The sequence below is a fragment of the Natronocalculus amylovorans genome (assembly GCF_023638035.1).
Lineage (GTDB): Archaea > Halobacteriota > Halobacteria > Halobacteriales > Haloferacaceae > Natronocalculus > Natronocalculus amylovorans.
This window is the reverse complement of sequence record NZ_JAKRVX010000008.1, coordinates 1-57,671: the sequence shown is the minus strand read 5'-3', so window position 1 is coordinate 57,671 and position 57,671 is coordinate 1. Positions and strand designations below refer to the sequence as shown.

Genomic DNA, 57,671 nt, shown 5'->3' with positions numbered 1-57,671 from the left:
AATGAGTGAGTCAAAAGATCAGCAGCCAGCATGGGCTGTTGAATCCGGTTCGTCAGATGCAGTCGCTGCAGTACAGGGGAAACAGATCGTAATCACTGGCGGTGCAGGATTCATTGGCAGTCACCTTGCTGATGCGTTTGTTGATGCAAACGATGTCACGGTCGTGGATAACTGTTCATCAGGGACAACTGCGAACATTCCGACAGAAGCAACGTTCATTCACGGGGATTTGAGAGATGCGGATACAATTAATGCTCTCCCAACTGATGTTGACATTATTTTTCATCAAGCAGGCATTGTAAGCGTTGAACAGTCGTATCGATCGCCGCAAGTGAGCCATGATGTAAACGTTGATGCAACGTTGTCGCTCCTTTCATATGCCCAAAGAGTCGATGCACGACTTGTATTCGCTTCGAGCTGTGCGGTGTATGGTTCTGCAGAAACCGTCCCAATTAGTGAATCGCACCCGACAAATCCATCCTCACCCTATGGTGTTGACAAGCTCGCGGCCGATCACTATGTCAGAGTATTCGGTGACTGTTACGATATTCCAGTTGTTGTGCTTCGATATTTCAACGTGTATGGCCCACGGCAGAGTACGGAATATAGCGGCGTCATTGATGTGTTTAGACGACAAGCGGTCAATAATGAGCCGATAACAGTCCATGGGGATGGAAGCCAAAGCCGTGATTTCGTCCATGTTTCAGATGTCGTGCAGGCAAACGCAGCTGCCGCACTTACCAAAGAAGTCGGTCGCGCATACAATGTTGGAACTGGGACATCAGTAACGATCGCAGATCTCGCAGAGGAGATTATTTCGTTGGTTGGATCGTCATCAGAGATTGTCTATACAGAGCCTCGTCCAGGTGATATCCAACAAAGTGTTGCTGATCTACACCGATCAGAAAACGGTCTCGGATACACGCCTCAAATTGAACTTCAAACAGGATTACAGTCGCTGCTTGGAGCTACAGAATCCACGTAATAATATATGTATTATACGTCAATGCCGCAGTTCCAGCTCCGCTGGCTTCGGTTTCGATCGCCAGGATATCCCGAATGGCTGTTCGACGATGCGTGGACACCAGCGGGAAAGCGCAGAGTATTTTCACGGTCGATCGTTGGCCTCCACCAATTTCTCACCGAAGCATACAGTGACCTCACAGAGGAGTCAACACAGAGTGCACCAGTGCTGTACGTACCATCGTTTATTCCTGGTGGCGTTGTGTGGGCGGCGCTAGCAGCGGGGTTCGATGTTGAGTACTATCCGCTCAATCAAGACCTTCGGCTCCCAGCAGGGAAACTTGCTGAGCAGTTCGCTGAATCGCCACCGGATGTGATAGTAGTTGTCCACTACTTTGGCTTTAGCGATCCGAACGTCGATCACCTATTCGAACTCGCGGAATCCCATGATACAATCGTAATCGAAGACTGTGCTCGTGGGTTGTTTGGGCGCGATCGTAATGGACAATTGCTCGGGTCGCGAGGAGATCTCGCGATTTTTTCACTCCACAAAACATTGCGTGTTCCAAGTGGGGGATTGGTAGTAAGTCAAACGTATGATGTTTCACAACCAACTGCGGAGCCAAGCGAGCTAGGTGGGGTCCTTCGAGCAGCTGCACGAGGTGTTATCTCAAAAACAGGAGTTATCCCATCATTCCCTCATCCACCAACAGAGCTGCTTACTCGAGATGTGGATGCAGTCGCACCGGCAGATCAAATGCAGAACGCAGGCCCGGGTGTGATCTCAAAGCTCGGACTTGCACAAACCGACCCAAAGGAAACAGTTGCAGCGCGATGTCGCCGGTATGACCGCCTTCGGGCGCTGCTGGCGGAGAATGGATATCCAATACTATTGACTCCAAAACTGTACGATGGCTGCGCTCCGTATGGTGTTGCGGTGCAATTTAATACCGTCACCGATCGGAATAACGCATACGTCGCGGTTCGAAAAACGGGATTACCAGCAGATGTATTCAGTTGGCCGATAGTCTACGCTGCTGAACGTGCATTTTCGATCAGAGGGACAAGGGAGCTCCGAAACCGGGTGCTCGTACTGCCGACCCATCAAGATATTCCATTTGGATCGATCGAAACGGTTGCAAAGGCGGTCAGGGAGAGCGTTGATGTACCTACAAGTAGCCAAATCAGCGGTTAATCTGAAAGCTCATCGTGGATCGAAGCTAAGTCTGGGTGTGAGTTGGCGATCGATGGCATACTCCCGTGCATATGAATGTGTACCGCAATCTGGTCTCGGAACGATTGCCATCCTTCATGACGGAGCAATACAACCACCGGAATCTCATCAACGTCAAGTATTTTTGCGATCGCCAGTCGGTTTCGACCATCGGAGAATAGAAGCGATCCATCACGGCCGATATCGATCGCGATCTCATCGTAGAGAAAGCGTTCAAATTCAGTTGTACGATTTGTTGCAGCAGTGTCAACTGATTCATCAGCCATGAGTTGTGCTTGCGTTTTGAAGCCATGTGCCTCTATATTTGCGTACAGTGCGTCAAGCTGTTCACATCGGTCGTGGATCGCAGATTGTGAGTCACACCCCCAGGGAGTTTTTCCACGAGCGATCGATGATGCAACGCGATCAAAGAACTCGGTGTCTTCCCACGGGACTCCATCTTGGAAGTGCCGCTTAAATGATTGGTAGATATCTGTTTCTGTAAACTTGATATCTGGCTCATCCCAGTCTCCATCAAGGACAACACCTAAGCGTTCGTATCGGGGCCACTCGATGGCTGTTGCGACATAGTTGATTTCCTCAGGGTCGACCCAATAGATCGCAAACGGATCGATCGGCGCGGCTCGAAAGCAGTTCCGAGAGGCTGTTCGAAGGTGGATGTGTGTTCGCAAATATTCGCTCCGAACGTTTCGGAACAAAGATTCGACTATCGGGAACGTAGAGATCGTTCGGCGACCAATCGCACGCGCTTGTGAATCAAGCAACTTCAACATCAGCAGTTAGCAGTCCTGTTATGAACGGTGGGTTATTTCATGCCGAGTATCTCTCGTGCCTCGTCAGGCGTCGCCAGCTCTCGGTCAAGATTTGATGCAATATTTGCAGCTCGTTCGACGAGTTGAGCATTACTTTTGACAGGTTCACCACGTCTAAAGTAAAGATTATCCTCCATTCCAACACGAACGTGACCACCAAGGATCATACCCATTGTGGTTAGTGGGAGCTGGTGTGGACCGGTTGCGAGGAGATTAAATTTCGAATTGTCAGGAAGGTTTTGAACGAGATTAAGCACATTCTTCGGTGATGGTATCGAAAAGGTCCCGCCACCGAAGATGATATTGATATAATATGGTTCATCGAGCAAGCCAGTCTCAATAAGCCGATATACCTCGTTCAGGTGGCCGTTATTGAATACTTCAAGCTCTGGTTTGATCCCTTTTGATTGCATCTCTTCGGCAAGGAGATCAATATTGTGACGATTGTGCTCGGTGATAATATGGCGATCACGATTGAACGGCCCCATATCAAGTGATGCCATTTCAGGGAGTGGATCGGTCCGTATCCCTTTTATTCTCTCTTCAAGGACAGCCTGCCCACCAGTGGTGTTTTGGATAATAATGTCGTCACACCGCTCTCTGATCGCATCGTTCACCTCTTGCAGGCGGGCCGAGTTGTTCTCTCCAGTCTCACTTCGACCGTGGACATGGACGATTGCAGCACCGAGCTTTTCACACTCTCGGACCTGCTCTGCGATCTCTTCGGGCTGTTCAGGGAGGTTTGGGTTAGCATCTTTTCCATGGACTCCGCCAGTTGTCGCGACGGTGAGCATGAGCTTATCGCGGTTGAGATAATCTGTATATGCCATAGTATTTGCTCTCATTAGAATGTACTAGGTGGGGGGCTTTCAGTATGAACAAGCATCGATGGATTCGCAAATGGTAGCACGGCTATTATACTATTCATCGATCGGTGAAACCATTCTATCAATCGGTGTTTCAAGCTCTGTATTTCGTTCATACTCCTGATATATACTACAGTGGGTGGTATGGTGGAAATCGAACCGGTCATTACAAAGGTCAGCTTGCATTGGCGAGACAAAACTCTCAGTTGCGCCACAAAACGGGCGTTCGTGATCAAAGGACTTGTTATCGCCTTCTCGGAGATACGCTAAGTACGGGCACGTCATCTTCGAGAGAACAGTAGAGCAATGGTCTTTGTTATACTAGTATTACGGCTGCGACGGTACCAAAATGGGCCCTCACGGTGGTTATTGTCGAGAACACAGTGAAAACATGCTGAGAATAGGCTGATATAGTATGGGTAGAATATCAATGCTACTAGTTAGTAAGTAGAGGCTTCGAGAGAAAAGAGTGGTAAACGATACTGGATATTTATATGTCTCCTCATGGTAGGGTTGGTCACGCCACGAGATGCCAATGCAAGTCAGAAACTATCACATTCTAGATGCGTGTACGCAGCTATTACGGGTCGCATGGCGTTGGCTACCTTCGGCACACAGCATGGGTACGGACGCTCATGATCGCCGGACGATAGCCGATCTAATACTATCCTACACGCATGTGTTGGAATTTTGGAAATCAAATGATCAGAAGACCGGCATAGTCACTGATTGCAAAAAAGCCAACATTTATTACTTCGTGATATTCATTACACATTATGTCGACCGACAACAACGTACATGGAAACGTCACCTTCACAGCTGTGGGCAAGTTGTGTCGAGATGTTCGTTGTTGGAATCGGCACCCGCTGGCGTATATCCGAACTTAATAACATAGGTAACTGGATTATGACGACACAAATATCACCAACCAAATCGAAAGAGAGCGCCGATTCGCCCAGCAACCCAACTGCAGAACCACAACCAGAGCCAGAACAAGTTGCTACAACACTGTCGCTTGACCTCGTTTTTGAGGTTCTCAAGAACGAGCGGCGGCGACACGTACTTCGGTATTTACAGGAAAACCCCGGACAAACAACACTGAGCGACCTTGCGGAGCACATTGCGGCGATTGAAAACGATAAGCCAATTACTGCGTTGACATCACAAGAGCGCAAACGCGTGTATGTCGGTCTCTACCAGTGTCATCTCCCAAAGATGAATGACACGGATGTGATTGATTTTGATGATAACAGAGGGACAGTAAATGTCGGACCGAATGCAGAACAACTGTATAAGTTCCTCGACGTTGAATCAACTGAACAGTCTCGGTGGCCGTACTACTATCTTGGTGCGTCGATCATTGGAGGAGGACTCTTTGCGGTCTCGATTGTAACCGCTGCAGTACAGTTGACAATTGCGTTTACTGCGACAATTATCGCAGTAAGTACGCTAGCAGTTGTACAGACTGTTGCAGATACGTAGGCACTGGATACGTTCATTCACTGCTGTACTCATTATTTATATAACTGGATACTGCTAAGTAGGCTGAGCAATTCATGTTGAGCGACAAGCAAATCGAAGAATAACAAAGCCTGTTACAGTCGCTTAGATAACCCTGTCGCACACTCACGCCACAATAGGCAAAGCTGCGACGGTGATGTTCCAATGAGACGACATGTGAAATGCAGCACAACAACAGTATCAATCGTATCTATTATTTCGCTCACAGGGAGTAGCACACGCCTCCCAAAGGTAACAGGAGGATCCTAGGATGTGTGGAATTACAGGGTGTATTTCGAATGCAGATATCACATCTACGTTGATGAACAGTCTCAGTAAACTCGAATATCGGGGATATGACTCTGCAGGTATTGCAGTTGCGACTGGAAACGGATTGACAGTCGCAAAGCAAGCAGGAGAAACCGATGGGCTTCGCCAATCGATTACTGCAAACGAACCGGTTGGGATGTTGGGTATTGGTCATACTCGATGGAGTACGCATGGTGCGCCAACGGATGAGAACGCTCACCCGCACACAGACTGTACCGGAACTGTTGCCGTCGTACACAATGGTATTATTGAAAACTACGACGGAATAAAGTCCGAGCTCCAAAACAATGGGCATGAATTCACGAGCGAGACCGATACAGAGGTAGTGCCCCATCTCGTTGAACAACATCTCAAGGATGGCGTTGATCCACTCACAGCACTACAGAAGGTAACTGAACGAATCGACGGCAAGTATGCGCTTGCAATGGTAACGACACATCGCGACGCGATCTATGTTGCTCGGAACGGCTCTCCACTCGTTATTGGGGTTGACGATTCTGCAAGATACGTTGCAAGCGATGTACCCGCGTTCCTCGAACACACAAAAGAGGTCATTCATCTCGAAGACGGAGATGTTGCTGTGCTTGAACCGGAAACACACACAGTGTTCCGAGACGGAAAGAGTGTGAGTCTCGAACCAACCACAATTACATGGTCAACAGAGGCTGCAGAAAAACAGGGTTATGACCATTATATGCTGAAAGAGATACACGAGCAGCCTGACGCGCTTGCGAGTGCTATTAAACCACGGCTAACGAGTGAGAATGCGGTGGTATTCGAAGAACTCGACCAGTCATTCTTTGCAAACATTGATCGGATTGAATTTGTTGCGTGTGGGACATCATATCATGCAGCACTGTATGGGTGTCAGCTTCTCAACGCACGAGGAATTCCAGCACACGTGCACAGAGCAGGCGAGTTCTCGTCGTATCCTGCTGCGATCGATGAGCGAACGCTTGTCGTTGCAATAACACAAAGCGGTGAGACTGCGGATACAATCGAATCAATCCACCGTGTAAACGAGACCGATGCACGGTCGTTGGCAGTGACAAATGTTGTCGGATCGTCAATTGAACGTATTGCCGACAAGACGGTGTATATTCACGCAGGACCGGAGATTGGCGTTGCAGCAACCAAGACATTTTCGTCACAGGTTGCGACACTATCACTACTTGCAGCATATCTAACACCAACGCTTGGCTCAAAAACAGCGTCAAATTCGGCACTGCTCAGTTCGATCGCGGAGCTCCCAACAGCAGTCGATACGGTGTTATCAACAGCCGACAGCGAGTATGTCGCACAGACGCTGGTGAATCGCCCGAACCGATTCTTCATCGGCCGGGGTGTCGGATATCCAGTAGCACTTGAAGGGGCGTTAAAATTTAAGGAAATAACGTATGAGCATGCTGAAGGATTTGCTGCTGGACAACTAAAACATGGCCCGCTTGCGTTAATTACCCCGGAAAGTGCAGTGTTAGTCGTATTTACTGGAGATCATGATGAAAAGACAGTGAGTAACGCACATGAGGTTCGATCTCGTGGAGCGACGGTGATTGGTATCGGACCAGACCAAGCGGACGGCCCACGCCGAGTGTGTGATGAATACATTGGCGTTCCATCGCTCACTCCTGAGCTCTCTGGAGTTCTCACCAACGTACAACTTCAACTAATCGCATATCATTGTGCGTCTGCACTTGGACGCTCAATCGATCGACCACGAAATCTTGCAAAAAGCGTTACAGTAGAGTAACTCCTTTTACGATTAAAGTTGTGGGTGTCCCTCACTGAGGAATAGCCCCACGTTGGTTGGAGCGTTCGTAAGGACCATTTCACCGCTTGTTTCGTTGATTCGACATGGGCGGATGCATCCAGGGTCATCAGAACGTGTCGAGTTCTGGTTGGCTAACGAGACGTGTTGTGTCTCGTGAACGACTGAACTCGTGGGCTTACGCCCCGTACGTCCGTGATCCGTTATTTCTCTAACAAATCACTAAAAATAACCGCAGCATAAGTGGCGTATACTGCTCTCGTAGCGCTTTTTATCGGAGAAATTGGTCAATGACCGGTAGTATTAATTAGTATCAAATTAATAAGGATATGTTGCCCAAAGCAGGTGTATTGTCAGCTTGCGAAATGACAACACTCAGACGATACAACAAGCAAAGAGGGAAACAGTGACGAACAGTAAAGTACGAGATGGACGGGTAGCTGCACAGATACAACGAACACATGTTGGAGGATATCAGACATCCTGTGGCACAGAAAAACCGAGTACAGCAGTGGTGCTTGCAGTGGCTAAGATAATAGGGACGGATCCACTCGCATTGCCACAGCTTGCAGGAACGATCGACCCCGATGCACTTGATTCCATTATTACGAACGGTGATGGAGATGCACAAGTCACATTTGGGTATGCATCATGTGATATCACAGTGACAAATGACAAGGAGATCAGGATAATTACAAATAGTGAGTAGCGGACTACATTTGCAGTAGCGAGTTCATACCGGAACATCAACGGCACGTACCTCGCTCGTTTGTCTGTTCTAGGTCCCTATTTTTAGTACAGGTCGCGTTAGCACTGGAGACAGCAGTATGTTGTAAATACTAAACCGGCCAGTACGAGCGAGTACAGTATGTTCGGGACGAATGGCGTCCGAGGGCCAGTCGGAGAAACAATTACTGCACAGACAGCACTACGCCTTGGTCGAGCAGTTGGGACAGATTCCAACAAAGTAGTCGTAGGGCGAGATACTCGAAGAACAGGGATACTACTGGAGCATGGATTAGCTGCAGGACTTCTCGAACGAGGTGTTGACGTTATTTATCTTGGTATTGAATCCTCGCCAACACTTGCACGGGCTGTTGAGTGGACTGATGCCGATGTCGGGGTAATGATAACAGGGTCACACAATCCCCAAGAGGAGAACGGGTTGAAGTTTTTTACAGCAACAGGGCGTCCTTTTGATAGGACAGAGCATCGCTCAATCCTTCGCCGAGCTAATGGACAAAGTGTACCACTTGATCGGCCGATCACACCAGGAACCGAGAACATGATTACCACGTTTGGCGATCGGCATGTCAATTATCTCCAATCACAATTTCCACACTTCGATCTCTCTGTTGTCGTCGACCTCGGGAACGGGGCAGGGCGTGTAACAGCAGACGTCCTGTCGTCACTTGGTTGTCGTGTTACAACGATTCATGGGCAGCCGGACGGAACGTTCCCAGGACGTGAAATTGAGCCCACTGAAGCGAATTGCAAGATGCTTAGAGAAGTCGTTCCTTCAATTGGCGCAGATATCGGTATCGCACATGATGCTGATGCGGATCGACTCGCAGTAGTAGATGAAACAGGAGCATACGTCTCTGGTGACACACTGCTTGCGTTGTTGTGCGATCGAGCAGCTGCGTCCGGACACGATCTTGTCGTTCCAGTGAATGCAAGTACACAGGTTGAGACAATCGCCAATAAATATGGTCAAGAAGTTATTCGCACACCAGTTGGGGATTCATTTGTTGCAAGTGCACTCACGGAGACCGAAACACCTGCCTTTGGTGGAGAAAGCTCTGGAACAATGATGTGGTCAACTGAGATCAACTGCTCTGATGCACATTTTGCAGCCTGTAATATTGTCTCACTAGTAGCTTCAGAAGGGCGATTATCGACGCTCACTGAGCCATTCAACACCCATGTGCTGAAACGATATAAGTATCCAACACAAGATGCAGAGTTGGCCCTCGATCGTGTGCGGAACAGAATTATAGATACGTACGAAACGATCGAGATGATCGATGGGATCAAGATCTGGACAAAAAACGGTACCGGATGGGCACTTATTCGCCCAAGCCGAACCGAGCCCGTTGTTCGTCTCACCGTGGAATCAAAATCAGCAGCGATGACCCAATCACTGAGTGACAAATTTGATACGGTTGTGACGGAGTCAGTAGAAGGAATCCGATCAATACCCTCGTGAACAGGCGTCGCAGCTAAACTTCAAAGTATAGTCTGGGTTTGTAGACACTCACAGAGAGTCTACGGTATAATAAATTGGAAATTGATGGGGTGTGTCGATCAGTGCGTTTCTTCGATCGGCTGTGAAACGTACGTATCTTCCCATCGACGACGTTTTGAGATCAGCTCTCGTCCCTCTGGTGCGATCTCGTAGTAGTTGGTTCGCTGATCATGGCGGCCCTTCTCGACGAGTCCGTACTCAACAAGTGTATCTAAATTCGGATACAGCCGTCCGTGATTAACATTATCAACGTGCTTTTCAATCTCTCTGCGTACCATTTGACCGGATGGCCGACCAAGGCCGGCGATTACGTACAATAGGTCACGCTGGAATCCAGTCAGTTCAAACATACGAGTCATCCAACCTAACGGCTGGCGTGAACCATTATTGTTAGCCACTATTGAACAAATTTCAGGAGACATTACTCATCGGAACAAGAGATTACCATCTTCAGACACTAACCAGAGGGTATTTTCACGTGTGTGAGAAAATATCGGCCACCAATGACACTCGGAAAAATCTCGGATCAATTCTTTCACACCCATATTGCGCCGCAATTAGGTGCTGAGCGATCGGACGTCGCGCTCGGCCCAACACACGGCGTTGATTTCGGCGTCTTTGATGTCAATGGCGCTGCAGTAGTTACTGCAACAGATCCAATTTCGTTGCTTCCGGAGCTTGGCTTCGATCGTGCAGGGCGATTTGCCGTACATATTGTGCTCTCTGATGTTGCAGTGTCAGGATTACCGCCGTCGCATCTCTCGATCGCATTTGCGTTACCAACCAAGATTACAGATGCCGAGTTTGCAACATTCTGGAGCGCAATCCATGCAGAGTGTGAGCGGCTTGATATTGCAGTTGTCACTGGTCACACTGCGAGATACCCTGGTGCAACGTATCCATGGATTGGGTCGGCAACTGCAATGGCAGTTGGTGCACATGCGGATATTATTCGGCCAGACGGTGCAAAACCAGGAAATGAGATCGTCCTTACAAAAGGCCCTGCAGTCGAAGCAACTGGGCTGTTTGCGTCGCTGTATCCATCAAAAATACCACTGTCAGCGGAGATGATTAACGCTGCGTCAACACTGCTCGAGCGGACCCAAACCGTCTCTGATACAGCAGTAGCGAGGGATGCCGGCAACGTAACTGCGATGCACGATGCAACAGAAGGAGGGGTTATCGGAGCGTTTCACGAAATGGCATCCAGTGCAGGCGTCCAGTTTCGGGTCGATCGTGAGGCGATTCCAATGCAGCCTGCAGTCAAACAGGTCTGTACGGCACTGGATATGGATCCGTGGACTGCAACTAGTTCAGGGACGCTGCTGATAACAACTGAAGCAGGTGATGGGGAGAAGGTAGCAGCGAAATTATCCGAGGCAGGAACTGATGCAGCGGTAGTTGGTACTGTCGCGTCTGGTACTGGGGTACTCATTGATGGAAAAGCCAGTGATCGTCCCACAGAAGACGCATCTTGGAGTGTGTATGCCACACTTTCTGACAACAAATAGGGGTTAAGGAAGCATTACAGCGGTTCATCATCAGCCGGTCCACAACCTAGCGATCGATGTGGGCAGTACCGACAGTGTGTGCCAGGTGTCGTCGAATAGTACGTCGAATTGGTCGCTTTCGAGAGCTGCTCCATCAGCGATGGGATTTGTGCTAAGAGCGACTGGCGGTCGAACACAGTACATGTTGGACCGGACGCTCCAAGTGAGAGATAGCCAGCGCCAGCAACCTGCTCTGAGAACCTGGCATCGGCGGCTAACAGATACAGTACGAGCTGGTAGCTCGTTTCAAGTGATCGATCACCGTCTGTCGATTTGTAATCAAGTACAACCAATTCATCATCGATATTTTTGTAAACTGCATCAATGTATCCAGTAACCGCATCCGCCCCTGATCTCTCTGCAAGATGGTCAAGAGAGAATGGAACTTCAACGGCTTTTAGCTCCCACTCCGTGACTTCACTCTGGAAATATCGCTCGATACACTGCTTGGCGTGTGGAACGGCCGATTGAAGCCCATGTTCTCGTGCGAGCCGATCACAAGCATCGTTCCATTGGGGTTGTGTCGTGAGCGAACGCCAGTAGGCATCCTCTGCGACGTGGTGAAAGAGGGTTCCGACCTCCTGCCACGGCACCGAATCGTCTGTTTCTGAATCAGTGGCAACAGGATCCGAAATTCCATACACAACATGGTCGAGATAATGCTTTCGTGAACAGTCACCGAACGTTTCAAGAGCTGTATGGCTGTGGATTCGAGGAAGCGAATCGCTTCGTGTTACTTGTGATGGGACAGCATTGTACCGGGTTTCCGTCTGTGAGTCGTGTATTGAGATCGTTCCATCTTTGATCGATCGGGTGAGCGATCGGATCTCGCTGATTGCTCGATCAGCGGAGACGGTTGACCCATCATACCATGTTATTTGTTCAGGCGTCTGCTTTCGAGCTACTTCGACAGCAGTAGTGATATCGGTGACTGCACGTTTGTGATCCTCTTGGTCCGTTTTTGCTGTGGCGATACGGTGATCGGTGTCAGCTTCCGCCCCAACTGCTTCGGTTTGAGTGAGGGACTCGATCGCGTCAGAGACAGCAGCCCACGTATCAACGCTCGCCCCACCATGCGACCACCCAATGCCGGTAGGGAGCAACGGATCAAGCGCTGATGCGTGCACAGTTGCGTGCGTCTCACTGTTTCCAAAGAGCACAAGCCGATCGCGGGCACGAGTGATCGCAACGTGAAGCACTCGCCACTGTTCTGCCGCGGCGGTATCAGAAAGTGATTCCATAAGTGGTGATGCAAGCGATCCCGTACAAAACTGTTCAAGCACAGACCAATCTGACGTATCACGCCAGAGATTGAAGCTGGGTGGCGGTGCCCATGAGGGGCCTAAAAATGGGAGCAGCACGACTGGGAAATCAAGCCCCTTCGCCTGGTGGACAGTCATAACATCCACCGCATTTTCGCTTTTTTCACCAGCATCCGAATCCAGCGTTCGAGCGGACTCCAGTGCAGCAGGATCATCCAAATATCGAATGAATCCAGCAGTGAGACGACCATCGGTTGCAGTCTCGGAAAACGCATCGATCCGAGATTCGAGCGCAGGAATCAGCGCTCTGTCACGATCGGTGAACGTCCATTTGATTTTCGTCTGCGTACAGAGTGTTCCATATAATGCCGAAAGAGAGCTACTCCGCCGTAGCTCAGTAAGTTCCGTGATATCGTTGAGTGCACGCGTCGCTCGATCGGGATGTGCGAGCGAATCAACCGCTTCTCGAAGGCCAGCAATAACAGTCTCTCCCTGTCGGGCTAGAATTCGAATATCTGAATCAGGAATCCGGTAGACAAGTTTGAGCACACGAATGAGAGACCGATCGTCAGTAGGGTCAACAAGCACACGAAGGTAGGCAAGCAATGTTGTGATTCCAACAGGCATTGAATCGTGTGTCCCACCGGAGCGAGTATATGGAATACTATCGTCAGCGAGCGCGGCGCAGATGAGATCAGCCTCGTAATTCTGCCGAACTAAGATTGCAATGTCACCAAGGTTATGCGTCTCAATATCCTCAAAACCCCCAGTGAGCAGGTTGGAGACGGTGCTGCTTACTTGCGATGCTTGGATAGGTTTCTCACGGTCTGCACTGACAGTCAGGACGCTGTTTGGAGCCGTACCACGTGTGGACTGCAACGTTTTCGTACTTCCAGGAAGTGCATTTGAGAGGTCGAGGATCGGCTGGTATGATCGGAAGTTTAAATCCAGTTCCATCGGCTCAATCGTTGGAAAGACAGACGCAATATCAGTGATGTTTGTTGGATCTGCACCACGCCATTCGTATATTGCTTGGTCAGCATCACCGATCACAAAGACGGATTGGTCGGCTGAAAGCGCCGCAACGAGTGACAGTTGCGCACTATCGGTATCCTGGAACTCGTCGCAGAAGATATGTGTGTACCGGTCGCAGATATCCGTTCCAAGATCGCTCTCCAATAACTCGGTTGTACGGCGAATTAAGCCAGCGTAGTCGATCGCATCACGCTCCGTGAGCACCTGCTCATACTGGCGGTAGCCCGCACAGAATGTATGTGCTCTTGCAAACAGCTCCAACAACGAATCCAGTCGGCTGATCGGTGTTTGTTTGGTGTCTTTGAGTGAAGCCCCATGAACGCCGCTCCACGTTCCAAACAGCCCAGATGGAACCCGTGACCAATCATCATTCTTATCTGGAAGTACAGTGATAAGCGTCTCGACGATCGACAAACAGTGTGAGAGATACGTCTGAACGTGTTCACCAAACGGGTCGCTGGTGTCAATCAACGATCGTTGGTAGGACAGCACATTTTTGAATCTTTCCAGCCGTTTCACAAGTCTTGGGTGGCCGTTTTTTGATCGGAATGCGAGGCTTCCCTCGCTGTCGGCACCAAACTGTTGATCCGCTGTTTGTTTGAGTTCTCGAACGATTGTTGCAAGTTGAGACACCAACGCAGGATCCGGAAGCGTCTCTTCGATCGTATCCGGTCCAATGCCTGCGTTTCTGAATGTCTCAATGAACTTTGTTAGGTCAGCCGCGGTTGCCCGCTCGGGAGTTGTATGAGTGAATGTGAGCGAATCATGAATTGAGCCGATTATCGCTCGCTGTCTATCATCGGTTAACAGTTCGAAGTCAGGGGACATACCAACGGCATACGCGTACTCTCTAAGAATACCGTAACAGAACGAGTGATAGGTGTACGCATCAATATCGAAGGCGTCTGTTCCAGAGAGCGAATCGGTGAGCCGATCAATCGCACCATGTGCCGCCTTATTTGCGAACGTTAACACAAGAATCTCGTCGGGAGTAACGGTCTCAGCCTCCAAAAGCGCCTCAATCCGAGCGACCATCGTCGTTGTCTTGCCCGTTCCAGCACCCGCGTCAACGACAATTCGATCGGCCGTTGTAGTTGCTACTGCAGGCTGATTCCCTTTGAGGATAAACTCTTCATCGAGGTCGGAATTGGTCGTCTCTTCAGAGCGTTCTGTAGTCATCGAAACATCACCTCATTGTTGATCCACTCCGAACAAAATTCGGCATATGGACAGCTCTCACACTCCGAGTCGAGGATTTGATCAATCCGATCCTGTGGATTGAACGCACGATTTGTGATCCACGTTAACGTGTTATCAAGCACTGAAAGCGCTTTTCGGTGCTCGGATTGGTAGTGTTCATCAAGCCGCCGTACTGCTGCGGAGACAACCGGAACTGATGAGTTGGAATCACCGCCAGCAGTCGTTTCCTCTGTGAGGCCAACAAAGGCAAATCCGGGCGTCTCCGAGAATGCAAATCGATCGTTGTGAATGAGGGCTTCGATCGTCGCAGTGGCAGTTATCACGCTCCCTGCAGCCCATGGAATGTAGCTGCGACCGCTTGTATGGCGATCGATCGTCGTATAGGAGTTTGCAAACGCAACCGAATCAAGCGACCAACGATACCGAATTGCGACTGGCTTGTCACCGATCCGAACAAGAGCATCGATTGGACAGGACAGTGTAACACCCGAGAGCCCATATCGAAGCGTGAGATCAGTATCAATAATCGAATCGCCGTGGGCGGTTCCAAACTGTTGAAGATATGATTCAATTGCGCGAACTCTCATCTCCTGTAGATACTGCTGCTTTCGGCTCCTTTTTGTGGTGCGTGAATCCGTTGTGCGAAGGTGTGATCGTGCTGCGGCGATCATCTCTTCAGTGTCGTCACCTGCCGTAAGTCCACGAATGATCGCTTCACGGGCAAGCGATACTGCCAGTTCATCTCGTTGTTGGGCAGAATCAGGCTGGATCGACAACTCGTGTTCGTACTCATATCTTCGCGGGCAGGAAAGATATGTTGCGATATGGTCAATTGGGATCACTTGTGCTTCACTCATCTGTTCCGATCTCCCCATTTGCATACGAAATCTGTGTGTGAACTGCATCGACAAACCGTGGGTCGACATCCTCATCACGAAGGACGGTTGTAACTGCTTCGAGCGTTGAGCGGATCGATCGCATATCCGCAGATTCACCCAAGCTTGCTGCACGCTCAATCTCGGCAAACGATCGCCATGGCTCTTTGAGAATGTCGCGTGCAACGCCAGTCTCAGTATGGAGTGCAGTTGATTCATCGCCACGTTCAGGGTCGGAGTATCCCTGTTCAATCGTGACCGCAGGATGCTCTTCGAGGGCAGCCAAAAATCGCGATGGATGTCTATGCTGGCCGAACGATCGGTTCCCGGTTTCAGCCGTACAAAAGTACACCCGTGTTGTTGCAACACGGGAGCCAACTGCAAGTTGCCTTCTTGCAAGCGCAGTGTAGTAACGGTCGTATGGATCAGAAATGGCATCCGAAACCGAAGAGAATGATTCAGTGACCGTGTCGGCCGTTGGTGTTGTGACACCCGGATAACCGCTCGATCGTTTGACCCAATCTGTGGGGAACAGTCGGGTGAGGTTCTGCGTTGCAGGGGGATACACACCTTCAACAACATCGACTAAGAAGACGATTGGCCGGGTATCGTACTTTGCAACACGAATCGCATCGACAAGAACACCGTTTTCCTCGACTGATAGATCGGTTGTGTACTGATCAGGTGCAACGTACTCTATGGCCCGCGACAGTGTCGATCGGAACGAATCGTATCCACCCGGAAGAAAATCAGCAGTGTCGAAGAACGTTGCAATTTTGCGGACTTCTCGAATATTACGATAGGATGTATATGCCTCAATTTCAGGCGCTCTTGCGACTCTATCTTTGAGGTTTGTATCTACGATCCAGCGATCAATCGTCCCGCTCATTGTCGGTTCATTAGCAATACGATCGAGATCCGATTGAGAAACACCACCAACTCGAGCATCTAAGATATCCCATGCGGTTTCTGCATCGGTTGCCAATACGTCAATAAGAGCAACTAATTCACGGACAGCTGGATCGTCATTAAGTCCTGTCACCGTTGCAGATGCGGTTGGAATGCCTGCTCTCCGAAGGAGCGAACGGGATTCGTGGATTGGTTGGTTGCTATCTCTGCACAGTACAGCAAAGTCATCGTATGCGAGCCCATACTCGTCTCTGAGAATTTCGATCTCGTTTGCGATCGCCTCAAGCTGTTCCGTATAGGTAGCTGCCGAGAGCGTGTATGCTGTTACAGTTGGATTGGTAGTTGCAGCCGGTTGCTCACGGAGATACCCGTTTGGAAAATGGCCTATCGCGAGGAACTGGCTCACTAGTTCCGGGTCTGTAACACTGAACTCCGATCGGTCAAGCGCAGGATTCTCAAAACAGTCTAACCCCGCGGCCTCGCCGAGCGCAACAACCGACCCAGCCTCGTTCCAAATTCGTTGGATGCTTGCATCACGCTCTCCAATACAGTAGAGTTCCGCATCAACAGTTAGTGCTGAAAGATACGCACGTTCGAGTTCACCAAACTCCTCAAAATCGACAACCAAGACGGCATCAAACAGTTCAGAGACAAACGATCGGACGGACGGCTCCGAAAGTGCTTGTGTGCCGCTCTCGATGAGAGCCGCTTGGTCAACTGTAGAACGATCTTTCAGTGCAGTTCGAAACTGTGACGCAACCGCTCGTAGTTCCTGCAGCATCGCGTCAAGTGCTGGGTCATCACTGCTACTATCACCAAACCCACCCCAACTGGAGATCAAGAGAACACGGCCAACATCACGGTGAAACGATTCGGTCTCTGCTGCCTGTTGGAGATACGGATGCGACCAATTCCAGCCATCAATGACTGTGCGGAGGAGTTCAAATCGCTCATAATCTGAAAGTACCCGGGTATCAGGTGCAGCGTACGCATGTATTGCGGCAGCATGATCGAGAACCGACTCGACGTTTGGGCGGGTTTCGAGTGTCAACGCGTGCGCGAGTTCATTTTCAAACTGTCGTGTTCCGCTTGGAAACCGTTTTAGTACCAAAATATCTGTAGATGAATAGCCCTCTGACCGAAGGGAGTCATACGCACTCGCCACTCGTTCAGCAAGTGGGACTGCGGAGAACGGATCAATTCGGAGCTTCCCTGAGAGTGTTGGCATATGATCCCGAGTCACAGCAATGATTGGTCCCACCGGTATTTAAAATTGGTAATGAGTATAGAATATCACTGCGTGCAGTACGACAGGAAGCGATCGAACGCACCAGTTTCCGGATGGAGATGCGCGTACGTGCCGACCGAGTTGTATTCAAGAAGGCCATCATGCGTCCCATCAATTCCGGTGCCGCGGTCCATGCTAAATCCAAAGGTTGCATCGGATGCAGTGTCTGCGCTTGAGTAGTGAAACTCGTGACCGCGGTAGGTCGTTCCTGTCGTTGCAGTTGGCCCATCTACAGCAGCAGTAACCTCGATATGGTCAAGCGCCTGATACCGATCGTGCATTGTGACGGTTGCCGGGAGTACACCGGCCATCGAATATGTTTCATTGTCAGCAGTCGTGAGGCTCTCAGCGAGTGCCATCAAGCCGCCACATTCCCCATACACAGGGATACCATCGGCTGCTCGATCGGAAATCTCAGCGAGTGTATCGCTCGCTTGTAACTCAGCGCCGAACCGCTCAGGGTAGCCTCCTGGGAGATAGATACCATCACAATCCGGAAGCGGATCGCTTGCAATAGGTGAAATAGGTATAATTTCTGCCTGATCTTTGATTTTCTCGATCGTCGCTGGGTAGCGAAAGCAGAACGCCTGATCCGACGCAACAGCGATGCTGGTGTTGGTTCGCTGTGTATGTTCTTTCGAAGATTTTGAAATAGGTGTAATAGGTGCAGTAGCTGCAATTTCTGCAATTGAATCAATATCAATAGTTTCTGCAGCGTTGTCAATCGCATCGGTTGGAACCGGATTCTCCGACCCGAGATGGAGGCCAAGGTGTCGATCAGGAATTTCGAGGGCCGTATCTGGACCGATTCGTCCAATATAAGCGATATCGTCCGGGAGTGCGTCCCGGATACCCGCTTCGTGTCTGCCCCCGTGTGCTCGTTGGGCGATGATCCCAGCAACGGTGATATCCCGGTTCGCATGCTCGGCATAGCGTTGGAACCCAAGCGCGGTTGCAGCAACACTCTCCATACCTGCGCTTGCATCAATAACGAGAATAACTGGGAGATTCAGTTGGTCTGCAATGAGTGCTGTGCTTGCTTTTGTTCCGTCATAAAGACCCATCATCCCTTCAATCACACAGATATCGCCCGTTCCTCGATGATAGTTGTGGAGCATTCCATCCCGATCTTGAAGCCACGGATCAAGCGTTCTGGATGGTTTGCCGGCAATCGCCTCATGATGGCTTGGGTCAATGAAATCAGGCCCACCTTTTGCTGGCTGTACAGCATACCCTGCAGTTTGTAGCCCACGCAGGACAGCGAGTGTCGCGACGGTCTTTCCAACACTCGAGCTTGTTCCTGCGATTACAACACCCTTCATACCACGTAGACGCGGTGATGCTATTTAAATCGCAGAAAGTCAACGATCGCCGCAGCAGTAAACGCAAGGATTGCAGTTGCCGGTGCGAGCGCGATTATTTCACTGGATGCAAAGACAGATGCATATAGGATGGAGTCACTACCATCCATCTGGACAAATTGAAACAGATAGAGCTGTCTTCCAATGATGACCGGAATGAAAAAGAGAAACCCAATCATCGAGCCAACTAACCCATTGATTGCAGTTTGTGCGTACCGATCGGTTCGAAGACCGACAATGGCTCCTGCCATTGTTGCAGCAAAGAGGATGGTAATCCAATCAGCAGTGTACAAAAAGAGCGGAACACCAACTATGAGCAGGGCAATTGAACCCTCCAGTGCAGGTCGGAGTTCAAAATCCAACGAGGGCTGTATTGGATCTTTCATACCAAACGCTCAGAACCGACGATAAAATAGATTGGCATGTTGATGGATGACCGACCGGATATCAACCACATATTACAGTTACTTCGGTCCAGAGAGGTCACCGATCGGTGTCGCGTTGTCCCACGTTGTCCGGAACCCTTCTGCAACACGGCCAGCAAAGCTTCTATCGCGGAGGTTCAACATACCAAACAGATGGTTTGCCAATAGAGGGTCTGGAACCTCAAGGCAGACCTCCGTATTATCAATTAAGTGGAACGTACCGTACATATCCTCCGTTGTTCGAAGTTCAAACGGCGCTTGAGCGAGTGTAAATGCGGCTCGTTCATCATCCACAGCACCAAGTGCGTCCGAAAACATCCGAGGTGAAAGAAGCACTTTCACTTCAACACCACGATCGATCGCACCCAGCAGTTGATCGAGCAGTGCGGGCCCCTCACGATCGACGTCAAACTGTGCAGAAATGCTATCGGCAGCAATGACGATCGACTCCTCGGCAGTCTCAATTCGTTCAAAAAGCAGTTCAAGCGAATCTTCGGCGCCGACCGCAGCAGTCCAAAAGTCTTCTTGAGGCCGTGTTGGATCTGCGAGCTGTTCAACAAGTGTACTCTTGTTCGCGTCAAGTTGCTCCATCCGATTTTGGAGTTCGGACTGACGAGCGGTGACGAGTTTGGTGACTGCAATATCCGGCTCAACAGGAACATACCGTTTTGGTTCACGAGCAGTATGCACACGAACAATTCCTCGTGACTCAAGTCCACCTAATGCATCATAGATTCGTCCTTTCGGAACCTCGCTTTCTGCGGAAATTTCAGCAGCCGTCCCGCTCCCGATCGCGAGCAGCCCTCGATACGCACGATCCTCGTAACTTGAGAGTCCAAGATCACAGAGAGAATCCATACGGGAGTGCAGGTAACGAAAGCATAAATCAACAGTGAAAACTGGTGGAAGTTTCTCTCAGCGGTGATATAGGACAAGAGGTAGTCATTATTACGCTGTAAAAGACTATTTTATGAGCGGTAATCTAAAATTATAACTGTCTGAAAACTGATTGTATGTTTTTCTATGTTTGAGAAAGGTATTATTTACAGAGATCATAGCCGAAAGTAGCTAATGAATACGAATCGGGTGGTTGCAGTGCTTTTTATTGCGGTCTTCTGTCTCACAGCGGGTGCTGCGATCGTTAGTGCAAATGACACAGCAAGAGGCGAGCCGGATATTGAGGCGTATGCACCCGAAACAGCGTTTGTTCCGGGGGAGGAGGCCTCGCTTGATGTGACGTTTAACAATCGTGGGCATCTTCGCGATCGAGGACAAGATAACTTGGAGAATGACGTCATAACAGCACAATCTGCAACAGCAACGCTGCTCGCGGATGAAGACGATGTTCCGTTTGACGTGCGGACTGGAACCCAGCCGATCGGAGATATCGGGGAAGGGGTGACAGGGCCGATTTCGTTTACTGTTGTTCCGGATGCAGACGCGGAGCCTGGAGTCTATGAAGTTCCGATCGAACTGGAGTATCGCCACGCATACCGTGCAGAGCTCGATGATGGGGCAGTGATCCGAAGCGAGCGAGATGAAACCGAGGTAGTCCACGTTGAAGTGGAGATCACTGATGATGCCCAATTTGCAGTCGTCAATATTGATGGAGACATACAGGCTGGTGTTCCGGGCACAGTTGACGTAACGATGCGGAACGTTGCAGAACAGCCTGCTCGTGAGGCATCCGTCACCGCAAACCCGGTTGATGGGGATATCTCATTTACATCCGGAACGGGGGCCACAAACACATACGTTGAGGAGTGGGAATCTGGCGAAAATAGAACGTTTACATACAGAATAGATGCAGATGGTGAAGCAACACAGCGACCATCAACATTTGAATTGGATGTTTCGTACCGGGATGTAGAGGGGGCAGACACGTCTGCACGGACTGTTCGGACAGGGATTACCCCGCTTCCAGAGCAATCGTTCAGTGCAGCGTCGCTAAACAGTTCGCTTCGTGTTGGAGAGGATGGAACATTTGAGGTCCTGATTGAGAACGACGGGCCCCGTGCAGTTGATGACGTAGTAGTTGTCTTTGACAATGAGGCGCCGGCGATCGAGGGCGTTGTTGATCAGCCGCTCCCAGCAGATCCTAATGTGGTCCCACGTGAGACACAAGCAGCAGTTGGAACGCTCGGCGTTGGTGAGAATGCAACGGTAACGTTTGAAGCAGGAATTCGAACCGATGCTGCACCGGGCGATCGAGTATTAAATATCGCGACGCGATATCGGACTGTCGAGGGCGACCTCGCCGTCTCAGAGGTACTTGATGTGGTGACACCGGTTGCAGAAGAGCAGGATGTCTTTGCAGTATCACCAGCAACACCGAATGCAACAGAGCCAGCAAATGCCACGCCAGGTGAGACAGTTCGATATGATGTCGTCGTGCGAAATGATGGGGACGAGCCGATCGAAGACATCCAAGCGAAGCTCTTTGTTGATGATCCACTGGATACAGATGATGATGAAGCCTTCGTCACCGGGTTGGAACCGGGCGAAGAGACGACAGTGAGCTTTGCGATTGAGATTGATGATAGCGCATCGATCAAATCCTATGCTGCAAGTATCGACTTTAGATACACAGATCACAACGGAGATGAACAGCTCTCGGATACGTACCGGCTCCCAGTCGATGTCGTCAGTAGTGATGAGGAGGGTTTCCTCGCGCTCTTGTCCGATCCGATCGCGCTCCTCACACACCCAATCAGTCTGATCGGGATCGCAGTTGGACTTATGACGGCAGTGTATAAACGTGGACGTCTCACCGAGAGAATGCAGACACTCCGTACAAAAATCGAATCCTGGAATAAATAGATGCGTCGTACAACGCAGCTGTTTGCAAAGACAACAAACGTCGTCGTCGATCGGCGACGACAGGTTGCACTCATTTGTATTCTCCTGACAGTTGTGTTCGCACCAGGAATGGCGTTGCTTGAATCGGAAGCGGGCAGTGATCAGTTTGTTGATGATATTCCAGAGTCCGATGCGCTTGATCGTGTAAACCAACAGTTTGACCCAGCGTTTGGAAACAACGAACCGACAACACAGCTGATCCAACAGGATCAAAATGTTCTCGATCGGCGTGGGCTCTTATCCATGCTTGAGACCGCAGAACGGCTTGAAGACCGAGACGGATTACGAGTTGAGTCCGTTACGTCACCGGCCTCACAAGTAGCTCTGGAACTTGACCCGGATGCGGAAACGATTGAACAGCAACGCGAAGCAGTTGAACGGGCAAGCAACGGTGATATTGAACGAGCCGTGCAGGCTGCCGGTGACGATCCAACGTTCGGGAGTCTTCTCTCAAATGATTATAATAGCGAATCAGGAACTGCCTCCGCTGCGCTCGGTGTCGTAACACATAGTTTCCCCGCGGAAGCCGATCTTGCAGAGATTCAAACGGAAGCACAAACTGTTGCTGATCGCTCACCCGGTGAAATCACCGTCTTTGGAGGTGGCATCGTCGACAATGAATTTGAGAGCGTGATTTTTGACTCGCTTGCGATCGTTGTTCCAGCAGCACTGGTTACAATCTTAGGCCTGCTAGCATACGCATACCGCGACCCATTTGATTTTGTACTTGGTGGCGTTGCGCTCTTGATGACGGTTGTCTGGACGTTTGGCTTCACTGGCTATGCAGGCATCCCGTTTTCGGACATGCTGATTGCAGTTCCAGTGTTGCTCTTGGCGATCGGGATTGATTTTGGGATCCACACAGTGAATCGGTATCGCGAAGAACGAATGCAAGGAGTTGAGCCGGAGGCAGCAATGCGAACGTCGCTCCAACAGCTCTCGGTTGCATATACGATCATTGCTGGAACGACAATTATTGGATTCCTTGCTAACCTAACAAGCGATCTTGAGCCGCTTCGTGAGTTTGGAATCGTCGCAGGGATTGGTATTACATTCACCCTGGTTATTTTTGTCGGCTTCCTTCCAGCCGCGAAGCTCATCGTTGATGAGTGGCGAAAAAAGCGTGGGATCCCAGCGTTTGGTACGCAGCCGATCGGTGCAGAAGGCTCTGTACTCGGTCAGATTCTTCCAAGCGTAACCGCAATTTCCAGACCTGCACCAGCAGTGTTTATTGTCATTATACTGGTGTTGACTGGTGGAGCAGCAGTATACGGATCAGGAGTCGACACGACATTCGACGATGAAGACTTCCTTCCACCATCAGAAGAACCAGCATACATTCAGTACTTCCCTGGCCCACTACAGCCGGATGAGTACACCGTTACTGAGACAATTGATTTCCTCTCGGAAAATTTTGAGACGGCAGAAGATGATACAATAACGATCTATATTGAGACCCGGATGATCGACAACACTGCACTTCGGTCGCTTGAACGAGCAACGGTTGATCCACCATCGACATTTATTGAAGAGGATGGGCGTGCGCGGACCGATAGCATAATCGACCCGATCGAGGCATACGAAGCGGAGAATCCGGCGTTTGCACAGCTTGTCTCGGATTCCGCACTCGACGGTGGACAGCCAAATCGAAATCTCGATCGGATTTATGAGGAACTTCGAGACTCAAACTTTGCAGGCTTCACCAATGAGTATCTAACAGAGGACAACAGGGCAACCAGAGTCGTATATGAGGTACGGTCCGATGCCAGTGATGAAGAGATCACAGCAGATGCACGAGCGGTAGCCGATCGGTATCGAGGAAATGCAATTGCAACCGGACAGATAATCGTCTTTCAGGCAGTTGCAGACGAGATTTTTGAATCCGCAATTGTCTCGCTCGCGGCTGCAATTGGGCTGTCTGCGGTCTTTTTGATTGTACTATTTGGACTCTTCTTGGGACGCCCGTCGCTCGGGATTGTCACACTGATTCCTGTAACCGTCGCAATTGCAACACTCACTGCAACGATGCGCTTTGCAGGGATTCCGTTCAATGCGCTTACAGCCACGATTCTTGCAATTACGATCGGGCTCGGTGTTGATTATACCGTCCACGTGACTCATCGATTCCACGATGAATATGAAGAGACAGGTAATGTTGATCACGCAGTGACAACAACACTGAGAGGGACCGGTGGCGCACTCACAGGGACGATGGCGACAACTGCACTCGGAACCGGTGTGTTGGTGCTTGCGATCACGCCGCTTTTAGGCCAGTTTGGACTGCTTACTGCAGCAAGCATTATTCTCGCGTATATCGCTGCACTCGTTGTACTCCCCGCAGCACTCATTGTATGGGTGGCGATCGTTGATCAACGCTGGGAGCTGCTGCTTGTTGGAAAAATTCGTAATATACAAAATAGTAGTAATAGAAAAAGTAGCTGAAATAGGTAGCTATTCTTCAGTTTCTAAGACAATCAGCGCGTCTCCAACATCGATCGCATCTTCATTTTCGACAAGGATTTCCGAGACCGTACCATCAGCATCGCTCGTTACATCGTGGAAATTTTTCATTACACCGACAAGACAGACCGTCTCTCCTTTTGAAACGTCATCTCCAACCTCGACAAATGGGTCGTCAGTTGGGTCTGATTGTCGGTAGAATACGCCTGGCATCGGTGCGGTGATTGTATGTTCAGTAGACATTGGATGGTGTGTAATGGGTTTGGGAGTATGTTAATGGTACTTATTCCAGCGATTTACGAATCGCGGCGAGCGTTTCTTGTTGGGCTTTCCGAGCGGCGACTGCATCATCTACATTGACAGACTCGAAATAGAGTTCTTGGTGAGTTCGTTTCTGTGCTAGATAGCCGCGATCGACGCTAATAACGGTCCCAACAGTTGCGTAGCCACCTCCGGTAACGGCATCTTGCATGAGGACGATCGGCTGCTGTGGCACTTGTATCGATCCAACGGGATAGCCAAGATCAACCACATTTGATTGGTCAGTTCCGGCACCGAATGGCTGTTCGCGTTCGACAAACTCCAGTTCGGGCCCCTCAAGACGGTAGCCAACACGGTCGGCATCAGGTGTGACCGTCCATGGCTCAGTCGTCATTCGTTCCTTACAAGCATCCGTGAGTCGGTAATCACAGAGACCAAATACAACACGGATTGAATCGATCGAATCGTAGTCTGGGATATACTCGTCATCGACAGCACTGCCGATGCGATCAGTTGCTCCCTCCGGTGGTGCTCCAAGTGCCAGCTCATCGCCTTCTTCGAGCGAACGACCTTCGTATCCACCGAGTCCAATGAGCGTGTACGTCGATCGGCTGTCCATCAGCGGCTCAACATCAATACCGCCAGCAACGGCAAGATACGATCGTGCACCGTTGCTTGCGTACTGAATATCCAGTGTTTGACCCGCTTCGACTGAAACGGCTTCCCACATGTTGATTGGTTCGTCGTCGATCGTTGCAGCCATTGTCGCACCACAGAGAGCAACGACACGATCCTCATCGAACTCAAATGCACCGCCTTGGTAGGTCATTTCGATCGTTGCCGCGTCTTCGTCATTACCGACGAGATAGTTTCCAACACGATGTGCAAATGGATCCATCGCACCGGATGGCGGCATTCCAATATGGTACTGTCCAAAGCGACCCAAATCTTGGACGGTCGAAAGAACACCAGGTCGTGAGACGGTAATCATCCGCGCAGCACCTCCGTTAACATCTCATTGTAGCCATGTGGATCTGCAAAGAACTCCTCTGGAGAGAACGAAACGGACTCAATTGTATATTCGTAGGTTCCCGCCTCAATCTGTTCACGTATCTCATCGTACTCGGTTCGATCGATTCGACGGAAATCGAGAATGTCTCCTGGCTGTGGGAATACCATAGATTCAGCAAAGTCAGCGAGGTTCTGATCAGTATCTAAGACCTCAAGCGGAGTTCGACCGTAGAGTTGATACCCACCAGCGCCTTGCACAGGATAGATTGCAGTGAATGCCCCACCGTATCCAACGGCACGAGATGGCGTATCAGTCCGTGGTTGGACGTATTTTGGGACCTCGATCTGCTCATCTTTCGGGACCATCTGGAAACACCATGGCAACCCGGGAACAAACCCAACCATGGTTACCATATGTGGTGCGCCCGCGTGCGCGTCAATAAACTCATCAACCGAGTCAAATCCATTGAGCTGTGCAGAGTACTCAAGATCTGTTGCATCCGGGTCTTGGTGATTATCTCGAAAGCGCATGAGTGTCTCATGCGTCCATTCATCCTCGTAGAGCACTGGGAAATCAACAATACGTGTATCCCACTGGTACTCTGAGAGGTCGGTCTCTTCTGCAACTGATTTCAGCGTCTCAACAACTGTGTGTGGATCAATTGTTTCGGGCTCAAATCGAACCATGTACGACGCGTTTGCAGGACAGATTTCGAAGATTCCATCAATATCCTTTTTTCGAAGCTGTTGGGTGATCGCCATTGCTTCAAAATTCGCATCAAAGCTCATCGCTTCGTCTAACTCAACAAAGACGTGATCATCACCGCCAAACTCATACCGTGGGTCCGGAAGTGTCACTCGTTCAATTGTACTCATGGGTTATGTGGACAATCAACATGAAGTGATGTATAACTGCCGGATAGTATTTGAGATATAGGATACCATCCAATTTGACGGTACTTCATCATCAGACATGCCACTTTATTAAATAGAATCGAATACAGTACAGTATGTTTGAATCAGTGCTGATCGCAAACCGTGGTGAGATCGCAGTTAGAGTTGCCCACGCTGCACGGGAGCTCGGTGTTCGATCGGTCGCAATCTACAGTGATGCTGACGAAGACGCAAAGCACGTTCGTCATGCTGATGAGGCGTATACTGTTGGGTCGCCAGTCCCAAAAAAAAGCTATTTGGATGCAGATGCGGTGTTTGAGGTTGCACGGGAAGCAGATGTAGATGCGATCCATCCCGGCTATGGGTTCTTTGCAGAGAACGCACGGTTTGCAAAACGTGTCGAGGAAAGTGAATTTACATGGATTGGTCCATCAAGCGACTCAATGCGGGAGCTTGGTGAGAAAACAAATGCGCGTGCAGTCATGCAAGAAGCCGGAGTTCCCGTAGTTCCAGGAACGAAGGAGCCGATTGCAGATGTTTCAGAAGCCGTTGACTTCGCTGAAGAATACGGCTATCCGATCGCAATCAAAGCAGACGGTGGCGGCGGTGGAAAGGGATTGTATGTTGTTGAGGAAGACGACGATATCGAATCGAAGTTCGAGACTGCAAAACGAGAGGGTGAAGCCTACTTTGACAACAGTGCCGTATACGTAGAGAAATATCTGGAGAATCCAAAGCATATTGAAGTCCAAGTAATCGCAGACACTCATGGTAACGTCTGTCATATTGGAGAGCGGGACTGTACGATCCAGCGACGGCAGCAGAAGCTGATCGAAGAAACACCAAGTCCTGCGTTAGATCCACAGCTCCAGACAGAGATTCGTACGGCCGCTCGCGATGGGCTGAAAGAGGCGGGGTATGTGAACGCCGGAACAGTCGAGTTTCTCTTTGCTGATGGTGAGTTCTATTTCCTAGAGGTAAATACCCGTATCCAAGTTGAGCACCCAATTTCTGAGATCGTCACGGGTGTTGATTTAGTCAAAGAACAGCTCCGCGTCGCTGCTGGAAAAGAACTGAGTTTCGAACAAGCGGATATTGAGCCACGAGGTCATGCGATCGAGTTCCGATTGAATGCAGAGGACCCAACGAATGATTTTACCCCAATGCCAGGGACGCTTTCGGTGTACCGTCCACCAACTGGAATCGGTGTTCGTGTGGATGACGGCGTCGATCAAGGTGATGCAATCAGTCCGTTCTATGACTCCATGTTTGGGAAAGTAATTGTACACGGTCGATCGCGTGAAGAAGTGTTACAGAGAGCAGCGCGTGCGCTCTCTGGAATGGAGATTGAAGGTATTCCGACGACGATCCCATTCCATCTGGCGATGATTCAAAATGAGACGTTTGTACAGAACGAGCACACGACGACGTTCGTTGACGACTCATTTACACTCACGACTGAGTAACCTACGTAACGTAACTCGTTGTTATGCTGATGGTGCAGCGATATTTATACCGTGTTCATCTGCTGCGTCGTGGATTGCCTCTAGCAGCTCAACTGCATTTGGACCGTCTCCATGAATACAGATCGATTCTGCTGGAACATCGATGGTGTCGCCATTTGCTGCTTCTACTGTTCCTTCTGTCGCAATCTGGACAAACCGGTCTGTGACTTCATCCGTTGGCTTCGGTGTGAGCTGCTTTTCGACGATTAGGCTTCGATCGGGGTTGTATCGGAGGTCAACATACCCTTCGAACACTGCGGTAAGCTCATCATACTCCTCAGTAACCTCGTAAATATGCATGTCTGTGGCAAGATATATCAACGATGGATCAACATCGAGGACCGCTTCCATCACTGCTCGTGCATGCTCCGGGCTCTGTGACAAAAGCGAGTACATCGCACCGTGGGGCTTGACGTGTTGGACGTCAAGATCGGTAGCTTTTGCAAAGCCGATCAGCGCTCCAAGCTGATAGGTGACGTAATCGGCAACCTCCTGTGGAGTGACATCTATCTGTCGGCGCCCGAATCCGATTTTGTCCGGGAACCCAGGATGAATACCCAATGCAACGTCGTGTTCATTTGCTAGGTCAACGGTTTCGCGAAGAACGTGTGGGTCACCAGCATGATATCCACCAGCGATGTTTGCGGACGTAATATACGGCATCACCTCCGCGTCGCGGCCCATCGTCCAGTTGCCGAAACTCTCCCCCATATCACAATTAATGTCGATTGTTACCATACAGAATATATTCGACGGTACGACAAATATACGTACTGCCTGCGGAAGGAAACGCAGTAAGTGAATTAGACAGGAACCACCTCAATTGTGTAGGACACCACCATGTCCGCTGTTACCGGAGGGATTTGCCGGGGAACTGCGGACAAAGTGGGGTGGGTTCGAGTTGACAAAAGAGATAACACCGCCGCGTCCGGAGTAAAATGGCGTTTTAGACCTCAAATAATGGATTTAGAATAGCCGACTATTTATTTCATGTAGTATAAGATAGATTAAATATAACACACCACGACGTCCGGAGTTGTTGGGCCGAGATTTCCAAGAACAGCGGACAGAGTGGTGTGTTGAGAAGTATAATAAAACACTGTTGAGACGAAGAGCTCTAAACAGACCGTAGCTCAGATCGAGGAATATAACGGGTGAACCAACGGACTAAGAGACATTATAGTATTGACTAAGCTGTCACCCTTACGTTCTTGATCGATTATATTCGTGAAAATACACACAAATATGTATACCAACACACTCCCCCCACTTTGTCCGCTGTTCTTCGTCGAGAGTGTAACGGTCAAAAAACTCTCGGAGATATTTTCCGGAAGTTTGGGATACACACTGTAAATACTGATGGCTTGAGTATGAATTAACTCAACAATAGTAGTTGAATTAATTCGGTAACTGCCATACGGACTAACTCAAACGCTATCAATAAAAAGATTATGCTTGTACTAAATATCCGTGCAACTTTTCAGCTACCTACACTTGTTCGGGTTAACAGCGGACAAAGTGGAGGGGGTGTGTTTGCCGTTTGTTTATAAACAAACAGAACAGCGGACACTGCGGACACGGTGGTTTTATCACACACGTCGTAGATACTACATGTACGATCGATAATGGGACTATTCGAACGCGATACAGAGGTCTACAAAGACCGGGACGCGCTCCGGGAAGACTACCAACCCGAGAAGCTTGTTGGTCGTGATGAAGAGATCCAAATGTATCAAGCCGCCCTCCAACCCGTCATCAACAGCGAACAGCCGAACAATATCTTCCTGTACGGCAAAACTGGTGTTGGAAAGACTGCTGCTACGAAGTATCTACTTTCACACTTAGAAGATGATGCAGAACAGTATGATGACATTGATCTCAATCTTATTTTTCTCAACTGTGATGGGTTGACATCATCCTACCAAATCGCCACACGACTTGTTAATGAGCTACGAGACGAGGCAAACCAAATTAGTACAACCGGGTATCCTCGTGCGACAGTGTATGAGATGCTTTGGTCAGATCTCGATAATCTTGGGGGAACTGTGATTATTGTTCTTGATGAAGTTGACCATGTTAAGGATGATTCTATACTCTACCAACTCCCGCGTGCGCGAGCAAACGAAAACCTTACTGAGGCAAAAATCGGAATTATTGGGATCTCAAACGATTTCTCCTTCCGTGATGATCTCTCTCCAAAAGTAAAAAGCTCGCTCTGTGAACAAGAAATTCACTTTCCAGCATACGATGCAAGCAACCTGAAACAAATATTAGAACAGCGCGCAACTGTCGCGTTTCATGAAGGTGTATTATCGGATGGGGTTATCCCATTGTGTGCAGCGTACGGCGCGAAGGATGCTGGTGATGCACGACAGTCGATCGATCTTCTAATGAAAGCAGGCGATTTAGCACGAGAAGAAGACACCTCAACTGTGACCGAAGATCAGGTTGAACGCGGACGTCGAGCGCTTGAGCGTGGCCGTATTGAAGAAGGTATTAGCGGCCTTACCCAGCACGGCCATCTTGTTTTATACGCGCTCTTAACGCTGGATCTTGAGAATGAGACGCCAGTCCGATCGCGAGACGTTCGCCCTCGTTATACCCGATTTACCCGACTTGCACAGCGAGATCCACTTGTGCCACGTCGAATGCGCGATCACCTCTCTGAACTTGCGATGCTTGGAATCGTTTCTGTTACTGAACGAAACGAGGGACGTCGCGGCGGAACCTATCGTGAGTATGCGATCGATATGGATCTCTCATTGATTATTTCTGCGCTTGATGATATTATCACTGAAGTTGGTGTCCATGATTCGCTCTCATCATATCTCGACACAGCAAACGAACCGCAAATAACCGGCACGCTCGCGGACTACTGAGGGTAACGGACTACAGGGTTTTTTGCACGATCGTAATTCTATCATCACCTGATTACGCATTGTTTTCAACGTTGAGTTACTCCGGACATGGTGGTGTTTACACACTGATTTCGTAATATGTAATGTGTAAATCAGTCAATATTTTTGCGTCCGTCAGTACCCATCCCCTTGAGCTCAACAATCCCTTCCACTACAGCGCACTCGATCGGTTGGATCGGGATTCAGCTGGTGATTCGAATGGTGTTCGGATTATATCGATTAGCTCATAGATGAGTTGATTTTTGGACACGCCTGTATTTGAGCCACCAGTGACAAATCAGCCGCAGCACTCATTGACAATCTTTACCAACATTATGTCCATCTGAAAGATTGGGTTTTAACAGCGATGATGTTCTGTTACCCGAGGAAGTAGCGAAGCCACGGGTTTTGTTTTACCACTTGAGTCTCTTCGAGATAGCGATCGACACCGAGAATACGACCAGCACCCCATGCACCGAGTCCGAAGAGGAGCAGCAAGTAGACAAATGAGCTATCAATGAAGTAACCGTTTTCAACAGGGAACCCAGCCATGAGTCCACCTTGCCATGCAGCGGTCCAGAAAAACAGCATTTGTAGTCCACCCATCATTGCGGCAAATCGGAAGAACGCACCAAAGAGCAATGCTAGACCGATAAGTATCTGGCCAAAAATGACGAGTGGATCAACGATCGCCCCATACTCTGCAAAGAACAAAAAGAGGCCTTGTAATGGGTTTGCATCGGCGATCGCATTCTGTAAGAATCCGGCCGAGGACCACGCTAGCGGATCACTGATCCCCCCTGTAAGAAGTTTTTCTAACCCTGCTTGAAGAAAGACCCATGCGATCACTACACGTAACCCAAGCATGGAGTATGCAAGCCACGTTTCCGAATAGTTGAAATGTACCTCTCGTCCTAGTAGCTCGGACTGAAGCGTTCGTTCTGCTGGTTGATTTGACATTGTAATCTAACCTCAATTGGTAGTTCAAATGCTACCCATGAATAGTCACAAGCAGATTCTTTATACCTGAGAATATGCTAGATTAGCAAAATATTCCAAATACACCACACAAATAGTAATACAATATACTGACATTAGTAGTGTTAGAAATAATATATGAATTGACAGTGAACCAAATCTGATCTACATAATCTCTTTCAGTTGTTGCTTCATTATTTCGTGATACGGTTCTACAAGTACACAATTAATAACGACAACTGAAATAAGCATAATTTTTAAAAATCCCTATATTTTATGAAAATAATAATTTATTATATCAAATTCCACCGATTGGAGGCGCATTACGTTTTTCGAAAATTATGAGCGTGTGCCGCTACACGATCTGCACCGATCGATCAGAGTGCTTCTGAATATAAAATGACACGTCCTAACAAAATTGGATTATACATATCCTCAACTACTGCGACTCTCTATTCGTAGGTTTCATTCATATATGAATCTTTATATTTACTATGACAAAATAAATATACTTATGTTAGAACACGACATTCGCAGAAGATCGGTCTGTATGTTCTGCTACGGTAAACAGGAAAAAAGGTAACTGCCCCGTCGTGTAGGGCATTACACACATATTGGTGTAATGTTTTGTTTCCTACCTACTGATTGTATTTGATATTGAGTTCCAACTCATTTGCAACCCCAAGCAGTAGTTTTGGTATCTCTTTGGTAAACCGATCGCCCATCATTCGGTGGGCTGGCCCTGACACACTGATACCACCAATTAGCTCATCATTTTTACCAGTAACTGCAGTTCCAACTGCGTGAAGGCCTGGTGTTGACTCTTCTTTGTTGAATGCGATCTGTGTGTTTCGTATCTCTGTAAGTTCTTTTCGTAGCATATCTGGATCCGTAATTGTCTGGGGTGTAATCTGTTCTAGCCCTCCTCCGGTTAGAATCTCCTCACGCTCTGGTTCTGGAAGATTGGCAAGAATCGCTTTCCCTGCTGCACTACAATGAAGAGGGCCTTGTTTCCCGATATGGCTGTCCGTTTCGACTGCATTCTCGCCAACTGCAGTGTGAACATAGATCCGCCGCCCGTTCTCTTCGATGACGAACTGTACTCGCTCGCTCGTTTCCATCGCCAGATCTTCGATTTTTGTTTTCGCCATTCGATATTCGAACTTCTTATGCTGGAGATACCCACCGATCGATAAAAACCGCATACCGAGGGCATATTGATCACCGCTCTTTTTTACAAAATTATGATCGTGCAACGTCGAGAGGTGTCTATGTACCGTACTTGGAGCAATATCTAACTCTGTAGCGATCTCTGTCACTCGTGCTCCTTCTTTCGGTTGGAGTGCTTCGATAATTGCGATCGTTGTTTCGATCGACTTGACGCGATTTGAGGTGTTATCGTTCATAAATTTTGGTATGGGACCAATCAATAAAACATTCCCTATTACGGAATATCCTTCACACAATGGATATATTACAGCCTTAAATGGTTGTAAATAATATTCGATCTGAGGTGCTACATTTAAAATTCCTCAATACGGAATATATAATGATCGTACATTATATTGGTTGGTGTCGATAGTAGTTGGTGTCTGCGATATTGCTTGAATTACCTGCGGATGACGATCGAAAATTTCTGATACTATACCAAAAATCAGCACTAAACTGAAAATCCCTCAGTTTCCGCTTTCTGAAAACACAACAGGACACGGCGCTGAGAGTAGGATCGACTGTGCCTCACTTCCAAAGAGCGCCTTCCCGATTGGTGAGCGTTGGCGACCACCGATCACAATGTAGGACGCATCAATCTCTTCAGCGTATTCCAGTACTTCTTCATCAACAATACCAATTCGACCAACAGCAACATACTCTTCTACGACACCGTCTGCAATTTCTGCAACTTTTGATTCGGCATATGCTTTGATCTCTTTCGGTGACACTGCTTCACCTTTTGAATCGACATGATCTGTCTCTATTTGGCGGAACTCTTTCTGACTAAGAACGTGTACGATATGCAACTCTTCATCGAATGCTTGCGCTAGTTTCTCAGCTTCATGCAGTAGCTTGTTGTGTGGCCCTTCACGGTCCACTGCGGCAATAATAACCATGCGTACTGCAGTAGACGCTAAAAGATAATATAAACTCTGGTTGTACTAGTTTAATGCGTCTTCGACGATCTGCCCGTTGTCTACGACGACAACACCGTCGAGCTCGACTGTCGGCGTTCGTACAACACCATCAAGGTGGATTGAGCTTTTTAGGGTGCCTCCAAGCGACTCATTATCTCCGACTGCAAAATGAACTGTTCCGGCGAGTTTCTTATCCTCAGCAAGGTTTCCGATCAGTTTTGCTTTTGGATTTGTTCCGATCGCAAACTCGGCAATGTTTCCTGCGTTTTCATCGTTTTCATCGATGATTTGTTGAAGCTCATCTGCTTGTGAACCGCCTGTTACATCAGTCACGAAGCCGTCTCCAACATGCAGCGTAATCGGTTCATCGAGTTGCCCGATATTGTCCATCGATACGTCGATTACGATCTTTCCGTTTGCAGTCCCTTCTTTTGGATGAGTTGGTGATTCTCCCGGTGGGAGTGTTGCGAAGCCATAGTTTTCGTGGAAGTACCCGTCCAATGAGAACGCAGAGCACCCTTCAACACTGAATGTAATATCGGTCCCTTTGTCGCTGGTGACGTGCACATCGCTTGCAGCGTCAAGAACGTCACGAACTGCTTCAGTTCGGCGTCGAAGCTCTTCGAAATCGACGCTCATTGCACCTTCGATCATCATATCGTCAGTGACACTTCGGAGAATACCGAACCGCGTTCCGGTTTCAGCAGCTTCGAGTCTTGAACGGGTGTGTGTGATCGCATGTGTGGTACACGTAAACACGACATCCGCAGATTTCATTGCGTCTGCAACGGTTCTCGGTGGTTCGTTACCGTGGCTCTCCAACAGTGGCATAATCATCGTAATTGATTCTGCCCCTGCAGCACTGACCGCAGTTGCGATACTCTGTGCGACCGTTTTCTTTTTTGCATCACCCAATACAAGTACTTCCTCACCTGGTTGAACATCGAGACATTCGTTAACAATACCAGTTGCAGCATCAGCCATTTCTACTTCTAACATATCTCGTACATCTTCCCGTTCGCCTCTGTGAAAATAAACATACCGATGTCCCGGCTGATTATTTATGATACACTAACCATATCGCCTAATTGGTGAACGGCTGAGTATGAATTAGCCCTGTAATTATTGAATCCTCAGCCGTTGTTTCTTTACGTGTGTGCGAGAGCGTGGATTTTCGATTACCGATACCTAATTCGGAACACAATTATTGTCTCACTGAAATCTGGGTGTATGGATTCAGTTCAAGAGATGGCTGGTGCCAACAGAGTTGTGGAGATTTGTGCTGATGTCAACGCAGGTGAAGATGTACTCGTTGTTTCAGATTGGGAGACCGCGACTGTCGCAGAGCGAGTTGCAGCAGCAGCAACAGAGCGTGGCGCAACCGTCACGATGACGCTCATGGATCCACGTGAGTATGATGGAAACGAGCCTGAACCGTCGGTTGCCGCCGCAATGCACGAAGTGGATGTTATCATTACGCCTGTTCATCGGTCGATCACTCACAGCTCCGAAATGAAATCAGCGCTTGCAGCCGGCGCACGAGGGATCAGTATGGTGAAATTCACGCCACAACAGCTCAAAACAGGTGGGTTGTATGCAGATTACGATCGGATGCGACCATATTGTGACGAGCTTGCTACAAAATTTACTGCTGCAAGCAAAGCCCATATCACCTCTCCACAGGGAACTGATGTCGTCGTCGGCTTGGAGGGTCGAAGTGGGAACTCTCACCCTGGAATTGCAGATGAGCCAGGCTCGTTTACCTCGCTCGTTCATATTGAAGCCAACATTGCGCCCGTAGAAGGAACGACAACCGGGACAGTGGTATTTGACGGTGCAATCCCCAATCTCGACATCGGCGTCTTAGAAAATGATGTTGTTATGGAGATTGAGGATGGGGTAGTTACAGACGTCTCTGGTGGGATCGAGGCGGAGACGATCACCCGTGTATGGGAAGCACACGATGACCCGGCCGTATATAATATCGCCCAACTTGCGGTGGGGATGAACCCAGAGTGTCGTAGCTTCAACGGTTGGTTCTCTAATGACCACGGCCGATACGGAAACGTCCACTTCGGCATTGGAACGAGCAGTAATCTGGGTGGTGAAACACGTGCACCAGTACATTTTGATGCGATGATGGGGGAGCCGACACTGCGCCTAGATGATGAAATAGTAATTAAAGACGGTGAGTTCACCTTCTTTGAGTGGCCCTAAATCAGATAGATTGTAAACACTTTATTTACAAACCCGGAAGATTTATCTATTATTGATGAAGTATAACGAATGAACATGGTGAACGATAGTGGATCGAATAGTCGTAAGCGTAGACAGTTTTTGAAAGCCGCTGGTGCAGTTTCTGCAGCAGGTATGATCGGATTAGCAGGATGTACCGGCGATGATGGAAACGGCGGAAATGGTGGTAATGGCGGTAACGGCGGAAATGGTGGGGATGGTTTCCCAGAAGACGATGTAGAGATTATTGTCCCATTCGGTGCTGGTGGTGGGACCGATGTATATGTTCGCGAGTTTGCACCACTCATGGCTGATGAGTTGGGTGTAAACGTCCCGATTGACAATGTTGAGGGGGCAGCGTCGCTCCGCGGAACTGGTGAAATGATGCTTTCAGAAGCGGATGGATATACCCTTGGTGCATTTAACCCACCATCGACACCCGTTTCTGAGATGGTTAACCCACAAGATTGGCCGCTTGAAGATGCAACCGGAATCGGGCTTTACGCAGAAGACGCTGTTGTACTTGTCGGTAACCCTGAGTATGATATCGAAGACTATGATGACTTGTTCAACAGATACGAATCTGGTGACTTAGAGCTCTTCGGCGGTCTCGAGCGCGGTGGTCTCTATCACGTTATGGCATTGGTTATGCAGGCAGAACATGATCTCCAGTGGGATTCATACGTTGGATACGGTGGAACTGCGGCATCTGTCCAGGCTGCGATTTCTGGGGAAGTCCCAGTTGCACTCAGTACTGACACGGCAGCGAATGCCGCTGTTGAAGACGGTGCTGTAGATCTTGTTGCAGTTCTTCCGAGCGGTGGGTCACAGGTGTTCGCTGATACTGACCCAGTAACTGAACTCGGCTATGATGAACTTGACTTCCTCGTAAGCTTGGGACGTGTTGTGGCAGGTCCACCGGGCATCCCAGACGAGGCACAGCAAGTGCTTGAAGATGCGCTCCGTGTTGCCATGGAATCCGATGAGATGGCTGAGTGGGCGGAAGATACGGGTAACGTTATTATGTTTGAAGATGGTCAAGAGGTCGAAAACCGTATACAGGCTGCGTACGAGACAATCCCTGAGGTTGTCGACCTCGACGACATTCGTGACGCATCAAACTAGTAACTGTTGAAATGTAATCTATTTCAACTTTTTTAGACGATATAGACAAATCTGTGGACTAATTTTGAATTACACTAAACAACAATATTTATTATTAAGGACGGGAAGGGAGATGTATGTCCATTGAGTCTGTCTTCCGGACGTTATATGATCGGGTCAACATGGAGTACGGACTACTCTTCTTGATGTTGATCTCCGCATCATACATGATCTGGGAGTCATTTAATTTTAGGATCGGGCAAGCTGCAACGTTCCCCCGACTTACTGCGGGATTTGTTGTGATTGGAACTATCCTCCTGTTGTTGCGGCCAATTCTACCGGAACCAATCTACTCGTTTGTTGCAAAAGATGCACGGGCATTGGACGTGAGTGAAGATTTCGAGGAACAAACACGTGAAGAAGAAGACATAGAGCCCGATGAGGTTACTTCACTCTCGACTGTTGACCGTCCACTTCCCGATGCAGTCTTTACTACACTTGCAGCAATTGGATATGTCATCGGTGGGTATGTTGCTGGGCTTTTTATTATGACTCCAATATTTGTTGCGGTCTACACATCATGGTTCCGAGTGGAACTCTGGGTACGTGGTGTCCTCGTCGCTATTTCGGTTGCGATCGCGTATGCGTTCTTGACCGTTCTCAATGTCTCAATCGACGAAGGTGAGTTTCTCTTTACAGGTGGGTTACTATGAGCGTCATTCAAGCGCTTCTTGAGGCCGTTGCATTGCTCTTTACGTGGCCTACAATGGGCTATGTCGTCTTTGGGGTACTTTTAGGAATCGTTGTTGGTGCATTGCCAGGGGTAGGGGCAGCGCTTGGAATGGCAATTGTGCTCCCACTCACACTGCCGCTAGACCCGATCAATGCGATTATCATTCTTATTGGAATGTACAGCGGTTCTATGTACGGTGGATCGATCTCTGCAATCTTGGTAAACGTCCCTGGAACTGGTGGTGCTGCCGCAACGACTATTGACGGATACCCGATGGCGAAAAAAGGCGAAGCAGTGCAGGCATTAACAATATCTGCAACTGCATCCGCGATTGCTGGATTGTTCACTGTGACAACGTTGATTTTGTTCTCTCCAGTACTCATTGAGATCGTCCTTGCATTCGGATCGCCACAGTACTTTTTGATGGCAATCCTTGGGCTCTCGATGATCACGCTGGTTGTTCGAGGCTCAATGATCAAAGGGCTCACCGCTGGTGCATTTGGGCTTATGCTAACGACCGTTGGTATTGCACCGAATAGTCCTGAACTCCGATACACGTTCGGTAATCTTGGGCTGTTTGATGGTATCGATTTCATTGCAGCACTGATCGGTGTATTTGCCATTGCAGAGATGATTAAACTTTCCAGCAAGGAGGGTGGAATTGCGGACGATCGGTTCGATATGAGCGGCAGTGCACTTTCTGGTGTGAAACAAACATTAAATAAACCAGTACTGTTGCTCAAATCAGGATACATTGGGATGCTTATTGGCGCGATTCCAGGGGCTGGTGCCACGGTAGCGAACTTCTTTGCGTACGGTGAGGCAGTCCGATCGTCAAAGGATGCGGAGTCATTCGGGACTGGCGACCCGCGTGGGGTTCTCGCTGCGGAGGCCTCTAACAATGGGATGATTGGCGGATCGCTTGTCCCAACACTGTCATTCGGTATCCCTGGAAGTGCTGCGACTGCAGTGCTGCTCGGTGGATTATTGCTTCACGGGATTCGCCCCGGTCCAGATCTCTTTGACGCCGAACTTGCAACGACCTACACGTTTTTGCTCGCACTCTTGATTGGAAATGTTGTTATCTTCACCGCGGGGATCTCGATGGTTAGCCGATTGGGAATCGTCACACGAATCAATACGGACTATATCATTCCGATCGTCTTCGTCCTTGCAATTATCGGCGGCTTTACGCTGAGTAATAACTGGATCGACATCTGGACGCTCATGGTTCTCGGTATTGTTGGTTTCTTTATGGTGAAGTATGACTACTCGATTATCGCGTTCCTCCTCGGCGTTATCTTGGGTCCAATTGCAGAGGAGAATTTAATGCGATCGTTACAGATATCTGATGGATCCTATCTGATATTTATTACACAGCCGCTTTCGCTCGCACTTGTGATCATTACGCTGTTGGTGGTATTTGGACCGTTCATCGGCCCAAAAGTCAAACAGCTGATTGACTAACAACGAATTTAGACTCTGTTTTTATTTGTTTCTTCGATCGAAATGAATGTTGGTCGGATATGCGTCTGACGATGCTCACTCGGTCGGAACAATGTTTGGCGTCGGATAGGCACCACCGTTAACATGAACCACTTGTCCAGTGATGAACGAGGCATGATCTGACACCAAGAAACAACAGGTGTCGGCAACCTCAGAAACAGTTCCTGCCCGTTGTAACGGAATCGCTTGAATAAGTTGCTCTTCAGCATGATACTCTCCATCACGCACTGTATCAATATGGCCTGGAGAGATTGCATTTACTCTGATTCCCTTTGGTCCAAGTTCGGATGCAAGCTGTCGAACCTGCCCTTCAATAGCCATTTTGGTGGTATATGAGTGAGATTTTCCACTACGCCCTAAATATACGAATGCCCCGATAAGATTGAGAACTGCTCCACCACCATTTTCAATCATTGCTGGAGCCACTTTCTGTGTCAGCCGATACGTTCCTTTAATATTCACATCCATAACGTAGGAGAGATCTTCTGCAGTTACGTCCAAAAACGGTTTTTTGGGGCGCACTGTCGCATTATTTATTAGTATATCAATGTCTCCCAACTCAGATTGGACATGAGATGCGATCTTGTCAATGTCTTCATCTACCCCCAAATCACCAAGGATTGTCGTAGTGTCGACGCCAGTCTCGGCAATCCGACGAGCGGTTTCTTCGCACCCTTTTTCATTCGATCGCGCAGTAATTCCAACATCAGCACCGGCTGCGGCGAGCGTTACTGCGATCTGTTGTCCGATATTTCGGCTTGCACCAGTGACGAGTGCTGTCTTTCCAGTTAGATCCATACATATACACGGACAACCGCTCAAATAGCTGTTTTGGACCCTGCAGTTTTGCAGCTCTGGACAGTTGCCGGTGAGAACTGGTGGTATCTCTGTATTTATATATTATCTCTACCAATGTTCATTATGGATCTGCAACTCGCAGACAAAACTGCAATCGTACTAGCAAGTAGTAGCGGTCTTGGTCGAGCAGTCGCTCAAGAACTCGTTTTGGAAGGTGCAGATGTCATTATCTCTTCCAGCAATCAAGCAAATCTCGACACTGCAACTGCATTGATTGAGGGGGCTGTTGGCGATGATTCGGGAAGCGTTGATTCGGTTTGCATCGACCTCTCCGATCCTGACTCGATCGACACCGGAATGAGTACGGCGTTAGAACAGTTGGGTGGACTCGATATTCTTGTCACAAACCACGGCGGTCCAAAAAATAACCCGTTCGAGGAATCCACGCTGGAGGATTTTGATACGGTCTACAATAATGTCCTTCGAAGCACGGTTCACGCGTGTAAACGTGCACTTCCGGCGCTCAAAGAGAACGGTGGTGCCATAACCCACCTGATTGGCGCTTCAACCCTCGAGCCAAACGTTAACAGTGCTGTTTCAAACGTGATCCGTCCGGGAATATACGGGCTTTCAAAAACGTTAGCCAATGAGTATGGCGAGTATGGCATTCGTGTCAACTGTGTCGCCCCACGTGGCGTTATGAGCGACCGAATTGAACAGAAAGTACAAGCACGCGCAGAGAGACAAGGAATCTCTGTTGAGGACGCATATGAGCAGCGAATCGACGAGCTCCCACTTCCACGGCTTGGAACACCGGAGGATTTCGCAAAGGCAACCGCATATATTTCATCGCCTGTCGCAGCATACACAACTGGATCGATCCTTCACGTCGATGGAGGATGGTCAGGCTTTGCATTCTAATACTGGATTGTCCATGAATATGACTATACCTCCATTTACGTTCACATACGCACCTGTGGATATCAACTATGGACGTGGCTGTGTGGAATCGCTTTCGAAGACGCTGGATGAGCATGGCTGGACACGCGCAATGGTCGTTTGTGGATCGAATGTGGCTGCCAACTCTGCTGTTGTGGGCCCGATTACAGAGGGGCTTGGGAGCACTCTTGAGACGATCTTCGACCAAACAACTCCAGATAAACGACTTGAAACTGTTTTTGCTGGAGTTGAGACCGTTCATGAGCAAGACATTGATGTTCTTATTGCTGTTGGCGGGGGAAGTTCGCTCAACGTCGCCCGAGCAATCTGTTCGATTGCACCGTTGGACAGTAGCCGCGAAGCGATCGAAGGAACGGTCGCCGAGACTGGCGTTATCCCATCTCCTGATGAGCATACAGATCCACTTCCATCTATTGTTGTTCCAACCACGCTTGCTGGAGCTGATCTCTCACCAGGGGGGAGTATCTACTACAAATCGACTCTTCAAACGGATAGTGCGGTTTCGACGAAGCGTGTGAATATCTCTGATGCTCGCCTCCGAGCAACAGCAGCGTATTATGATCCCTTACTCTTTGCCTCAACACCAAAGAGCGTCCTTGCATCATCTGCAATGAATGGCATTGACAAAGGAATCGAGACGCTCTACTCTCGATCGTCAAACCCGATTGCAGAGGCGCATGCATTTAATGGGCTACGGTATTTTTCACAGGGTGCCCTAGCGTTTGGCACACCAGATTCCGAGGAGTATCTCGATGCCATTGATCTGGCCGTCGTTGGCGCAATTCAAGTTCAGTACGGAAAGCGGTCAAATACGATCCATGCGTTCGGGAACGGCATCTCATCACAGTATTCAGTCCAACAGGGTATTGTTCATGCGATCGTTGCCCCTCATGTTTTAACATCGATTTTTGAACATGTAGACGGTCAGCGAGAGACGCTTGCCACCGCACTTGGAATTGATGTCACAGCCCGATCGACTGAGGATGTTGCTGATGCTGTTGTGGATCTTGTAACACAGATTCGCGAGACACTCGAACTACCGACACAACTTCGAGAGATCGACTCACTCACGAAATCGGATCTTGACTCGATTGCTGCCATTATCAAATCAAATTCGAAACTGGAACATGGGCCTGTCGGATATGATCCAACTGTTGAAGAGATCAGTACTGTACTGAAGGCTGCGTGGTGAGTATTATGTATTCGGGAGTAACGACTAGGGATACGCTTGTAGCGTCTCCTCTGCAAGGTGTTCGCCAAACGGAAGCGAAGACGTAAGCCCAGGCGAGACCGCATTTAGCACGTGTAGCGATCGTGGTCCGTGCTCGACGAGTGGTTGTTTAACCAGGGATCCATCGGGACCGACTAGTTGTGCTCGAATCCCTGCGTAGCTTTTTGTAAAGTCAGCTGCCCGTACTTCGGGGATGAGCGACTGTGCAGCGCTTACAAACGCTTCTTTCCGATACGATTTGTTAAGTTCATCAGCCGCAACCGAGAGCATCTTTCTGCTTGCAAGGAGTTTCCAAAAACCACCAAATGTGGCTGTTTGACGGAGGTCACCGAGATTATAGTCTGTGTTTTTGTATGCCTCTCTCCCGAATGCCAGCACCGCATTCGGGCCGACAATCACTTTGTCGTCACTCCGACGCGTGAAATGAACCCCTAAGAACGGTAGCTCTGGATCGGGTGCAGGATACACCATTGTATTCACCAGGTCACGCTTATTCGCACGAAGTTCATAATACTCGCCACGGAATGGAACAATTTGATACTCGTTTGCAACACCAAACTCAGAGGCGATCGTATCCGCGTGCAACCCTGCTGCATTGATGACAAACGCTGCTGTAATCGCCCCTGTCGAGGTCCGAAGAACATTTCCGGTGGCTGTAGACTCCACTGACGTGACTTGTGTGCCAGTAAATAGATCGACACCCAAGTTTGCAGCATCACGAACGAGCGAGTAGACATACTGTTGTGAATCGATCGACGCAGCTTCTGGACAGTGAAGGGCTGCAATCCCACTGGCATGTGGTTCAATCTCCTGAATTGCGGCTCGATCGTTCAACATTTCGGTTGTAACACCATTTGCAGCGGCTTGATTGTGAAGTCGACGAAGCTCTTTGTAGTCTTTCTGCGACTGTGCAACGACAAGTACACCTAGCTCTCGCAACGGAATATCATTCTGCGCTGCATATGTTTTCATTCGCTGGGTGCCCTCAGTGCTAAATTTAGCTTTCGTTGAACCTGGTTCGTAATTGAACCCAGGGTGAAGCACCCCTGAGTTCCGCCCACTCTGATGCGCTGCAAACTGGTGTTCTTTTTCAATTAGACAGATATCCAGCTCCGACTGTGATGCCAGATGCATCGCAGCCGAACTGCCGACACAGCCACCGCCGACGATGGCGACGTCATATACACTCATACCTGAACCAAGACTGCTGCTGTATTAAAAATAGTGAGAGTCTACTAGCTTCTCAAATATATATTATAAATTATACTAAATCTCCAAAAGACAGATTACAACAAATAACATACATTATCTACTGTTCAAAAAAATATTTTATTGTATATACTTCTTTTAGTATCTACAATAAAATACGATAGATAAACTTATTTCACCCAAAGAGTCCATAAATTTCATCCTAAAAGAAGCACACATATATGTAGTAAAATTACCTTACATGAATTTAAAAATTATACCTTTTTGCCATGTGTCTCTTAGATCATATGCTGTTCACTCTGAGCGCTCCGCAACTATTTCTTGTTTGGGCAGAAACTCATCGTTGACTATGGATTCACGATCAATTTTTTCTGATTTAACGTCTATCGGTCGTGCTGCGCTAACTGTCCAAGATCTCGATCGGATGGTTTCGTTCTATTGCACTATCGTTGGTCTCTCTGTTCTTGAAACCAGTGCGGATACAACAACTCTCGGTGTAGGGCCAGAACCACTGCTTGTCCTCATCGAAGACAAATCAGCCCAGCCTCGAACGCCACAACAGGCTGGCTTGTTCCATATCGCATTCAGATACCCAACAGATGTTGCATTAGGGGCCGCACTCGATCGAGTTCAGTCCGAGTGGAACTTGGATGGGGCTGCAGACCACCTTGTTAGCGAAGCGCTGTATCTCACTGATCCCGAAAACAACGGTCTTGAGCTCTATATTGATCGCCCACGCGGCGCATGGCCATATAGAGCTAACGGAACTATCAAGATCGGAACGGTTCCACTTGCGCTTGATGGACTCACACAATCATCTGATGGGAGCCAAACAGCCCCTACTGGGACGACTATTGGCCATCTTCATCTTGCGGTTTCGTCGATCGATCGCGCCCGAGGGTTCTACGTTGACAAATTGGGAATGACACCCCAGACTACCATGGAGTCCGCACTTTTTGTTGCATTTGGCGGCTACCATCATCATCTCGGTCTCAATACATGGCAAAACCGAGCAGAACCTGCTGGTGGGTGTGGGTTAGCATGGTTTGAGTTCGTCGTTGATCTCAACGATGGAGAATCACTGGAGACTGTTCATGAGCAGTGTCTTACAGCTAATTTACCAGTTACAACAACCGGGTCGTATCTTGAACTGTCTGATCCAGATCAAATTAAGATTCGTGTTCGAACGCAGAAACAATCGCAGTAACACGTTGATTAGCTATCGGCCAGATGAGACAATGTTCCGTCTGAAAATTGTCACAACAAGCGCACCCGTCACTGCGATCGCTGCAAGCACTACAAAGAGCGCATCAATCGATGCAACTGTGAGCACTGTTCCAGCAATTGCAGCCCCCAATGCACCAATTCCAAAGATTGCGAGGAATGTGTATCCAAATGAGAGCCCTCTCGTCTCCTCTGGTGAGTACGCAGCTACAGTTGCTTGTTGGAGCGGTTGGATTGTAAACAATGCAATTCCAAGCAGCAGCGCCACCCCGACGAATGGAACGACGCCGATCGCAACAGCAGGCACAAACAAGAGCGCTAATCCAGCAAGGACTGCCAAGACATATCCGAGCGCTCGCTCTGGTGCAAACCGCTGTGCTAAGTATCCACCCAGATACTGTCCCCCGATTCCAAAGAGAAGAATTCCAACATATAAGTAGTGTCCAATATCGAACTCTTCGGCAACGACACTGCCCTCCCCGAACAATGAAATATCAACGAGCCCGCCGAGAAGGTCACCAAGAAGGTCCGGAAGAAATGTGAGGAACGCTCGGTAGTATAATCCACTCAACAGCACGATGACGAAAATAATAGAGAATCCAAGTGTAAATAGTGTGCGCGTGTCACGCTGAATCGCCGCAACTGTGAGTTTTCCTTTTGTTGAACTTGTGTCCGAGTTTGTTGTGTTCCCCTCCGTTTTGGGTGCGACCGTCTGATCATCGATATCGACGAGAAGCCCATACACGACGATAATGGCTGTCGGAATCGTCAACACTGCAGCAACGATTCGCCAGTCGAACTGTGTCAGTAGCACCGCTGTTGCGAGCGGGCCGAGTGCGATTCCGATATTTCCGCCCATCCCATGATACCCGTATGCAACCCCTGGTTTTTCGATCGATGTCGAGATGAGCGCAAGCCCCGCTGGATGATAGACGGATGCTGCAATGCCCCAGATACCGATCGCAATAACCAGCGTTACAAACGAGGGTGCGAGGCTTGCAAGAAGGAATGCAGCTGCCATCCCGAGCAGCGAGGCGAGAATCAGTGGTTTCGATCCATACCGGTCGACGAGGATGCCTCCGGGGAGTGCACCTACACCAAAGAGGCCGTAGCCAACAGTTACTGCCGCTCCAAGCAGGGCTGCAGTGACTGAAAACTCGATGAGCCACACAGTCATGAGAATCGGGATGGCGAGTTCATACGTGTGTACAAGTCCGTGTGAGCCTGCGGTGAAGAATACGATCTGTCGATCGCTACGATTCATGCAAACGCCCACCTATAAGAGATCCAGACTGGTGTGTGGTTGTATTCCTCGTACTGGCATCCATATGATGGCAGTATTACGATATCTTTCTCAAAGTACAATTGGTGTAAGCGGAAATTGCCGGCTTACGAATATAAACTTACTATTCACCAGTTATATTTGGGGCTGCAACCGATTCTCGCTCCAGTTCGTCTTCGCTCACCTCAATCATAACGTGTGCCCGGGTATCCGATCGGGTAATCGCTGTTTCTTCGGCAGTATCGCTTGGAACCAACTCCTCGCGTAGCTCCTGTTCTGAGGGGACCTCGCCCTCTGGATACACTGCTGCAAAGCGTGCCGCTACTGTGTCACCACCAACACCACCTTCAGACGCGGGCAATGTCAGTACACTCACAAAACTGTCAACAGTATTGAATACTGGATTCTCTTCAAGTTCTGATGACCCATCTGGTGGTTCATCCCCAGTCTGGAGATCTTCCTCCTCTAGTCCATTCACATCCCAAAACCCAGTCACTAGGTCTGCGTCTCCAGTACTCTCGAAGAGAAATTCACCATCATCGGTATCCCGTACACGACCCGTTTCGGCTATTAGGTTTTCAACTGCATCGTTGAGAGTCGTAATCACGTCTTGATGTTCAACACCCTCTCCAGTCTGTAACCCAGCAACGACTGAGCTCTCCGCAACTGCATATGCTAATCCATCGGTTTCAGTACCTTGTTCGCCCTCAAAAATGGTGAATCTATCATTGGTCTGTACTTCAAATCCATCAGCATACGTCTCTTCGAATAGATCTGGATCAAACGATCCATGAAATACAAACGTTCCTTCCGTCATGGTGATCGCTTCGGTTTCCATTCCATCCGGTTCACTATCGTTCCCAAGTGTGCCTTGCCACGGATATCCCCATAACCCAACTTGAAACCATAACGCGGTGATTATGAATCCATATCCGGGCAATACAAGTAACAGATTCTCTTCGTCCTCAATATCCGGTGATTCTTCCTCTACCTCTTCGGAACCTGCTTCGTGCAGAATCTGGATGTTCGCATGTCCGAACAGAACGAAATCGTTTGTTCGAGGCGTTTCCGGTGGCCAGTTGCTATACATTGGTAGGTCGTATGTCGGAAAACCACCAGCAGGACTGTCTTCACTCTCTTCATTTTCTGTTGCCGTTTCTGCAGTTTCGGTTTCAGTTATATCCTCATCGACCGAGCTACCATCGTTATTAGCAGATTCCTCACCAGCACAGCCTGCAAGCCCAACTGCACCCACTGGCAATAGACTCAACCGAATGAACGCTCGACGATCCATGTTAACACTATACATGAATTGTACAAAAGTAATTTTCAAGCTTGGATGAACGTGTTCGCTCACCCGGGGGGAACCGATCGCAGCCAATACACACTCACTCGTGGATCACAATTCGACACCCTCTTTTGATCACTCAGCAAGTACTGGTATGGTGACGTATCTACGGTGATGAAGTGGCGATATCCGCACACCGTTCTTGTTCTTTGTACCCTTGCGTTCTTTGTCACGATGGTTGGGCGACTCTCTATTAGCCCGGTTGTCACTGATATCGTTGCTGAGTTTCAGGTTTCGAATGCACTCATTGGTGTTGCACTCAGCGGGATGTGGCTCACCTACGGTCTCTCGCAGTATCCAAGCGGTATTCTCGCCGACCGATTCGGTGAGCGCCGGATTATCCTTGTCTCTATTGGTGGGACAATCGTCGCGTCGCTCTTGCTTATTATTGCACCCAACATTGGTGTCTTCATTCTTGCAACGGTTCTTTTAGGTGCGGTTGCAGGATTGCATTATAGCGTTGCAACAACTCTTCTTGCAAGAAAATTCGATCGAATAGGAAGTGCGGTTGGTATCCACAATACTGGTGCGACACTCGCTGGCTTGCTTACACCGGTTATTGTCGCATGGGTTGCCGTTCGGTATGGGTGGCGTCCGGCGATCGGTGTGACGGTCCTGCTTGGAACGCCAGTGTTTATCTTGTTCTTTTGGCGTATTCGAGAGACTCCACCACGAAAGCCGTCTCAACCGATGCTTTCACAGATAGATATTGGTGCTGCAGTCGAACTGCTGTCTCGCCCTGCGATCGCGTTTACGCTCGTATTGGCGATTATTGGTGAGTTTGTCTGGCAAGGGACTGCATCGTTTCTCCCCACATTTTTGATTGAACATCGTGGGCAGTCTACCACACTTGCTGGAACGGTGTTCTCGGTCTACTTTATTGCGCAGGGGGTTGGTCAGGTTGTCGTTGGTGCCGCGTCCGATCGATTCGGTCGCGATCAGACTACTGCGGGTTGTATGCTCGTTGGTGCAGCCGGAATCGCACTGCTGATTTTGACACCTGGCCTTTTGAGTGCAATCTTGGGTGGTGTATTTCTAGGGATTGGGATGAGTTTTGGCGCGGCATTGCTTCCGCGATTTCTTGATGAAATGTCTGATGAAGAGCAAGCGACTGGATTTGGGCTTGTTCGATCGGTGTACATGATTTTTGCTGCGCTTGGCTCCGTTGTTACCGGAGTGTTTGCTGATCTGTTTGGATGGGCCGCTGCATTCGCATTTTTATGTGCGCTTTTGTTATTTCTTGCAACCGCGCTCACTGCAAATAAGCTATTCAATCTCGGATTGTGAGGTCCCACAATACGGAAACCCAGCATCTATCAGCTAGTCTTTCGTTGTATCGGACAGATATCAATGACTATTGGTGATTCTTGCGACAATCCTTTGGTGTTCTCCGGGACGGTTAGTAAACGCAACGGCTCATATGTCGTTGAACTCCCAAAACGCTTGGTCGAGGGGTATGAGCTATCTGCTGGGGAACAGAAACGAGTTTGTCTTTTCAAAACAGGATCGGATACGGCTGTAAAACCGACTGCGGCCGTATCTGCGAAGGATAACTCTCAGCCTCAATCGCAACCGCGTTCTTCATCTCAGCCGCAACCGAATACCAAATCACAGCCATCTCATGGATATGACGCCGATCGGGAGCGGCTACCAGTTGCTGAAGGCGACCGTCGAACGGTTGAGATTGAAAGTATCGGCGAGCAGGGTGACGGTGTTGCCAAACTTGATCGCGGATACGTTGTGATCGTTCCAGATACAGAACTCAGAGAACGTGTCGAGATCGAAATCGAGAATGCAACACCAACAGTCGCGTTTGCCCGTGTTGTCGATCGAATTAGCTACTACGACTAGCTATCTTCGTCCTGCTTAGCTGATCGATCGGTGAGTAGTAGATAACTATCTCCCCGCTGAGGTTATGTTCTTGGGTGAATTATAAGACTCGCTGGGTACAACCACGCTCAGCACGCCAGCAATCAGGGCACTCCGGTGTTGCTTTCTGTTGGCGTTTACCGGATTGGAGAGAATTCATACCGGGCATAACCTAATCAACGGCTGAAGACCCAGCCGTTGGTTAGCTGATATCCTGTCTAATTAACTGCGGACATAGTGGTGTACATATTCGATATTTAGCGTTTAGAAATAAGATTTATAATACACTATCAACGTATCTGATACGTTATGTCCCTCCAATTATTCCATTGGCTCGATCGAAAGCCATTCGCAACGCAAATAATCCTCCTTTCGCTTGTATTTGATTCGATCGGTGCAGCGACGGGATATTTGTTGCATCCATACCTCGGAGTTGAGCCGCTCATCGGGATCTTATACGGACTTGTCGCTGGAAGCCTCCCACTCTCTCTTTGGATTCTTAGATACCAGCAACAACACGGCTAACACTCTCTCCTGACTACAACATCTCTTCAGCTCTCCATGACATTGACCAAAACAGAACGAACAAAGATACTTCGGCGAGTGAATAGACAAAGCGCAACGATCGGCGCCCAAACACCGGAGACGATCACCGTCCACGGTGATACACTTGAGTTGCAAGAGTTTGTCATCGAAACTAGAAAAATCGACGTCATTCCACTAGCAGCACAAGAAACGCTTTCGGCAGCGATCGACGTCCTTCGAGACGAACGACTTGAACGAATTGATCAACTCAAGAATAGCCCACTTGATACCGAAACTGCAGAAACGATCGCCGATGAGATTATTGGCATCGATCGGGCGCTCAATGCGCTAACTACTATTCGCCGGCCAAGCTTTGGTGATGAGGCTCGAAGCTCATCTGTGGACGATCATAAACGGTGGCTTGGGTTCCTGGAAACGGTACGTGTGTAGTACTAGCGGTCTTTTTGAGATAATGTACATTTATATATTGACCATGTGGTTATCATTTTGTGATTGTTGACATTGCCAAATATCCGTTCGAAGATGAGGAATATCTTCGAACGTTATTGATTGGATCTCTGTTACTGATTGGGTCCGTGCTTATTCTCCCTGCATTTATCCTTGTAGGATACTTTGCGAGGACTGTCCAGCGCGCATCGAATGGTGAGTCTCCACCACAGTTTGAGGACTATATCGGTCTCTTTATTGATGGAGTGAAACTGACTGCTGTTATGCTCGGATATTTTGTCCTCTTTTTTATTGCCCTGTTTGTTGTTGCGTTTTTAGGCGCGATCGATGAGCGAGCCGGTACCGTTGGGTTTATTCTATTAGTTCCGACCTATTTCGGACTGTTATATATTGCAACCGCTGCCGTGTATCATTTCTGCCAAGAACTGGATATGCGAGCTGCCTTTGATTTCAGATCGATCGTTCAGACATCACTTAGTCTACGATATCTCCTTGTTGTCGTATTGGTGTGGGTTATTCTACCAACTGTATTCACCGTGTTGCAGATCCTGATTGGACTCACAATTATCGGGATTCTGTTACTCCCTGCAACATTGGTATACGAGTTTATCATCTACGCAAAGCTGATGAGTCTGATTCCAGACCGATCGACTACAACGACATAGCTCCAGCCGGCTGTTACCTGATTGGGAGTACTGACTTATTATCTCGGAAAATACTATTTTCATGGCCGAAATCCCCGCTTGGTACCTCCTTGTTGTGACCCTCGCGTTCCTTCTTCCATTTGCTGTCGGTGCCCATGTGTCTTCAAAATCTGCAGGGTATGCTGCAGTAAAATGGAATACACCAGTTATGTGGCAAACGATCGGTGTCTTTTTTCCGGTGTTTTGTACTGCCGTTATCGTCGCTTTCGGGTCACCGCCTTCACAGCCATTTTCTCGTCAACTTATTATTGATGTGGCACTTCGAGCAGCGCCACTCGTTGCCGGTGGCTTTGCTCTCTCGATCGCCGCTGGAAACGCACAGACGTATCTTCATATCCGATCGGCAACGGCTGTAACTCCCGCCGACACCGCAGCGGTCGATCCTGGATCTCCAGTCCACGTTCGCGGACGTGTGGTCCCAATCGACACTGCACTCTCACCGGCGCTCTCACGTGATGCAGTGTGTTGGAGTTGGCGCTACTATATTCGAGGTGTCAACGGGCAAGGTGAGAACCCACGCTGGCTCTCGAAAAAAGGTGACTCTGGGGGTGTTTCGTTCGAGCTCTGTGATGATCACGGTTGCGTTGAAATTGCCCCTGCGGGTGCTCAGATGGAACTGACCGATCGAGCCGAACAGATCGTAGACGCAACTGCAACGCAACCCGGCCGCGTCGGACGGAACATCCCTGCATCAAGAGCCGGCGATGAGTACAAATTTGTTGAATCGATCGCTGAACCGGGTGCCACACTCACAGTCATCGGGAAACTCACTGCTGATGGTTCTGTTGAGGCACAATACATTATTTCTGCGGTGAGACGTTCGCTCCAATCGGAGTACAAAAACCGAGCGCTTTCGTACCTCGTAGCCGGTCTCTTTGGGAGTATACTGGGGCTATGGTTGCTCTCAATTGGCTATGGAACATTTTGATTGGTCTTTTATCGGCGGTCAAGGAGAATACCCCGACCCTTGAGGTCGGGGATGAATCCGACAGCGCGGGTACAAATCATTAAATAGGTATATTATCTAGTCAACAGACAGCGATGGAACACAGCCACCGTTACCGCGCTTACCCAAGCGACGAAGTAGCGGCGGCGGCCGAACATCACATCGACGTTCATCGCCAACTCTACAATCACGTCAAATGGGACTACACGAACAGTCCCGACGACGACAAACCCAAAGAATACACGCAGAACAACAAACTTCCAGAGTGGAAGCGACAGTGGCCCGTATTCGCCGAGTTATACTCGAAAGCAGCACAAGCCACCGTCGCCCGTTTTCACCGTAACCTCTCGAACCTTCGCAAGAAAAAAGAGAACGGATACAAAGTCGGGTGGCTCAAGCGGCAAGCACCCAGCGACTACCGAAGTGTCACGTACAACCAGTCAGGCTTCGACCTCGATAACAAGAGGGGCCGAGACGGGGTTGCGTATGTCCGCTTCAGTAAAATCGGCTGGATGAAAATCCGTTATCACCGACCACTCTGCAAAAATGCCACTATCAAAGAAGTCACGCTCAAAAAAGAAGTGACTGGAGAGTGGTTCGTCTCGTTCAGCCTCGAAACTGACGACGAACACGTTCGGACTAAACCCGAACTGGATTCGCTTGACGCGAGCAACAGCGTGGGAATTGACCTTGGCATCCTCAATTACATCCATACATCAGACGGAAAAACAGTGGATTGGCTGGTCCTCGAAGACGAGTACGAGCGACTCCAACGAGAACAACGCAACCTCTCTCGGAAAGAACACGGCTCGAACAACTACGAGAAACAACGCCAGAAAGTCGCTCAGGCGAAGCGAAAGATTCGGCGGAACGTACTGGACTACCAGCACAAACTGACAACGTGGCTCGTCAAAGAGTACGACGCCGTGTTCGTCGAAGACCTCAACGTATCTGGGATGCTTCAGGGCGACGGGAACGCTCGAAACACCCAGGATGCAGCGTGGCGACAATTCATCACGCTGCTCGAATACAAGGGCGACCTGTACGGCACACACGTTGTGCAAGTGCCTTCTCGCGGAACAACGAAGGAGTGCGCGTGTTGTGGAGTAGAGACCGCGAAACCCATTTGGGTCAGGGAACACTCGTGTCCTAGCTGTGGGTTTGAGACAGATCGAGATGCGAACGCGGCGATGAACGTCTTGAAGCGCGGCTTTTCTGAATTAGGGCTGGGATGGCCCGAAAGCACGCCTGTGGAGACTGTGACCGCTACGGACACCGCTGATATCCAGCGCGTGTCTGCAAGTCACGTCATCGAAACAGGAAGCCCCGAGGCTTGACCTCGGGGTGATTCACGCACTACCATGAGGCCAATTGTCGACATCACGCCGAGTATTGCCGTTGGGTCATGCTCTGCAATCAGCCCACCGCTTTGCTCTTGAAACGCCTCAATGTACGGGATAATCTCTTCGAGGCTCTGTTGCTGTAACGCTTCAAATCGTTCTTGGGAGGCACCCGATCGGATTGATTGCAATGCAGTATCATCAAGCAAGAGCTGCTGCATCAACGGATTTGTCTCTGCAAACTCTCGATAGAGCTGAAATAGCACCTTGAGGCCCTGTTTTGGCTCCTCGATATCTGCAAGTTCCGTGGCGAGTTTCTGTTCAAATGCTTGCTGCTCTCTATGCACGATCTCGAGATAGAGATCCGCCTTTGAGTCAAAAAACAGATAGAACGTACTTTTTGCAATACTAACAGGCTCCGTGATATCCGCAACGTTCGTCTTTTTTGGGCCGTACGTCATCAGTAACTCCCGGCCTGTATCGATGAGTTGAGTATGTATCTCTTTCCGCTGCTCATCGGAGAACCCTCGCATACACTCTGTTAGGGCTGACTCATAAAGAAGTAATTCAGTAGTCATCTATTCATGACCGGAAAACTCACTTAGTCATCGAGTTAACCTTCGCTATGAATCCGATCGATGTCAAAGCGTTATCAAAATCATACGGTGATGTCGTGGGCATCGACTCGCTCACGTTCAGTGTTAAACCTGGTGAGGTATTCGGCTTTCTTGGGCCAAATGGAGCCGGAAAAACAACGGCAATCCGAACGCTTCTTGGATTGCAATCGCCAACCAGCGGCAAAGCCCATGTGTTGGGCGCATCAATCACAGATGAGTCCGAACTATTGGAAGCCAAAACGCGAATTGGCTATCTCCCATCGGATCTTGCGTTCAATGAATCTGTCTCCGGAAAACGGGTGTTAGACTACCACGCCTCAATTAAGGGTGATTCTCGACGTGCAGAGCTGCTTGAGATATTCACCCCACCGATCGATCGTCCGATTCGAGAGTACTCAACCGGAAACGAACAGATGCTTGGCATTGTGCAAGCGTTCATGCACGACCCGGATCTGGTGATTATGGATGAGCCAACATCTGGGCTTGATCCGCTCAAACAGGAACGCTTCAATCAGTTTATCACAAACGAACGCGATCGTGGGACGACAATCTTCTTTTCGTCACACGTTTTGAGTGAGGTTCGACGCGTGTGCGATCGGGTTGGAATCCTCCGCGATGGAGCCCTTGTTGGGCTCGAAACGATCGAGTCGCTGCTCAACCAAGGCGGAAAGCGAGTACAGATACAGACTCCAGACACAATTGAATCACAAATTGAAGCTCTCGATGGCGTCTTTTCGGTGATCTCGTTTGGCGAGACAGTCCAATTCACCTATACGGGAACCTACAACAATCTCATCTCCGAACTGCAGCAGTACGATATCGTGGATATCAATATTAGCGAACCACCGCTTGAAGATATTTTCATGCACTACTACGGCAGCGAGACGGAACCGGATACAGAAACTGAGGCTGCACATGTTTGAGACCGTACAGTACGAAGTTCAGCGACGACAGCGTGGGACGATCGCACTCACGGTCGGCATTGCGGCAGTTGCTGCGTTCTTTGTGGCGCTGTTTCCGTCGTTTTCCAGCTCTGGTATCGACATCGACCAGATGCTTGAGGCATGGCCGCCAGCACTCCAAGAGGCATTTGGCATTGAAACGCTTGCAACGATCGAGGGGTTTCTGGCGGTTGAACTCTACAACTTTGTGTGGGTGATCGTTCTTGGACTCTATTTCGCCTACAGTGCGGCATCAGTCATCGCTGACGATATCGAACGCGATCGGATGGATCTGCTTCTCTCGCTGCCTGTCTCTCGGTCGCAGCTCCTGTTCGAGAAAGTTGGCTCGCTTCTTGCACCGATCGTTCTGATTAATCTCGGTGTCGCGGTTGCCGTCTACGCGAGCATTCTTGCAATTGGTGAATCCATTGCACTCTCCCGCCTCGTGATGGTCCACCTGCTCTCAGTCCCATATCTGCTTGCGTGTGCGGCGATCGGTCTGATTCTTTCTGTGACGGTCACCCGTGCAGACGTTGGGAAACGGCTCGCGCTGGCTGTTATATTTGTGTTATATCTGCTTGACTCGATCGCAGCGACCGTTGATGGGCTTGGATTTATTCGGTATCTCTCTCCGACGTACTACTACAATCCAACTGAGATTCTCGTTCACGGAACATATGGGATCGGTGATGCCGCTATTTTGCTTGTAATAACTATCGTGTTGCTGGGCATTGCACGGTCGATTTTTGTGCGCCGAGACATCTGAACGCTGATCGGCAACTGTACCGCTTCGGTATCCTTTACCTAATTCCCTCGAATATTGTGATAATGAGCCAGCACGATCGCATTGTAAAGCCCCCGAAAGAAGCATCTTCGGATGCAGAGCATCCGTCGCTTCCAGAGGCTCGGACTGAAGCAGAGCTACTGCCTGCGGAAGTATTTGGAATTCTTGGCAACGATACACGTGTTGCTATTCTCCGTGCTTTGCTTGAACTTGGTGCCGACGAGAAGCCAGTTCGATTTACTGATCTATTCAATAACGTCGAGATGGAAGATAGCGCAAACTTCAGCTACCACCTCCGCCAACTTACTGGCCACTTTATTAAACACGGCTCTGCTGGCTACTCCTTTCGATATCCTGGTCGCAAAGTCGTCAGCGCTATCTTCACTGGCACGCTCACTGAGCGAACCCAACTTGGATTCTTCCCCGCTTCTGGTTACTGTTATGCATGTGACGGGAATCTCCACGGGTGGTATGTTGATGACACGTTAACGATCGGCTGTACTGAGTGTAGCACGGTCCAAGTCAGCTACCCGTTCCCTTCTGGGGGGATTGATGACCGTAGCACAGACGATCTCCTGCAAGCCTTTCACCACTATGTCCGCCACCATTACTGCCTTGCGGCTGATGGTGTGTGCCCTGAATGTACTGGTGCTGTTGAGAGCAGTCTTATTCACCGCCCTGAAAGTGACGCGCTGGATGTTGCGGTTGAACATCTCTGTCAACGCTGTAACTACCGTCTTGAGTCAGCTGTGGGTGTCACGCTCCTTGACCACGCAGGCGTGCTTGTATTCTTCGCAAACAACGGTGTCGATCTCAATACCGCACCGTTCTGGCATTTCGACTGGTGTGTCAGCGATCGATATACTGAACTTGTTTCTGCAGATCCAGTGCAAGTCAAACTGACACTTCCATGCAACGGTGAGTCGATTCAGGTACTCGTTGATGCGGATGTGTCGGTTGTGACCGTCTCCACTCCGAGTCCGATCGCTGACTCCCAGTAACAATCGCTCTTTTCACTTGTCTGTTGGTGCTGTAGCCCTGCGATCTATCACGTAAAAAAAGACACCTGACGGGCCCACGATAGCTACGTTTTACTTATCTACTCGAAGAGTTCGACTGCTTGCTCGTAGCGTGCTGCTGGTTCGTTCCAGTCGACGACGTTGAAGAATGCGTCAACGAAGTCGCCACGTGCTGGGCCGTAGTCGTGGTAGTAGGAGTGCTCCCAGA

Annotated in this window: 51 protein-coding genes; 28 read left to right on the top strand and 23 right to left on the bottom strand. The window is 49.2% G+C overall.

The annotated features are described in order from the left end of the window. The first annotated feature begins 1 nt into the window (after position 1). Together AArcSt2_RS14575 and AArcSt2_RS14570 are read left to right on the top strand one after the other, a co-directional pair. Positions 2-985: an NAD-dependent epimerase/dehydratase family protein gene (locus AArcSt2_RS14575; protein WP_250585653.1), complete on the top strand. Its 984-nt coding sequence runs from the start codon at positions 2-4 to the stop codon at positions 983-985. A 6-nt stretch (positions 986-991) separates the two neighbouring features. After that, positions 992-2,158, top strand: coding sequence for a DegT/DnrJ/EryC1/StrS family aminotransferase (locus tag AArcSt2_RS14570; RefSeq protein WP_250585651.1), 1,167 nt, complete (start codon positions 992-994; stop codon positions 2,156-2,158). Here the strand turns inward: AArcSt2_RS14570 and AArcSt2_RS14565 are convergent. Then, complete coding sequence (locus tag AArcSt2_RS14565; protein ID WP_250585649.1) at positions 2,155-2,970, bottom strand: ParB N-terminal domain-containing protein; 816 nt, start codon at positions 2,968-2,970, stop codon at positions 2,155-2,157. The two genes, AArcSt2_RS14570 and AArcSt2_RS14565, sit on opposite strands and share 4 nt — an antisense overlap. Positions 2,971-3,002: 32 nt before the next feature. Further along, on the bottom strand, positions 3,003-3,839 hold the full coding sequence (locus AArcSt2_RS14560) for a beta-keto acid cleavage family enzyme (protein WP_174654980.1): 837 nt from the start codon (positions 3,837-3,839) through the stop codon (positions 3,003-3,005). A 942-nt stretch (positions 3,840-4,781) separates the two neighbouring features. Between AArcSt2_RS14560 and AArcSt2_RS14555 the strand changes: the two genes are divergently transcribed. From AArcSt2_RS14555 to AArcSt2_RS14540, 4 genes are all read left to right on the top strand, one after another. Then, complete coding sequence (locus AArcSt2_RS14555; protein ID WP_174654979.1) at positions 4,782-5,357, top strand: DUF7344 domain-containing protein; 576 nt, start codon at positions 4,782-4,784, stop codon at positions 5,355-5,357. A gap of 289 nt (positions 5,358-5,646) precedes the next feature. Then, positions 5,647-7,455, top strand: coding sequence for a glutamine--fructose-6-phosphate transaminase (isomerizing) (gene glmS, locus AArcSt2_RS14550; RefSeq protein WP_174654978.1), 1,809 nt, complete (start codon positions 5,647-5,649; stop codon positions 7,453-7,455). A 424-nt stretch (positions 7,456-7,879) separates the two neighbouring features. Next, a complete protein-coding gene (locus AArcSt2_RS14545) occupies positions 7,880-8,182 on the top strand; it encodes a HalOD1 output domain-containing protein (RefSeq protein ID WP_250585648.1) in 303 nt (100 codons plus the stop codon). 159 nt (positions 8,183-8,341) lie between these two features. Next, positions 8,342-9,682, top strand: coding sequence for a phosphohexomutase domain-containing protein (locus AArcSt2_RS14540; RefSeq protein WP_174654977.1), 1,341 nt, complete (start codon positions 8,342-8,344; stop codon positions 9,680-9,682). Between the two features lie 98 nt (positions 9,683-9,780). Here the strand turns inward: AArcSt2_RS14540 and AArcSt2_RS14535 are convergent, their stop codons facing one another. Next, entirely contained in the window at positions 9,781-10,071 is a 291-nt protein-coding gene (locus AArcSt2_RS14535; protein ID WP_174654976.1) for a PadR family transcriptional regulator, read from the bottom strand. Positions 10,072-10,224: 153 nt separating this feature from the next. On the opposite strand from AArcSt2_RS14535, the gene AArcSt2_RS14530 reads away from it, so the two are divergent. Next, entirely contained in the window at positions 10,225-11,232 is a 1,008-nt protein-coding gene (locus AArcSt2_RS14530; RefSeq protein WP_250585646.1) for an AIR synthase family protein, read from the top strand. Positions 11,233-11,246: 14 nt separating this feature from the next. Here the strand turns inward: AArcSt2_RS14530 and AArcSt2_RS14525 are convergent, their stop codons facing one another. The 6 genes from AArcSt2_RS14525 to AArcSt2_RS14500 all read right to left on the bottom strand — a co-directional run bounded on the left by AArcSt2_RS14525 (position 11,247) and on the right by AArcSt2_RS14500 (position 20,484). Next, on the bottom strand, positions 11,247-14,747 hold the full coding sequence (locus AArcSt2_RS14525) for an ATP-dependent DNA helicase (protein WP_250585644.1): 3,501 nt from the start codon (positions 14,745-14,747) through the stop codon (positions 11,247-11,249). Continuing rightward, on the bottom strand, positions 14,744-15,625 hold the full coding sequence (locus AArcSt2_RS14520; RefSeq protein WP_250585642.1) for a PD-(D/E)XK nuclease family protein: 882 nt from the start codon (positions 15,623-15,625) through the stop codon (positions 14,744-14,746). The genes AArcSt2_RS14525 and AArcSt2_RS14520 overlap by 4 nt, the downstream gene beginning before the upstream one ends. Beyond that, positions 15,618-17,795 (bottom strand): DEAD/DEAH box helicase, encoded by a 2,178-nt coding sequence (locus tag AArcSt2_RS14515; protein ID WP_250585640.1) that lies wholly within the window; start codon positions 17,793-17,795, stop codon positions 15,618-15,620. Before AArcSt2_RS14515 ends, AArcSt2_RS14520 begins: the two co-directional genes overlap by 8 nt. A 50-nt stretch (positions 17,796-17,845) precedes the next feature. Continuing rightward, on the bottom strand, positions 17,846-19,162 hold the full coding sequence (locus tag AArcSt2_RS14510; protein WP_250585638.1) for a cobyrinic acid a,c-diamide synthase: 1,317 nt from the start codon (positions 19,160-19,162) through the stop codon (positions 17,846-17,848). A gap of 20 nt (positions 19,163-19,182) precedes the next feature. Further along, positions 19,183-19,587 carry a hypothetical protein gene (locus AArcSt2_RS14505; protein WP_250585636.1) on the bottom strand — a complete coding sequence of 135 codons (405 nt, stop codon included), beginning with the start codon at positions 19,585-19,587 and terminating at the stop codon, positions 19,183-19,185. A 78-nt stretch (positions 19,588-19,665) separates the two neighbouring features. Next, on the bottom strand, positions 19,666-20,484 hold the full coding sequence (locus AArcSt2_RS14500) for a TrmB family transcriptional regulator (protein WP_250585634.1): 819 nt from the start codon (positions 20,482-20,484) through the stop codon (positions 19,666-19,668). A gap of 213 nt (positions 20,485-20,697) precedes the next feature. Between AArcSt2_RS14500 and AArcSt2_RS14495 the strand changes: the two genes are divergently transcribed. Together AArcSt2_RS14495 and AArcSt2_RS14490 are read left to right on the top strand one after the other, a co-directional pair. Continuing rightward, on the top strand, positions 20,698-22,446 hold the full coding sequence (locus AArcSt2_RS14495) for a COG1361 S-layer family protein (protein WP_174654968.1): 1,749 nt from the start codon (positions 20,698-20,700) through the stop codon (positions 22,444-22,446). After that, positions 22,447-24,927, top strand: a complete 2,481-nt coding sequence (locus AArcSt2_RS14490; RefSeq protein ID WP_250585632.1) for an efflux RND transporter permease subunit — start codon at positions 22,447-22,449, stop codon at positions 24,925-24,927. It begins immediately after the preceding gene. A 9-nt stretch (positions 24,928-24,936) separates the two neighbouring features. On the opposite strand, the gene AArcSt2_RS14485 is transcribed toward AArcSt2_RS14490, so the two are convergent. From AArcSt2_RS14485 to AArcSt2_RS14475, 3 genes are read right to left on the bottom strand one after another with little or no spacing between them, the layout of a single operon-like run. Then, the gene (locus AArcSt2_RS14485; protein ID WP_174654966.1) at positions 24,937-25,188 is read right to left on the bottom strand and encodes an acetyl-CoA carboxylase; all 252 of its coding nucleotides are present in this window, start codon (positions 25,186-25,188) and stop codon (positions 24,937-24,939) included. Between the two features lie 40 nt (positions 25,189-25,228). Beyond that, the gene (locus tag AArcSt2_RS14480; RefSeq protein WP_250585630.1) at positions 25,229-26,197 is read right to left on the bottom strand and encodes a 5-oxoprolinase subunit C family protein; all 969 of its coding nucleotides are present in this window, start codon (positions 26,195-26,197) and stop codon (positions 25,229-25,231) included. Next, complete coding sequence (locus AArcSt2_RS14475) at positions 26,194-27,093, bottom strand: 5-oxoprolinase subunit B family protein (protein ID WP_250585628.1); 900 nt, start codon at positions 27,091-27,093, stop codon at positions 26,194-26,196. The genes AArcSt2_RS14480 and AArcSt2_RS14475 overlap by 4 nt, the downstream gene beginning before the upstream one ends. Positions 27,094-27,227: 134 nt before the next feature. Between AArcSt2_RS14475 and AArcSt2_RS14470 the strand changes: the two genes are divergently transcribed. Next, entirely contained in the window at positions 27,228-28,577 is a 1,350-nt protein-coding gene (locus AArcSt2_RS14470; protein ID WP_425493671.1) for an acetyl-CoA carboxylase biotin carboxylase subunit, read from the top strand. A 21-nt stretch (positions 28,578-28,598) separates the two neighbouring features. Here the strand turns inward: AArcSt2_RS14470 and AArcSt2_RS14465 are convergent, their stop codons facing one another. Continuing rightward, positions 28,599-29,354 (bottom strand): LamB/YcsF family protein, encoded by a 756-nt coding sequence (locus tag AArcSt2_RS14465; protein WP_250585626.1) that lies wholly within the window; start codon positions 29,352-29,354, stop codon positions 28,599-28,601. 887 nt (positions 29,355-30,241) lie between these two features. On the opposite strand from AArcSt2_RS14465, the gene AArcSt2_RS14460 reads away from it, so the two are divergent. Continuing rightward, complete coding sequence (locus tag AArcSt2_RS14460) at positions 30,242-31,495, top strand: orc1/cdc6 family replication initiation protein (protein WP_250585624.1); 1,254 nt, start codon at positions 30,242-30,244, stop codon at positions 31,493-31,495. Between the two features lie 396 nt (positions 31,496-31,891). Here the strand turns inward: AArcSt2_RS14460 and AArcSt2_RS14455 are convergent, their stop codons facing one another. From AArcSt2_RS14455 to AArcSt2_RS14440, 4 genes are all read right to left on the bottom strand, one after another. After that, a complete protein-coding gene (locus AArcSt2_RS14455) occupies positions 31,892-32,473 on the bottom strand; it encodes a DoxX family protein (RefSeq protein ID WP_250585622.1) in 582 nt (193 codons plus the stop codon). A 656-nt stretch (positions 32,474-33,129) separates the two neighbouring features. Continuing rightward, a complete protein-coding gene (locus AArcSt2_RS14450; RefSeq protein WP_174654959.1) occupies positions 33,130-33,897 on the bottom strand; it encodes an IclR family transcriptional regulator in 768 nt (255 codons plus the stop codon). Positions 33,898-34,167: 270 nt separating this feature from the next. Further along, complete coding sequence (locus AArcSt2_RS14445) at positions 34,168-34,599, bottom strand: universal stress protein (protein ID WP_174654958.1); 432 nt, start codon at positions 34,597-34,599, stop codon at positions 34,168-34,170. 45 nt (positions 34,600-34,644) lie between these two features. Next, positions 34,645-35,619, bottom strand: a complete 975-nt coding sequence (locus AArcSt2_RS14440; protein ID WP_250585620.1) for an aminopeptidase — start codon at positions 35,617-35,619, stop codon at positions 34,645-34,647. A 231-nt stretch (positions 35,620-35,850) separates the two neighbouring features. Here AArcSt2_RS14440 and AArcSt2_RS14435 point away from each other — a divergent pair, with 231 nt between their 5' ends. The 4 genes from AArcSt2_RS14435 (at position 35,851) to AArcSt2_RS14420 (ending at position 40,159) form a co-directional block, all read left to right on the top strand. Continuing rightward, positions 35,851-36,837 (top strand): aminopeptidase, encoded by a 987-nt coding sequence (locus AArcSt2_RS14435; protein WP_250585618.1) that lies wholly within the window; start codon positions 35,851-35,853, stop codon positions 36,835-36,837. Between the two features lie 69 nt (positions 36,838-36,906). Continuing rightward, positions 36,907-37,980 (top strand): Bug family tripartite tricarboxylate transporter substrate binding protein, encoded by a 1,074-nt coding sequence (locus AArcSt2_RS14430; protein ID WP_250585616.1) that lies wholly within the window; start codon positions 36,907-36,909, stop codon positions 37,978-37,980. A gap of 116 nt (positions 37,981-38,096) precedes the next feature. Continuing rightward, positions 38,097-38,672: a tripartite tricarboxylate transporter TctB family protein gene (locus AArcSt2_RS14425; protein ID WP_250585614.1), complete on the top strand. Its 576-nt coding sequence runs from the start codon at positions 38,097-38,099 to the stop codon at positions 38,670-38,672. Next, positions 38,669-40,159: a tripartite tricarboxylate transporter permease gene (locus tag AArcSt2_RS14420; protein ID WP_174654954.1), complete on the top strand. Its 1,491-nt coding sequence runs from the start codon at positions 38,669-38,671 to the stop codon at positions 40,157-40,159. The genes AArcSt2_RS14425 and AArcSt2_RS14420 overlap by 4 nt, the downstream gene beginning before the upstream one ends. 75 nt (positions 40,160-40,234) lie before the next feature. Here AArcSt2_RS14420 and AArcSt2_RS14415 read toward each other — a convergent pair whose 3' ends face one another. Further along, a complete protein-coding gene (locus AArcSt2_RS14415) occupies positions 40,235-40,996 on the bottom strand; it encodes an SDR family NAD(P)-dependent oxidoreductase (RefSeq protein WP_250585612.1) in 762 nt (253 codons plus the stop codon). Positions 40,997-41,119: 123 nt separating this feature from the next. Here AArcSt2_RS14415 and AArcSt2_RS14410 point away from each other — a divergent pair, with 123 nt between their 5' ends. After that, positions 41,120-41,917: an SDR family oxidoreductase gene (locus tag AArcSt2_RS14410; protein WP_174654952.1), complete on the top strand. Its 798-nt coding sequence runs from the start codon at positions 41,120-41,122 to the stop codon at positions 41,915-41,917. A 19-nt stretch (positions 41,918-41,936) separates the two neighbouring features. Next, positions 41,937-43,148, top strand: coding sequence for an iron-containing alcohol dehydrogenase family protein (locus tag AArcSt2_RS14405; RefSeq protein ID WP_174654951.1), 1,212 nt, complete (start codon positions 41,937-41,939; stop codon positions 43,146-43,148). Positions 43,149-43,172: 24 nt separating this feature from the next. On the opposite strand, the gene lhgO is transcribed toward AArcSt2_RS14405, so the two are convergent. Beyond that, positions 43,173-44,378: an L-2-hydroxyglutarate oxidase gene (lhgO, locus tag AArcSt2_RS14400; protein WP_174654950.1), complete on the bottom strand. Its 1,206-nt coding sequence runs from the start codon at positions 44,376-44,378 to the stop codon at positions 43,173-43,175. A 367-nt stretch (positions 44,379-44,745) separates the two neighbouring features. Between lhgO and AArcSt2_RS14395 the strand changes: the two genes are divergently transcribed. Continuing rightward, on the top strand, positions 44,746-45,603 hold the full coding sequence (locus tag AArcSt2_RS14395; protein ID WP_250585610.1) for a VOC family protein: 858 nt from the start codon (positions 44,746-44,748) through the stop codon (positions 45,601-45,603). 12 nt (positions 45,604-45,615) lie between these two features. On the opposite strand, the gene AArcSt2_RS14390 is transcribed toward AArcSt2_RS14395, so the two are convergent. Further along, the gene (locus AArcSt2_RS14390) at positions 45,616-46,884 is read right to left on the bottom strand and encodes an MFS transporter (RefSeq protein ID WP_174654949.1); all 1,269 of its coding nucleotides are present in this window, start codon (positions 46,882-46,884) and stop codon (positions 45,616-45,618) included. A gap of 142 nt (positions 46,885-47,026) precedes the next feature. Further along, positions 47,027-48,196 carry a hypothetical protein gene (locus AArcSt2_RS14385; protein ID WP_250585608.1) on the bottom strand — a complete coding sequence of 390 codons (1,170 nt, stop codon included), beginning with the start codon at positions 48,194-48,196 and terminating at the stop codon, positions 47,027-47,029. Positions 48,197-48,364: 168 nt separating this feature from the next. Here AArcSt2_RS14385 and AArcSt2_RS14380 point away from each other — a divergent pair, with 168 nt between their 5' ends. The 7 genes from AArcSt2_RS14380 to AArcSt2_RS14350 all read left to right on the top strand — a co-directional run bounded on the left by AArcSt2_RS14380 (position 48,365) and on the right by AArcSt2_RS14350 (position 54,099). Next, positions 48,365-49,537, top strand: a complete 1,173-nt coding sequence (locus tag AArcSt2_RS14380; protein ID WP_250585733.1) for an MFS transporter — start codon at positions 48,365-48,367, stop codon at positions 49,535-49,537. Between the two features lie 63 nt (positions 49,538-49,600). Next, entirely contained in the window at positions 49,601-50,101 is a 501-nt protein-coding gene (locus tag AArcSt2_RS14375; protein ID WP_250585606.1) for a TRAM domain-containing protein, read from the top strand. 327 nt (positions 50,102-50,428) lie between these two features. Beyond that, positions 50,429-50,644 carry a DUF8141 family membrane protein gene (locus AArcSt2_RS14370; RefSeq protein ID WP_174654942.1) on the top strand — a complete coding sequence of 72 codons (216 nt, stop codon included), beginning with the start codon at positions 50,429-50,431 and terminating at the stop codon, positions 50,642-50,644. Positions 50,645-50,680: 36 nt separating this feature from the next. After that, complete coding sequence (locus AArcSt2_RS14365; protein WP_302929106.1) at positions 50,681-51,094, top strand: DUF5788 family protein; 414 nt, start codon at positions 50,681-50,683, stop codon at positions 51,092-51,094. A 59-nt stretch (positions 51,095-51,153) separates the two neighbouring features. Further along, positions 51,154-51,777, top strand: coding sequence for a DUF4013 domain-containing protein (locus tag AArcSt2_RS14360; RefSeq protein ID WP_250585602.1), 624 nt, complete (start codon positions 51,154-51,156; stop codon positions 51,775-51,777). 61 nt (positions 51,778-51,838) lie between these two features. Continuing rightward, positions 51,839-52,744 (top strand): E3 ubiquitin ligase family protein, encoded by a 906-nt coding sequence (locus tag AArcSt2_RS14355; RefSeq protein ID WP_250585600.1) that lies wholly within the window; start codon positions 51,839-51,841, stop codon positions 52,742-52,744. Between the two features lie 113 nt (positions 52,745-52,857). Next, positions 52,858-54,099, top strand: coding sequence for an RNA-guided endonuclease InsQ/TnpB family protein (locus AArcSt2_RS14350; RefSeq protein WP_250585591.1), 1,242 nt, complete (start codon positions 52,858-52,860; stop codon positions 54,097-54,099). Here AArcSt2_RS14350 and AArcSt2_RS14345 read toward each other — a convergent pair. Then, positions 54,066-54,680: a TetR/AcrR family transcriptional regulator gene (locus AArcSt2_RS14345; protein WP_250585589.1), complete on the bottom strand. Its 615-nt coding sequence runs from the start codon at positions 54,678-54,680 to the stop codon at positions 54,066-54,068. The genes AArcSt2_RS14350 and AArcSt2_RS14345 overlap by 34 nt on opposite strands. Before the next feature lie 47 nt (positions 54,681-54,727). Between AArcSt2_RS14345 and AArcSt2_RS14340 the strand changes: the two genes are divergently transcribed. From AArcSt2_RS14340 to AArcSt2_RS14330, 3 genes are all read left to right on the top strand, one after another. Continuing rightward, positions 54,728-55,642: an ABC transporter ATP-binding protein gene (locus AArcSt2_RS14340; protein ID WP_250585587.1), complete on the top strand. Its 915-nt coding sequence runs from the start codon at positions 54,728-54,730 to the stop codon at positions 55,640-55,642. Continuing rightward, positions 55,635-56,426 carry an ABC transporter permease subunit gene (locus tag AArcSt2_RS14335; RefSeq protein ID WP_250585585.1) on the top strand — a complete coding sequence of 264 codons (792 nt, stop codon included), beginning with the start codon at positions 55,635-55,637 and terminating at the stop codon, positions 56,424-56,426. Before AArcSt2_RS14340 ends, AArcSt2_RS14335 begins: the two co-directional genes overlap by 8 nt. Positions 56,427-56,488: 62 nt before the next feature. Beyond that, a complete protein-coding gene (locus AArcSt2_RS14330) occupies positions 56,489-57,445 on the top strand; it encodes a DUF7351 domain-containing protein (RefSeq protein ID WP_250585583.1) in 957 nt (318 codons plus the stop codon). A 98-nt stretch (positions 57,446-57,543) separates the two neighbouring features. Here AArcSt2_RS14330 and AArcSt2_RS14325 read toward each other — a convergent pair. After that, positions 57,544-57,671: Fe-Mn family superoxide dismutase (locus tag AArcSt2_RS14325; protein WP_250585731.1), on the bottom strand; the 128-nt coding region annotated here is incomplete at its 5' end.

Excerpts from the sequence above, each read along its gene's own strand:
- AArcSt2_RS14575 (WP_250585653.1), top strand. The coding sequence starts at position 2 with ATGAGTGAGTCAAAAGATCAGCAGCCAGCATGGGCTGTTGAATCCGGT.
- AArcSt2_RS14570 (WP_250585651.1), top strand. The coding sequence starts at position 992 with ATGTATTATACGTCAATGCCGCAGTTCCAGCTCCGCTGGCTTCGGTTT.
- AArcSt2_RS14565 (WP_250585649.1), bottom strand. The coding sequence starts at position 2,970 with ATGTTGAAGTTGCTTGATTCACAAGCGCGTGCGATTGGTCGCCGAACG.
- AArcSt2_RS14560 (WP_174654980.1), bottom strand. The coding sequence starts at position 3,839 with ATGGCATATACAGATTATCTCAACCGCGATAAGCTCATGCTCACCGTC.
- AArcSt2_RS14555 (WP_174654979.1), top strand. The coding sequence starts at position 4,782 with ATGACGACACAAATATCACCAACCAAATCGAAAGAGAGCGCCGATTCG.
- glmS (WP_174654978.1), top strand. The coding sequence starts at position 5,647 with ATGTGTGGAATTACAGGGTGTATTTCGAATGCAGATATCACATCTACG.
- AArcSt2_RS14540 (WP_174654977.1), top strand. The coding sequence starts at position 8,342 with ATGTTCGGGACGAATGGCGTCCGAGGGCCAGTCGGAGAAACAATTACT.
- AArcSt2_RS14535 (WP_174654976.1), bottom strand. The coding sequence starts at position 10,071 with ATGTTTGAACTGACTGGATTCCAGCGTGACCTATTGTACGTAATCGCC.
- AArcSt2_RS14530 (WP_250585646.1), top strand. The coding sequence starts at position 10,225 with ATGACACTCGGAAAAATCTCGGATCAATTCTTTCACACCCATATTGCG.
- AArcSt2_RS14525 (WP_250585644.1), bottom strand. The coding sequence starts at position 14,747 with ATGACTACAGAACGCTCTGAAGAGACGACCAATTCCGACCTCGATGAA.
- AArcSt2_RS14520 (WP_250585642.1), bottom strand. The coding sequence starts at position 15,625 with ATGAGTGAAGCACAAGTGATCCCAATTGACCATATCGCAACATATCTT.
- AArcSt2_RS14510 (WP_250585638.1), bottom strand. The coding sequence starts at position 19,162 with ATGAAGGGTGTTGTAATCGCAGGAACAAGCTCGAGTGTTGGAAAGACC.
- AArcSt2_RS14505 (WP_250585636.1), bottom strand. The coding sequence starts at position 19,587 with ATGAAAGATCCAATACAGCCCTCGTTGGATTTTGAACTCCGACCTGCA.
- AArcSt2_RS14500 (WP_250585634.1), bottom strand. The coding sequence starts at position 20,484 with ATGGATTCTCTCTGTGATCTTGGACTCTCAAGTTACGAGGATCGTGCG.
- AArcSt2_RS14495 (WP_174654968.1), top strand. The coding sequence starts at position 20,698 with ATGAATACGAATCGGGTGGTTGCAGTGCTTTTTATTGCGGTCTTCTGT.
- AArcSt2_RS14490 (WP_250585632.1), top strand. The coding sequence starts at position 22,447 with ATGCGTCGTACAACGCAGCTGTTTGCAAAGACAACAAACGTCGTCGTC.
- AArcSt2_RS14485 (WP_174654966.1), bottom strand. The coding sequence starts at position 25,188 with ATGTCTACTGAACATACAATCACCGCACCGATGCCAGGCGTATTCTAC.
- AArcSt2_RS14480 (WP_250585630.1), bottom strand. The coding sequence starts at position 26,197 with ATGATTACCGTCTCACGACCTGGTGTTCTTTCGACCGTCCAAGATTTG.
- AArcSt2_RS14475 (WP_250585628.1), bottom strand. The coding sequence starts at position 27,093 with ATGAGTACAATTGAACGAGTGACACTTCCGGACCCACGGTATGAGTTT.
- AArcSt2_RS14470 (WP_425493671.1), top strand. The coding sequence starts at position 27,228 with ATGTTTGAATCAGTGCTGATCGCAAACCGTGGTGAGATCGCAGTTAGA.
- AArcSt2_RS14465 (WP_250585626.1), bottom strand. The coding sequence starts at position 29,354 with ATGGTAACAATCGACATTAATTGTGATATGGGGGAGAGTTTCGGCAAC.
- AArcSt2_RS14460 (WP_250585624.1), top strand. The coding sequence starts at position 30,242 with ATGGGACTATTCGAACGCGATACAGAGGTCTACAAAGACCGGGACGCG.
- AArcSt2_RS14455 (WP_250585622.1), bottom strand. The coding sequence starts at position 32,473 with ATGTCAAATCAACCAGCAGAACGAACGCTTCAGTCCGAGCTACTAGGA.
- AArcSt2_RS14450 (WP_174654959.1), bottom strand. The coding sequence starts at position 33,897 with ATGAACGATAACACCTCAAATCGCGTCAAGTCGATCGAAACAACGATC.
- AArcSt2_RS14445 (WP_174654958.1), bottom strand. The coding sequence starts at position 34,599 with ATGGTTATTATTGCCGCAGTGGACCGTGAAGGGCCACACAACAAGCTA.
- AArcSt2_RS14440 (WP_250585620.1), bottom strand. The coding sequence starts at position 35,619 with ATGTTAGAAGTAGAAATGGCTGATGCTGCAACTGGTATTGTTAACGAA.
- AArcSt2_RS14435 (WP_250585618.1), top strand. The coding sequence starts at position 35,851 with ATGGATTCAGTTCAAGAGATGGCTGGTGCCAACAGAGTTGTGGAGATT.
- AArcSt2_RS14430 (WP_250585616.1), top strand. The coding sequence starts at position 36,907 with ATGAACATGGTGAACGATAGTGGATCGAATAGTCGTAAGCGTAGACAG.
- AArcSt2_RS14425 (WP_250585614.1), top strand. The coding sequence starts at position 38,097 with ATGTCCATTGAGTCTGTCTTCCGGACGTTATATGATCGGGTCAACATG.
- AArcSt2_RS14420 (WP_174654954.1), top strand. The coding sequence starts at position 38,669 with ATGAGCGTCATTCAAGCGCTTCTTGAGGCCGTTGCATTGCTCTTTACG.
- AArcSt2_RS14415 (WP_250585612.1), bottom strand. The coding sequence starts at position 40,996 with ATGGATCTAACTGGAAAGACAGCACTCGTCACTGGTGCAAGCCGAAAT.
- AArcSt2_RS14410 (WP_174654952.1), top strand. The coding sequence starts at position 41,120 with ATGGATCTGCAACTCGCAGACAAAACTGCAATCGTACTAGCAAGTAGT.
- AArcSt2_RS14405 (WP_174654951.1), top strand. The coding sequence starts at position 41,937 with ATGACTATACCTCCATTTACGTTCACATACGCACCTGTGGATATCAAC.
- lhgO (WP_174654950.1), bottom strand. The coding sequence starts at position 44,378 with ATGAGTGTATATGACGTCGCCATCGTCGGCGGTGGCTGTGTCGGCAGT.
- AArcSt2_RS14395 (WP_250585610.1), top strand. The coding sequence starts at position 44,746 with ATGGATTCACGATCAATTTTTTCTGATTTAACGTCTATCGGTCGTGCT.
- AArcSt2_RS14390 (WP_174654949.1), bottom strand. The coding sequence starts at position 46,884 with ATGAATCGTAGCGATCGACAGATCGTATTCTTCACCGCAGGCTCACAC.
- AArcSt2_RS14385 (WP_250585608.1), bottom strand. The coding sequence starts at position 48,196 with ATGGATCGTCGAGCGTTCATTCGGTTGAGTCTATTGCCAGTGGGTGCA.
- AArcSt2_RS14380 (WP_250585733.1), top strand. The coding sequence starts at position 48,365 with ATGAAGTGGCGATATCCGCACACCGTTCTTGTTCTTTGTACCCTTGCG.
- AArcSt2_RS14375 (WP_250585606.1), top strand. The coding sequence starts at position 49,601 with ATGACTATTGGTGATTCTTGCGACAATCCTTTGGTGTTCTCCGGGACG.
- AArcSt2_RS14370 (WP_174654942.1), top strand. The coding sequence starts at position 50,429 with ATGTCCCTCCAATTATTCCATTGGCTCGATCGAAAGCCATTCGCAACG.
- AArcSt2_RS14365 (WP_302929106.1), top strand. The coding sequence starts at position 50,681 with ATGACATTGACCAAAACAGAACGAACAAAGATACTTCGGCGAGTGAAT.
- AArcSt2_RS14355 (WP_250585600.1), top strand. The coding sequence starts at position 51,839 with ATGGCCGAAATCCCCGCTTGGTACCTCCTTGTTGTGACCCTCGCGTTC.
- AArcSt2_RS14350 (WP_250585591.1), top strand. The coding sequence starts at position 52,858 with ATGGAACACAGCCACCGTTACCGCGCTTACCCAAGCGACGAAGTAGCG.
- AArcSt2_RS14345 (WP_250585589.1), bottom strand. The coding sequence starts at position 54,680 with ATGACTACTGAATTACTTCTTTATGAGTCAGCCCTAACAGAGTGTATG.
- AArcSt2_RS14340 (WP_250585587.1), top strand. The coding sequence starts at position 54,728 with ATGAATCCGATCGATGTCAAAGCGTTATCAAAATCATACGGTGATGTC.
- AArcSt2_RS14335 (WP_250585585.1), top strand. The coding sequence starts at position 55,635 with ATGTTTGAGACCGTACAGTACGAAGTTCAGCGACGACAGCGTGGGACG.
- AArcSt2_RS14330 (WP_250585583.1), top strand. The coding sequence starts at position 56,489 with ATGAGCCAGCACGATCGCATTGTAAAGCCCCCGAAAGAAGCATCTTCG.